At 68.4% G+C, this 57671-nt stretch carries 43 protein-coding genes and 1 tRNA gene (2 of these 44 running past the window's edge); 16 read left to right on the forward strand and 28 right to left on the reverse strand.

The window, feature by feature from the left end; all coding sequences use genetic code 11:
• Positions 1-951, forward strand: partial view of a PucR family transcriptional regulator gene (locus tag ABR737_RS16780; protein ID WP_350250975.1) — the 3' portion only. Its footprint begins 108 nt before the window's first position; only the last 951 of its 1059 coding nucleotides appear in the window; the start codon falls outside the window, past its left edge; it ends in the stop codon at positions 949-951.
• Positions 952-1007: 56 nt separating this feature from the next.
• On the opposite strand, the gene ABR737_RS16785 is transcribed toward ABR737_RS16780, so the two are convergent.
• Positions 1008-2288, reverse strand: a complete 1281-nt coding sequence (locus tag ABR737_RS16785) for an MFS transporter (protein WP_350250976.1) — start codon at positions 2286-2288, stop codon at positions 1008-1010.
• A 58-nt stretch (positions 2289-2346) separates the two neighbouring features.
• On the opposite strand from ABR737_RS16785, the gene ABR737_RS16790 reads away from it, so the two are divergent.
• A complete protein-coding gene (locus ABR737_RS16790; RefSeq protein WP_350250977.1) occupies positions 2347-3327 on the forward strand; it encodes a winged helix-turn-helix domain-containing protein in 981 nt (326 codons plus the stop codon).
• Between the two features lie 67 nt (positions 3328-3394).
• Here the strand turns inward: ABR737_RS16790 and ABR737_RS16795 are convergent, their stop codons facing one another.
• Both ABR737_RS16795 and ABR737_RS16800 read right to left on the reverse strand, forming a co-directional pair.
• The gene (locus tag ABR737_RS16795) at positions 3395-4606 is read right to left on the reverse strand and encodes an FAD-dependent monooxygenase (RefSeq protein ID WP_350250978.1); all 1212 of its coding nucleotides are present in this window, start codon (positions 4604-4606) and stop codon (positions 3395-3397) included.
• A gap of 108 nt (positions 4607-4714) precedes the next feature.
• Positions 4715-6409, reverse strand: coding sequence for a chloride channel protein (locus tag ABR737_RS16800; protein ID WP_350256809.1), 1695 nt, complete (start codon positions 6407-6409; stop codon positions 4715-4717).
• 184 nt (positions 6410-6593) lie between these two features.
• On the opposite strand from ABR737_RS16800, the gene ABR737_RS16805 reads away from it, so the two are divergent.
• A complete protein-coding gene (locus ABR737_RS16805; protein ID WP_350256810.1) occupies positions 6594-7115 on the forward strand; it encodes a MarR family winged helix-turn-helix transcriptional regulator in 522 nt (173 codons plus the stop codon).
• A gap of 94 nt (positions 7116-7209) precedes the next feature.
• Here ABR737_RS16805 and ABR737_RS16810 read toward each other — a convergent pair whose 3' ends face one another.
• Positions 7210-8709, reverse strand: a complete 1500-nt coding sequence (locus tag ABR737_RS16810) for a SulP family inorganic anion transporter (protein WP_350250979.1) — start codon at positions 8707-8709, stop codon at positions 7210-7212.
• A gap of 649 nt (positions 8710-9358) precedes the next feature.
• Between ABR737_RS16810 and ABR737_RS16815 the strand changes: the two genes are divergently transcribed.
• The 8 genes from ABR737_RS16815 (at position 9359) to ABR737_RS16850 (ending at position 22113) form a co-directional block, all read left to right on the forward strand.
• On the forward strand, positions 9359-10780 hold the full coding sequence (locus tag ABR737_RS16815) for an amino acid permease (protein WP_350250980.1): 1422 nt from the start codon (positions 9359-9361) through the stop codon (positions 10778-10780).
• Between the two features lie 1325 nt (positions 10781-12105).
• Positions 12106-13098: a DUF8189 domain-containing protein gene (locus tag ABR737_RS16820; protein WP_350250981.1), complete on the forward strand. Its 993-nt coding sequence runs from the start codon at positions 12106-12108 to the stop codon at positions 13096-13098.
• A 546-nt stretch (positions 13099-13644) separates the two neighbouring features.
• Positions 13645-15213, forward strand: a complete 1569-nt coding sequence (locus ABR737_RS16825) for an MFS transporter (RefSeq protein ID WP_350250982.1) — start codon at positions 13645-13647, stop codon at positions 15211-15213.
• A gap of 446 nt (positions 15214-15659) precedes the next feature.
• Complete coding sequence (locus tag ABR737_RS16830) at positions 15660-17654, forward strand: aldehyde dehydrogenase family protein (protein ID WP_350250983.1); 1995 nt, start codon at positions 15660-15662, stop codon at positions 17652-17654.
• 198 nt (positions 17655-17852) lie between these two features.
• Positions 17853-19211, forward strand: coding sequence for an FAD-binding monooxygenase (locus ABR737_RS16835; RefSeq protein WP_350250984.1), 1359 nt, complete (start codon positions 17853-17855; stop codon positions 19209-19211).
• A gap of 116 nt (positions 19212-19327) precedes the next feature.
• Complete coding sequence (locus ABR737_RS16840) at positions 19328-20554, forward strand: catalase family peroxidase (RefSeq protein WP_350250985.1); 1227 nt, start codon at positions 19328-19330, stop codon at positions 20552-20554.
• Positions 20544-21131 (forward strand): cytochrome b, encoded by a 588-nt coding sequence (locus tag ABR737_RS16845; protein WP_350250986.1) that lies wholly within the window; start codon positions 20544-20546, stop codon positions 21129-21131. Before ABR737_RS16840 ends, ABR737_RS16845 begins: the two co-directional genes overlap by 11 nt.
• Before the next feature lie 316 nt (positions 21132-21447).
• On the forward strand, positions 21448-22113 hold the full coding sequence (locus tag ABR737_RS16850) for a DUF2306 domain-containing protein (protein ID WP_350250987.1): 666 nt from the start codon (positions 21448-21450) through the stop codon (positions 22111-22113).
• A 470-nt stretch (positions 22114-22583) separates the two neighbouring features.
• Here ABR737_RS16850 and ABR737_RS16855 read toward each other — a convergent pair whose 3' ends face one another.
• The 4 genes from ABR737_RS16855 to ABR737_RS16870 all read right to left on the reverse strand — a co-directional run bounded on the left by ABR737_RS16855 (position 22584) and on the right by ABR737_RS16870 (position 26535).
• Positions 22584-23915: a carotenoid oxygenase family protein gene (locus tag ABR737_RS16855; RefSeq protein ID WP_350250988.1), complete on the reverse strand. Its 1332-nt coding sequence runs from the start codon at positions 23913-23915 to the stop codon at positions 22584-22586.
• 4 nt (positions 23916-23919) lie between these two features.
• Positions 23920-24486, reverse strand: coding sequence for a hypothetical protein (locus ABR737_RS16860; RefSeq protein ID WP_350250989.1), 567 nt, complete (start codon positions 24484-24486; stop codon positions 23920-23922).
• 535 nt (positions 24487-25021) lie between these two features.
• Positions 25022-25669 (reverse strand): hypothetical protein, encoded by a 648-nt coding sequence (locus ABR737_RS16865; protein ID WP_350250990.1) that lies wholly within the window; start codon positions 25667-25669, stop codon positions 25022-25024.
• A gap of 161 nt (positions 25670-25830) precedes the next feature.
• A complete protein-coding gene (locus ABR737_RS16870; RefSeq protein WP_350250991.1) occupies positions 25831-26535 on the reverse strand; it encodes a response regulator transcription factor in 705 nt (234 codons plus the stop codon).
• Between the two features lie 331 nt (positions 26536-26866).
• On the opposite strand from ABR737_RS16870, the gene ABR737_RS16875 reads away from it, so the two are divergent.
• A complete protein-coding gene (locus tag ABR737_RS16875; protein WP_350250992.1) occupies positions 26867-27556 on the forward strand; it encodes a TMEM175 family protein in 690 nt (229 codons plus the stop codon).
• A 182-nt stretch (positions 27557-27738) separates the two neighbouring features.
• On the opposite strand, the gene ABR737_RS16880 is transcribed toward ABR737_RS16875, so the two are convergent.
• Positions 27739-28413: a helix-turn-helix transcriptional regulator gene (locus ABR737_RS16880; protein WP_350250993.1), complete on the reverse strand. Its 675-nt coding sequence runs from the start codon at positions 28411-28413 to the stop codon at positions 27739-27741.
• A gap of 255 nt (positions 28414-28668) precedes the next feature.
• Here ABR737_RS16880 and ABR737_RS16885 point away from each other — a divergent pair, with 255 nt between their 5' ends.
• Positions 28669-29928: a PucR family transcriptional regulator gene (locus tag ABR737_RS16885; RefSeq protein WP_350256811.1), complete on the forward strand. Its 1260-nt coding sequence runs from the start codon at positions 28669-28671 to the stop codon at positions 29926-29928.
• A 32-nt stretch (positions 29929-29960) separates the two neighbouring features.
• Here the strand turns inward: ABR737_RS16885 and ABR737_RS16890 are convergent, their stop codons facing one another.
• Together ABR737_RS16890 and ABR737_RS16895 are read right to left on the reverse strand one after the other, a co-directional pair.
• Positions 29961-30503, reverse strand: a complete 543-nt coding sequence (locus ABR737_RS16890) for a PadR family transcriptional regulator (RefSeq protein WP_350250994.1) — start codon at positions 30501-30503, stop codon at positions 29961-29963.
• A gap of 97 nt (positions 30504-30600) precedes the next feature.
• Entirely contained in the window at positions 30601-31125 is a 525-nt protein-coding gene (locus ABR737_RS16895) for a PadR family transcriptional regulator (RefSeq protein ID WP_350250995.1), read from the reverse strand.
• Between the two features lie 258 nt (positions 31126-31383).
• Between ABR737_RS16895 and ABR737_RS16900 the strand changes: the two genes are divergently transcribed.
• Positions 31384-31449, forward strand: a tRNA-Gly gene (locus tag ABR737_RS16900).
• A gap of 634 nt (positions 31450-32083) precedes the next feature.
• Here ABR737_RS16900 and ABR737_RS16905 read toward each other — a convergent pair.
• The 15 genes from ABR737_RS16905 to ABR737_RS16975 all read right to left on the reverse strand — a co-directional run bounded on the left by ABR737_RS16905 (position 32084) and on the right by ABR737_RS16975 (position 52523).
• The gene (locus tag ABR737_RS16905) at positions 32084-32698 is read right to left on the reverse strand and encodes a hypothetical protein (protein ID WP_350250996.1); all 615 of its coding nucleotides are present in this window, start codon (positions 32696-32698) and stop codon (positions 32084-32086) included.
• A gap of 223 nt (positions 32699-32921) precedes the next feature.
• Positions 32922-33179, reverse strand: coding sequence for a hypothetical protein (locus tag ABR737_RS16910; protein WP_350250997.1), 258 nt, complete (start codon positions 33177-33179; stop codon positions 32922-32924).
• Positions 33180-33199: 20 nt separating this feature from the next.
• Positions 33200-34258, reverse strand: a complete 1059-nt coding sequence (locus ABR737_RS16915) for an LLM class flavin-dependent oxidoreductase (RefSeq protein WP_350250998.1) — start codon at positions 34256-34258, stop codon at positions 33200-33202.
• A gap of 92 nt (positions 34259-34350) precedes the next feature.
• A complete protein-coding gene (locus ABR737_RS16920) occupies positions 34351-34527 on the reverse strand; it encodes a thiazolylpeptide-type bacteriocin (RefSeq protein ID WP_350250999.1) in 177 nt (58 codons plus the stop codon).
• An 86-nt stretch (positions 34528-34613) separates the two neighbouring features.
• Positions 34614-34793, reverse strand: coding sequence for a thiazolylpeptide-type bacteriocin (locus tag ABR737_RS16925; protein ID WP_350251000.1), 180 nt, complete (start codon positions 34791-34793; stop codon positions 34614-34616).
• Between the two features lie 134 nt (positions 34794-34927).
• Complete coding sequence (locus ABR737_RS16930; protein WP_350251001.1) at positions 34928-36118, reverse strand: amidohydrolase; 1191 nt, start codon at positions 36116-36118, stop codon at positions 34928-34930.
• Positions 36119-36174: 56 nt separating this feature from the next.
• Positions 36175-38106 carry a TOMM precursor leader peptide-binding protein gene (locus tag ABR737_RS16935; protein WP_350251002.1) on the reverse strand — a complete coding sequence of 644 codons (1932 nt, stop codon included), beginning with the start codon at positions 38104-38106 and terminating at the stop codon, positions 36175-36177.
• The gene (locus tag ABR737_RS16940; protein ID WP_350251003.1) at positions 38103-38858 is read right to left on the reverse strand and encodes an ABC transporter permease; all 756 of its coding nucleotides are present in this window, start codon (positions 38856-38858) and stop codon (positions 38103-38105) included. Before ABR737_RS16940 ends, ABR737_RS16935 begins: the two co-directional genes overlap by 4 nt.
• Positions 38855-39775, reverse strand: a complete 921-nt coding sequence (locus tag ABR737_RS16945; protein WP_350256812.1) for an ABC transporter ATP-binding protein — start codon at positions 39773-39775, stop codon at positions 38855-38857. The genes ABR737_RS16940 and ABR737_RS16945 overlap by 4 nt, the downstream gene beginning before the upstream one ends.
• A 1283-nt stretch (positions 39776-41058) precedes the next feature.
• On the reverse strand, positions 41059-42150 hold the full coding sequence (locus tag ABR737_RS16950) for a lantibiotic dehydratase C-terminal domain-containing protein (protein ID WP_350251004.1): 1092 nt from the start codon (positions 42148-42150) through the stop codon (positions 41059-41061).
• The gene (locus ABR737_RS16955; protein WP_350251005.1) at positions 42147-44924 is read right to left on the reverse strand and encodes a lantibiotic dehydratase; all 2778 of its coding nucleotides are present in this window, start codon (positions 44922-44924) and stop codon (positions 42147-42149) included. Before ABR737_RS16955 ends, ABR737_RS16950 begins: the two co-directional genes overlap by 4 nt.
• Before the next feature lie 14 nt (positions 44925-44938).
• Positions 44939-46549 carry a nitroreductase family protein gene (locus tag ABR737_RS16960; RefSeq protein ID WP_350251006.1) on the reverse strand — a complete coding sequence of 537 codons (1611 nt, stop codon included), beginning with the start codon at positions 46547-46549 and terminating at the stop codon, positions 44939-44941.
• A gap of 65 nt (positions 46550-46614) precedes the next feature.
• Positions 46615-48564, reverse strand: a complete 1950-nt coding sequence (locus tag ABR737_RS16965; protein ID WP_350251007.1) for a TOMM precursor leader peptide-binding protein — start codon at positions 48562-48564, stop codon at positions 46615-46617.
• Positions 48561-50756: a TOMM precursor leader peptide-binding protein gene (locus ABR737_RS16970; RefSeq protein ID WP_350256813.1), complete on the reverse strand. Its 2196-nt coding sequence runs from the start codon at positions 50754-50756 to the stop codon at positions 48561-48563. The genes ABR737_RS16965 and ABR737_RS16970 overlap by 4 nt, the downstream gene beginning before the upstream one ends.
• Positions 50757-50891: 135 nt before the next feature.
• Entirely contained in the window at positions 50892-52523 is a 1632-nt protein-coding gene (locus ABR737_RS16975; RefSeq protein ID WP_350251008.1) for an AfsR/SARP family transcriptional regulator, read from the reverse strand.
• A 1034-nt stretch (positions 52524-53557) separates the two neighbouring features.
• Here ABR737_RS16975 and ABR737_RS16980 point away from each other — a divergent pair.
• Complete coding sequence (locus ABR737_RS16980) at positions 53558-53962, forward strand: hypothetical protein (protein WP_350251009.1); 405 nt, start codon at positions 53558-53560, stop codon at positions 53960-53962.
• A gap of 75 nt (positions 53963-54037) precedes the next feature.
• Here the strand turns inward: ABR737_RS16980 and ABR737_RS16985 are convergent, their stop codons facing one another.
• Positions 54038-54769: a hypothetical protein gene (locus ABR737_RS16985; protein WP_350251010.1), complete on the reverse strand. Its 732-nt coding sequence runs from the start codon at positions 54767-54769 to the stop codon at positions 54038-54040.
• A gap of 793 nt (positions 54770-55562) precedes the next feature.
• Here ABR737_RS16985 and ABR737_RS16990 point away from each other — a divergent pair.
• Positions 55563-56957 carry an NsdA family TPR-like regulatory protein gene (locus tag ABR737_RS16990; protein ID WP_350251011.1) on the forward strand — a complete coding sequence of 465 codons (1395 nt, stop codon included), beginning with the start codon at positions 55563-55565 and terminating at the stop codon, positions 56955-56957.
• A 432-nt stretch (positions 56958-57389) separates the two neighbouring features.
• Here the strand turns inward: ABR737_RS16990 and ABR737_RS16995 are convergent, their stop codons facing one another.
• Positions 57390-57671: the 3' portion of an ATP-binding protein gene (locus ABR737_RS16995; RefSeq protein ID WP_350251012.1), read on the reverse strand. Its footprint extends 243 nt past the window's final position; only the last 282 of its 525 coding nucleotides appear in the window; the start codon falls outside the window, past its right edge; it ends in the stop codon at positions 57390-57392.

Raw genomic sequence — 57671 nt, forward strand, 5'->3', positions numbered from 1 at the left:
CGCGCTCTCGGAGAACAGGCCGCCGAAGCCGGACTCGGTCTCCGCTCCCTGGTCAACGGGCACCTCACCGCCACCCGCACCGCCTGGCCCGCCTACCCCACCTCGACGGACAGCGTGCTCGCCGCCGTGCAGCAGGCCATCGACGCCTTCGCCGAGGGCTACGAGCGCGCCCAGCACCTGGCCGTACGCCAGGAGGAAGCCGCCCGCCGCGAGTTCATCGACGACCTCCTCTACGGCCGAAGCGACCTCGGCCGCCTCGCCGAGCGCGCCGAACGCTTCGGCTTGCGCCTCTCCCACGCCCACGCGGTCGCCGTGGCCCAGGGACCGGCCGCGTACGACGAGGGTGACGCGGTGCTGCGCCGGGTCGAGCGGTCCCTCATCGCCCGGTTCGGCGACCGCAGCATTCTGCTGACCACCAAGGGCGGGCGCATGCTGTGCATCGCGCCCGGCGACCAGGACGAGATCCTCCTCCACTTCGCCAAACAGGCGTACGCGGCCACGGACGGCGGCCGGGTCGCCATCGGCCGCCCCCAGCCGGGCCCCGGCGGCGTCGTCCAGTCGTACGAGGAGGCCCTCAACACCCTGGACCTCGCCGACCGCATGGAGCTCGACGACCCGGTGCTGCGCGCCGCCGACCTGCTCGTCTATCCCGTCCTCACCCGCGACCGGCAGGCCATGGCCGACCTGGTCCACAGCGCACTCGGCCCACTCACCGCCGCCCGCGGCGGACCCCAGCCCCTGCTGGACACCCTCACCGCCTACTTCAACTCCGGCTGCATCGCCGCCGAAGCCGCCCGCCGTCTCTCCCTCAGCGTGCGCGCCCTGACCTACCGCCTGGAACGCATCCACACCCTGACCGGCGCCAACCCCGCCGACCCCGACCACCGCTACATGCTCCAGACCGCGGTGATCGGTGCCCGGCTGCTCGACTGGCCGGCCAAGGCGCCGTGAATGCCATGGCGCCGCCCCCGAAGCGCCGCCGGGAGTAGCCGAAAGGCGGCACACACTTATTCACCAGCCGGTTCGGGAGAGCTGCCGGACGGACACGGGTCAGCTGTGCGAGGGGCGAGGGCGACGTGGCCGGCCGACTGGGCATGCGGCAGTCGGCGCACGGCTTTGAAAGCCAGCGGAATCACGGCCGCGACGGCGGAGACGATTCCCGCGGTCAGGGTGACCCGGGAGGGGCCGAACACCCGGGCCAGGGGGCCGACACACAGTTGGCCGACAGGGACGGTGAGGTAGGACAGCAGGTCGTTGTAGGACGAGACGCGGGACAGCACACGCGCGGGAACGTGTTCCTGGAGTGAGGTGTCCCAGCCGATGCCTGATGCGGCGAAGCCCAGTCCGGCGACGAAGGCACCGGTGAGCAGCCAGGGGGTGTTCAGGTGTGTGCCGAGTACGAGCAGGGGCAGCGCGCCGAGCGCGCTCATCAGCTGTCCCAGCCGGAGCAGATGTCTGACCACCAGTCGGTACATCAGCGCACTCATGACCAGCAGGCCGATGCCGCGGACGCTGAGCACGAATCCCCATGTCGCCTCTCCGTCGATCTGCCGGGTGAGTGCCGGCCCGAGGATTTGCCAGGTGCCGGTCTGTACCAGGTTGATGGCGCAGAAGGACAGGGTTCCCAGCCACACCCAGCGGATGCGGCGGAACTCGGTCCAGCCCTCGCGGATGCTGGTCAGCAGGGGTGTTGGCCGGGTCGTGGCCGCTCCGGTGGTGAGGGGCAGGCGGGCGAGGCAGCCCGCCGCGAGGAGGTAGGTGAACGCGTCAAAGGCGATGGCCGGCCCGCTTCCGGTCACCACGACGAGTACGCCGGACAGGCTGGGCCCCAGGATCTTCGTGGCGTTGCGCACCACTCCCAGCAGCGCGTTCGCCTGGCGGAGCCGGGCCTTGTCGACGAGCTGGGGTACGACACCGCGCAGCGCCGGAGTGGTGAACGCGGCGAGGGTGCCGTTGAGGAATTCCAGTACGGCTACGGGAAGCAGCGCGTAGTGGCCGGTCAGCAGCAGCCCGGCGACGCAGCCTTGGGTGAGTGCCGAGCCCAGGTTCGTCGCCGCCAGTACCGTCCGGCGGGGCAAGCGGTCGGCGGTGGCTCCGCCGACGAGGAGAAAGGCGAGCAGCGGCAGCATGCGGGCGGCGAGGACGATACCGAGATCGCTGGTGCTGCCCGAGGCGTCCAGGACCGCAAAGGTCAGCGCCACGGGTGCCATCGAGCTGCCGAGGAGGGTCACCAGTTGCCCGGTGAAGAGTCGGCGGAAGTCTGCCTGTGTCAGGAGGTGTGAGCGCACCGGCCGAAGTCTTCGTGAGTGTCCGGGCGATCAGTACTGTTTCGGTGGGAGGCGAAAGATGGTGCTGCTGCGGTTGAGTCCGATGGCCTTGTCGCGGTCGCGGTTCGCGCTGTCACCGCTCGCGGAGACGCTGGGTTCGATGATCGTGCTCGGCAAGCCGTGCTCCGACCCGTGGCTGGCTCGCTGGCACGGTCGCCACCATCCCGCCTTCGCCGCCACTCTCGACACGGACCCCTTCGCCAAGGGCCTGGTCACGCTGTTCGGATCGACCAAATGGCTGCCCGAGTTCGTGGCGATGCCGCCCAGCGGCGGCATGCGCACCACCCTCACCAGCGAGCTGGAGAAGGTCGCTCGCGTGCCCGACGAGGAGGTGCGTGCCGGCCTGGCGAAGTCCGTCTCCCACAGCTGGAAGCGACATGATCTGAGCTGGCTGGACGGACACGAGTGGGGAGCCAGAACGGCCGACCTGCTCCGGCGCGTATGGGACACCCATATCTCTCCTGACTGGCCGCGCCGCCGGGCCCTGCTCGAACGCGATGTCACCTACCGGGCCGGACTGCTGGCCGCCTACGGCTGGCCCCGCGCCCTTGCGCACATGAGCCGCCGCAGCGCCTGGGTCGGCACCGACGCCATCCGCTTCGGCAACCGACCCGGTCCCGACCGCGTCGTCGGCGACGAGGGAATGCTGTTCGTACCGGTGAGCGTCGCCAGCGGCACCTGGCTGTGCGCCGCCCCGCCGGACAAGTACGCACAGGTCTACCCGGCCCGCGGATACGCCGCGACGACCGACCGCTCTCGGCCACACCACGCCCTGGAACAACTCATCGGCACCGGCCGGGCCGCCATTCTCCGCGCCCTCGAACACCCCGCGACCAGCAGCGAACTGGCCGCACACCTCAACCGGTCACTCGGCACCATCGGCGGCCATCTGGGAGTACTGCGCGACGCCGACCTCATCGCCGGGACCAGAGTCGGCCGACGGGTGGTCTACCGGCGCACCGAGTCCGGTGATCTGCTCGCCGGACAGCGTGAATCTTGAGCGCGGAGGCGGGACGCCAGGCCACCGGGCCGGGTGTCCAGGGGACTCCCCCGGTCTTCTGCGCGACTCACGGCAGGCGGTTGGTGCTGCCGGGCTGCGGTTCGGCGGCGTTGAGTTCGGTGACAACGGCGGTGGGCTTCCCGGCGAGGGCCACCCCGATGTAGCGGTTGATGCCGGGCAGGCCCGCGGCCTTCAAGATGCCGCGTCGGAGGTGCAGTTGCCAGGCGGCGTCCGGGACGAACCACCGGGCGGCCTTGCGTGCAGTGCGCTGTTTGTCGGCGACCACCGGCCGCCAGATGCGTTCGTAGTGGTCCAGTGCGGCTTCGACCGAGTCGCTGCGGTGGAGTTGTTCGGCCAGGACGTAGGCGCCGGCGATGCCCAGGGACGCGCCTTGTCCGGCGAGGAGGGAAACGGCCTGGCAGGCGTCGCCCACGAGCGTGACCCGGCTACGGCTCCAGTGCGGCAGGTCGATCTGGGCGACCTGGTCGTAGTAGACGCAGTCAGCGGGTGGGCACTGCTCCAGTGCCCGAGGCACGACCCAGCCGAGCCCGGCGTACTCCCGTAGGAGCGCGGAGCGGACATCGGTGGGCAGGGTTGGGTCGGGGGTGCGGTGTACGGCGAAGGCGGCCACCCTGCCGTCGCGCAGGCCGTAGAAGCCCATCTGCCGGCCGAGCGTGTCGGTGAGGCAGAACCGGTCCCGCACCTGGGCGTGAACGTCCGGAGCATCGAAGACGAACGCGGCAGTGTGAAAGCCGAGATAGCGCAGGCAGCGTGCCTCATCACCGTGGACCATGGAGCGCACGGTGGAGTGGATGCCATCGGCTCCGACGAGCAGATCGGCGGTGAGGGTGCTGCCGTCCGTGAGGGTCAGGCATACGCCGGTGGCGTGGTTGTCGATGTGCCGGATGCTGGTGGCGAAGCGCAGGTCGACCCGCTCGGAGAGGCTCTCGCGAAGGGCCTGTTCGAGGTCGGGCCGCATGAGGCTCAGCAATCGGCCCCGTACCGCCCGGCCGAACTGCGCATACGTCAGCCGGGCGCGGGTGTGCCCGTTGTCGTCGACGGAGGCGGCTTCCTCGACCGGGTAGGCGAGCTGTTGCAGCCGGGGCAGGACACCCATGGCATCGACGGCGTCATAGCCGGGTCCGAAAAAGTCGATCATGTATCCCTGAGTGCGGGGGCCGGACGCCTTCTCCAGCACCACGACCTCCCAGCCGAGGGTGTCCAGGCGCTGAGCGAGGGCGAGGCCGGCGATCCCGGCACCGCAGATGACTGCCTTCATGCGGAACGACCTTTGCTTTCATCGGGCACCGGCGAAAAGTGCCGGTGTCTTGCGAGAGAGCTGGTGCGGTCTCCACCGTGCGTGCTGCAGGTGCTGCGTCGGCTCAGGTCAGGTGGTGGCGGGTGTGTGGAGCACGCGCAGGGCGCTTTGGTGGGTGAGCCAGCCCAGGAGGTGGTCCTTGTCCGGGTCGAGGACGGGCAGTCCGGTACCGGGTGCGGCGACCAGGACGTGCAGGGCGGTGGACAGCGGCATGTCGGCGGTGACGGGTGGAGTCGTTTCGGCGAGGTCCCCAGCGACGGCCGGCGGTGTGGTGTCGACGTCGGGGCGTTCGGCGAGCGCCTCGGCCACGGCGCGGGCCGTGAGTGTGCCCAGATAGCGACCTTCGGCGTCGACGACGGGTAGCGCACCGTGATCGGACAGGCGCACGAGGTCTCCCGCTTCCGAGAGCTCGGTGGCAGCCGGCAGCGGTGCGGGAGCCCCCTCCATGACCGATCCCACGATCTGCGTGCCGAGTTTGGCTCCGGGGGCCGGTGCGTTCAGGTCGATGCCCCGGCGGCGGAGCTTGAGGGTGTAGATGGTGTCGTGGGAGAGAAGTCGGCTGGTGAGGGTGGCCAGGACGATGGCGAGCATCAGCGGCAGGATGATCGAGTACTGGCCGGTGAGTTCGAAGAGGATGACGACGGCCGTGATGGGGGCCCGTGAGGCCCCGGCGAAGACGGCACCCATACCGACCAGCGCGTAGGCACCGACGGCACCTGCGGTACCGGGCATCAGGTGGTGGGTGGTGGCACCGTACGCGGCGCCGAGCATGGCGCCGATGAAGAGGCTGGGGGCGAAGACGCCGCCGGAGCCGCCGATGCCGATGGTCAGGCTGGTGGCAAGGATCTTGCCGACGAGCAGGAGCAGCAGGAATCCGGCGACGTACCCGCCGTGGGCGGCCTCCTCCAGTACGGGGTAGCCGACCCCGTACATCTCGGGCAGCACCAGCAGGACGAGGCCGAGGAGCAGGCCACCGGCAGCCGGGCGCAGCCATTCGGGGCCGCGCCAGGCCCAGTCGCAGGCGTCCTCGATCCAGTACAGGATCCGGGTGAAGCCGACGCCGACGGCTCCCGCAAGCACCCCGAGCACGGCGAACAGGCCGTACTGGCCGAGGTGTTCGACGTGGAAGGGCGGCAGGGTCAGGAAGGCCGTGTCGCCGAAGGCGGCCCGGCCGATGACGCTTGCGGTGACGCTGGAGAGCACGGTGGCGCCGAACGCCTCGACGCTGAACGCGCCCAGGATCAGCTCCATGGAGAAGAACACACCGGCCAGCGGGGCGTTGAAGGTGGCCGCGATACCGCCCGCGGCGCCGCAGGCCACGAGCAGCCGCATCCGGTCCGCGGAGACCTTCACCACCCGCCCCAGGGTGGAGCCGAGGGCGGAGCCGATCTGGACGATGGGGCCTTCACGACCGACGGAACCGCCCGAGCCGATGCACAGGGCCGAGGCGAGCGCCTTGACGATGGAGACCTGGGGATTGATCCGGCCACCGCGCTGGGCGACCGCGAGCATCACCTCCGGCACGCCATGGCCGCGGGCCTCCTTGGCGAACCGGTCGACCAGCGGCCCGTACAGCAGCCCGCCGACGACGGGGGCCAGCAGCACGAAGAACGGGCCCAGCCACGGCACGTGCGGGTTCGCGCTGCCACCCGCGCCCGCGTAGTCGCCGTGGCCGGAGAAGAGGTGGGTGAAGGTCACGATCAGCCAGCGGAAGGCGATCGAGCCGAGCCCGGCACCGGCACCGACCGTCACCGCGAGCACCAACAGGCCCCACGGTGCGTTACGAAATCGGGCGCCGGTCGATACCGGGCGCGCTTCGACGGCCGACGGATCCATGACGGGAGCGGCAGGAGCCGCCGCATCTATCCCACTCATATTTTCCTCTCCTCGCTCATTTTGCATTATGCAAACGTTGTCAAGTGCGCTCCCGAGCGAGGTAGAAATGAGCATGATCGAGCGCGAGGGGAGCTCACCGGACATGGGCGACGTCGATGCGGTGACCCGGGCGGTGCTGACCGCCTCCAGGGTGCTGGTCGGCGTGTCCGCACGCTCGCTGACCGCGGCCGAGGACAAGGTCACGTTGCCCCAGTTCCGCCTGCTGGTCGTGCTGTCCGTACACGGCGCCACCAACCTGTCCACGGTGGCCGAACTCCTCGGGGTCAACCCCTCCACCGCGATGCGCATGATCGACCGGCTGATCGGCGCGGACTTCGCCAGCCGGCACGCCAACCCGGACAACCGGCGGGAAACCCTGATCCAGCTGACGGAGGACGGGCGCCGCATCGTCGAGGAGGTCACGGCCCGGCGCCGGGAGGAGATCGCTGCGATCGTCGGCCGCATGGACCCCGCCCAGGGCCAGGCGCTGGTCGAAGCGCTCACCGCCTTCACCGCGGCGGCCGGCGAACCGGCCGTACCGCCCGCAGGCCACGACGCCTACCCCTTGGGCTGGACCGACACTCCCCCCCTCTGACCTGGGCAGATACGGCAGCTCTCCCGCCTGCGGGAGAAACGATGGCCACCCGGGGACGGTCGCCCCTGGTGCCCACCGAAGTCGGCGGGTCCGGTCAGTGACTGCCGGTGAGTCCGCCGCTGAGCGTCTTGTGGAGCTGGGCGCTGGACTCGTTCAGACCGACGATCTCGACCTTCTTGCCGCGTTGTGCGTACTTGCTCTCGATGGCGTCCAGTGCGGCGACGGACGAGGCGTCCCAGATGTGGGCGGAGGAAAGGTCGATGACGACCTTCTCCGGGTCGCCGGCGTAATGGAACTGGGTGACCAGGTCGCCTACGGAGGCGAAGAAGAGTTCACCGGTGACGGAGTAGACAACCTGGGTGCCGTCGGGGTCGGTGACCGCGGTGACGTGGGCGAGGTGCGCGACGCGGCGGGCGAAGATGACCATGGCGGTGAGGCTGCCGACGACCACGCCGATGGAGAGGTTTTCGGTGGCGACCACGACGGCGACGGTGATCGCCATGACGGTGGTCTCGCCTATCGGCAGCCGCTTGAGGGTGGCGGGCTTGATGGAGTGCCAGTCGAACGTGCCGACCGAGACGAGGATCATCACGGCGACCAGTGCGGCCATGGGGATCTTGGAGACGATCGGGCCGAGGACGATGCAGAGGATGAGCAGGAAGAACCCGGCGAGGAAGGTGGACAGCCGGGTGCGGGCCCCGTTCTTGACGTTGATCATCGTCTGGCCGATCATCGCGCAGCCGCCCATGCCGCCGAAGAAGCCGGTGACGATGTTGGCGATGCCCTGACCGATGGACTCGCGGGTCTTGTTGGAGCGGGTGTCGGTCATCTCGTCCACCAGCTTGGCGGTCATCAACGACTCCATCAGCCCGACCAGGGCCATCGCCAGCGCGTAGGGCGCGATGACGGTCAGGGTGTGGAGGCTGAACGGGACGTCCGGCAGTCCGGGCACGGGCAGAGAGGAAGGCAGCTTGCCCTTGTCACCGACGGTGGGGACGACGATTCCGGCCGCGACGGTGACGACGGTGAGGATGACGATGGAGACCAACGGCGCGGGCACGGCCTTGGTGAGCCGCGGGAAGAACACCATCAGGGCGAGCCCTGCGGCGACCAGCGGATACACCGCCCACGGCACATCGAGCAGGTTGGGTATCTGGGCCGTGAACAGCAGGATCCCCAGGGCGTTGACGAAGCCGACCATCACCGAGCGCGGCACGAACCGCATCAGTGTGGCCACACCCAGCGCGCCGAGGACGATCTGGAAGACACCGGCCAGGATGACGGTCGCGATCAGGTAGCCGAGGCCGTGCTCGCGGACCACGGGCGCCACGACCAGAGCCACCGCACCGGTGGAAGCCGAGATCATCGCGGGGCGGCCGCCAACAAGGGCGATCACCATGGCCATGGTGCAGGCCGCGAACAACCCCACCTTGGGATCGACCCCGGCGATGACCGAGAAGGAGATCGCCTCGGGGATCAGCGCCAGGCCGACGACCAGGCCGGCCAGCACCTCCGTACGGAACACCTTCGGGGACAGCCATGGCGGGCGGAAGCCGCGCAGCCGCGCGACGGGGGACGGTGCGTAAGAAGACAAGGGGAAGCGAAACCTGTCGTGGTCGGGCCCGCCCCGGCCATAGGGACGTGCGGGAGAGGGCGGAAGGCCGGGACGGCAATCCACGAAGCCGGCGAACGCCGGGCGAAATGACTGGGCGCGGCGTACGCCCCACTCGGTTCGGCCGCTGCTCAAGGGCGAGGGGTCACGGCGGGCAAGCAGCGGCGCCGGGCACGATGGGCATGCGCCCGCTCTCCCCTACTGACATCGGTCTTCGGTCTTCGTCGGGGGCGTCGTCGGCCCCGACACGGCTGGCGGCCGCGGGAGGTTATCCCGCGCCATGGAACGAGGGACGGAGCACGGCAGGGAGCCACCCACACATCCACCGTCCAGCGATTCTACCGAGACGCATCGCGCATCGGGCCGCGCACCGGTCACCGGCTGGATGGACCTCGCACAGGCGAGATGGCGGTCGACACGGTGAGTAGTCGGTGTGTCTCGCAAAGCCGACCGGGTCATCGAAGGCATCCCAGCCTCCATGGGACGGCGCGGTCGAACGCTTGATCTTGACGCCTCCTTAGCGCCTTCATAGCGGTCCGCTGACGTATCGTTAACGCCAGGTGAGCCGGGAAGTCTGGTCGGCATGCAGTGCGTTTCTCCGCTTCGTCGGCCATGAAAGGCTCTCCCGCACATGACTCTCCCCAAGGCCGCCGTGTCCGCGGCCATACCGCCGGTGCGCTCCAGCCGGGGACCCCGCACGTCGGTGCTGTTCATCGCCTTCGCCTTCGCGGTGATCGCGGATCCGGTCTCCTCCGTCGCCTACGCCATCGAAGCGGCCCTGCGTGCGCTCCACGGTGACTTGGCGCTGCTGCTGCCCACCATGTCCTTGGTGGTCGGCCTCGTCGTCGTGGTGACCGCGAACTACTGGCAGCTGGTGCGCCGCTTCCCCAAGGGCGGTGGCGCGGCCGCCGCGGCCGGGCGGGCATTCGGGCCGCGCTGGACGTTCCTGCCCATCGGCGCACTGGTGGTCGACTTCGTCCTGACCATCGGTATCTCCATCTCGGCAGCGGCCAGCGCGGCCATCGCCCTCTTCCCCGGGCTCGCCGGGGCACGCGTCCCTCTGGCCCTGGGGCTGCTCGTGCTGGTGGCCGGGCTGACCTGGTTCGGGCACGGCGGCCGCCTGCTGTTCGCGGCGATGACCGTGCTGTTCGTCGTGGTCTCCGTCGCCGTCCTGGTCCTCGGCTTCGTCAGCCCGCACGAGGTGGGCCACGCCCCGGCCAGTACCGACGCCGGACGACCTGCCGCGCTGGCCGTCGTGCTCGCCTTCCCCGTCGCGATGGCCCTGGCCACCGGCGTCGAAGCACCCTCCACTGCGATCGCCCAGCTCGGCCAGCTCGACGACACCCACCGACGCCGCTTCGGCCGCGGCACCCTCGCCCTGCTGTTGGTCATCGTCGGCGGCCTGACGCTCGCGCTCACCGCCCTCGCACTGCACCTGCACATCGGCATCCCGGCCGCCGAGTCCACCCAGATCGCCGACATCGCGCGCTCCGCCACCGGACCCGGCTGGCTGTACGGGGCGTTCCAGCTGACCAGTTCCCTGCTCCTGCTCGCCGCCGCCAGTTCCTCCTTCCAGGCGGGCCCCGGCCTGCTCAAGGCCCTGGCCGGAACGGCAGGCGCTCCCGGGGTCCTGCCGCCGGTCCTCGGCCGCACGAACAGGCACCACACCCCGTACTGGTCCGTCGTCGCGTACTTGATCGCCGCCGCCGTGATCATCGTGGCCGCAGCGGGCGAGGAGCAGGAACTGGTCCTGTTCTACGCGGTCGCCGTCTTCGTCAGCTTCCTGGTCGGCCTCGTGGCAATGGCCCGCTTCGCCCGCGCGGAGAAGAAGCCGACCCTGGCCTGGGTCAACGCCCTCGCCGCAGCCGCCGTCGCGTTCACCCTGGCGGTGAACCTGCTCCGCGGCTGGCCGATGCTCTCCCTCGCCGCCACCCTCCTCATCGCCGGGGCCCTCTACCTCCGGTGGGTCCGCGCCGGACGCCCGGACGGCATCGAGGACGTCGAGGCCCAGGCCGAGGTCCAAGCCGAGGCCCTGCCCGAGGCGACCGGGTGAATCGATGATCTCCGCCGTCGATCCCGAAGCCGGCATGTGTACAAGACCCGATACCGGAGGCAGGACGGGCGCGAAGCCCGCCTCGCCGTCGAGCCGGAGACCGGACCGATCACCGCGATAACCTTGCGGTCCACTGTCGGCGCCGAACACCAGGCCCGCGGCATGCTCCGCACCGAGTTCGTACAGGTCCGGTGGGTGTTCGACTGTCATCGGCCTTCTAGGCGTCCGGGGCCATGTCGGTGGGCCGGACGCTGGTTCATCCGCCAGCAATACGCGCGCGGATACGTCGTCAGCGGGGCTCATGCTGGAGGACCACACAGTCCGCCAGCATGAGCCCCAGGCGTGGGCAGGCCGGTTGGCATGTCCGTCCCGAAATTCCCCGGAAATTTGGGCCCTCGATCAGCCCTACACGGCATTAGTGCAGGTCAGAGGCTCCCCCTTTCTCCATCCACCAGGTGCCTTCTAAGCACTTGGCCGCAGGTTCGAGTCCTGCCGGGGGCGCCATCGCCCGTACTGCACCCAGCCCTCCCTGGCGGAGGGCTTTTTTGCTGGTCAGAAGCAGTTCAGTGGACGCGGCGTGGCGGCTTCGGCAGGGCCAGGATGGCTCCCGGCGGCGAGGGCGCCAGTCCGGCTGACGCCGGTTTTGAACGGCTCCCGGCGGCCGGCCCTCCCGAAAACTTCCCGAAGTTTTCCGACAGCTTCGAGCACGCCGACGGCGGCAGCGCCCAAGACATCGGCCAAGAACTTCTCGGGGACACCTACGCCGGCACCGACCACGCCTTCCGGCTGGACAAGAAGTGGGGCGGCCCCGTCTCCGTACATGCCGACGGATCCGTATGCGCCATCCGGCTACCGCCTGGCCGACCTCGGGCGCGCAGCTAGCGAGCCTCCTGTCCCGAAAGCGCCGGAAGTCTGGGGACGTGGCCTGCCTCCGAACGCAAACATGCAGGTCACTGGCCCGCTTCCCCGCACGGTGCCCAGATGCCAGGGACGGTCCGGACCGGTGACCGGCACACCGGCGACGGACAGCCCCCGGGATGCCGGGCCGGGCAGGCGCGCGGGCCGGTCCGGCCCGGCCCGTCCCGGCCGAGCGAGACCCCGATCACAAGTAGCGCCCCCTGCACTCCCATGCACGCACCCTCCCCCACAAGTAAACATTGACATGTCGAAGTCGACATGTGCAATATCAGGGCGACGACGGAACGGCGCATACCCGCCAACCGCCGCACGGGGCACGGGGGTACGGGCCGTGGACCTTCCCACCGCCACCCACCCCCGAACAACACGCGTGCGCAGAAGAGCGCACACCACAGAAGGAGAAACCGATGGCGACGACCCGGGGCCTGGCACGACCCACGCGGACAGGGAAACCACGCAAGGCGGCCATCGCGGCCCTGCTGGCGGCCCTCACGATCCTGGGCCCCATGGGAATGCAGCCGGCAGCCGCGACCGAAGGCGACTGGCAGATTCTCAACGACCCCCACGCGCGCACGCCCGACACACCCGTCGGGATCGACACCGGCTCCGTGATGCGGGGCGAGGACAACAGGATCTGGTGGACGCCGGGTGGGGCCAGTCCCATGCAGCCCATTCCCGGCGATTGGCGGACGAACGACGCGCCCGCCGTAGTCGCACACAACGGCCGGGTGATGGTCTTCATCCGCGGCACCGACAGCCGCCTGTACTACGCCACACTGATCGACAGCAGCAACAATCGGTGGACCAGTTGGACCGGAGTTCCGCAGTCAAACGCCCTCGGTACCCCCACGGTGGTCAGCAGCGGCGACGAGTTGTCGGTGTTCTACACGAACAACCGCCACCAAATCGTGCGGAGCCTGTACCGCTCGGCGGCACCGACGGGCTGGACACACCTCAACGAAGCCGTGCCGGGGAACGCGACGACCGACTCCTCACCGGCGGCCGTGGCCTACGGTCCGGGCCGGGAGAACATCGCCGTCTTCTACCGCGGCACCGACAACCACATCTACCGGCAGAACTACTACACGGACAGCCAGGTGTGGGACAACCGCTGGACGCAGGTCGGCGGCGCCGTCACCCACTCGCGGCCCGCTGTCGCCGCCGGCGGAACCCTCCGCGACACCATCATGGTCGCGGTACGGGGTGAGGACAACTACCCCTGGGTGACGACGATCGAGGCCGGCCGAACCACATACGACTGGCACCCACTCCACGGCGCGCAGCTCACCACCCACGCCCCCTCCCTGTGGGCATCGGTCGCCCGGACCTCCATCTACCTTGCCATCACGGCTGCCACACAGATCGGCCATGACATCCCGCTGTACAAGCGAGTGAACTAGGCCCGTGTGATGCCGTGATCAATCTTGCCGATCCGGGTCCCTCGGGAAGGGGGATCCGGTAGGAAGACGATCACGGCAAGCAGGCAACTCGGCAACGCACAGCGGAAGTTGATCGAGCCGTTCCTGCCGACAGGCGAGTACCGGCCGTGCCCCGGGCGGCTGCGGATCAGTTCGAAGGGGTGGTCCGGCGGATCCGCACCAGCAGCCAGTGGCAGGAGACGCCCGGCGAGTTCGAGCCCGTGGCCGACGGCCGCCATCGAGCAGGACCGAGCCCGTCAAGAGGGGGCGGACCACCCGCGGCGACAGTAGCGGTCGACGGCGGTGCGAGCTTCAGCCAGGCGCGCCCGCCCGGATCCGGTGACTGCGCAGACGGTCCGGATTCGGGCGCCGTTCGATCAGGCCCTCCAGTTCGAGACGACCGGGCATCTCGTCGGCGGCTTGCCGGGAGCTTGCCGCCTCTCAACGACCCGACCGCATCGGCGGGGATCCCCTGCTCAGCCCTCCTCAGGGATCGTCAGGTTCTTGACGATCGGATTGAAGATTCCCATGACGACGCCTCCACCGCTGCCGAAGTCCAGACAGCAGTTGATCCTCGCCGTACTCCTGTTGTCCTCGCTGCTGATCTGGCTGGACAACACCATCCTCACCACCGCCTTCGAGACCCTCGCCGATCCGGTCCGCGGACTGGGTGCCAGCCCCGCCCAGCTGCAGTGGGCCACCGGCTCGTACACCTTGGTCTTCGCCACCTTGATGTTCACCTCCGGCGCCCTGGGCGATCGTTTCGGGCACCGGAACGTGCTCGCCACCGGGATGGCGGTCTTCGCCGTCGCCTCGGTGTGGGCGGCGTACGCGGGCGACGCCGGCCAACTGATCGCCGCTCGGGCCGCGATGGGCATGGGGAGCGCGCTGATCATGCCCGCGCAGATGGCCCTCCTCATGTGGACCTTCAGCGGTCCCGCCCGGGCGAGCGCGGTCGGCATCTCCTCGGCGTCCGCCGGTGTCGGAGTCGCCGCGGGCCCGCTGCTGGCCGGCGTCCTCCTCAGCCACTTCTGGTGGGGCTCGATCTTCCTGGTCAACATCCCGATCGCGGTGCTGTCGCTGGTGGGAATCGTCACGCTGGTCCCGAACTTCCGCAGCCCCACCCCGCGCCCGCTGGACCCTGCCGGGCTGCTGCTGTCGATCAGCGGGCTCGCCTTCCTGGCCTACGGGCTGATCCACGCGGGGCAGGTGGCCTCCTGGAAGCCGGTGTCGGTCTGGGGCACGATCGCCGTCGGAGTGGCCCTGCTGGCCGGCTTCGTGCTCGTCGAACTGCGCCACCGGCAGCCCAGCTTCGACCCCCGGCTGCTCGCCCAGCGCATGTTCGGCCTCGCCAACGTGGCGCTCGGGCTGCTGATGCTTGCCATGACCGCCGCCAGCTTCTACGGCGCCTTCTACCTGCAGGGCGCACGCGACTTCTCGCCGCTGCAAGCGGGCCTGGCGTTCGCCCCGAACGCGCTCGGGACGATTGTCGGAGCGCCGCTCGGCGTCCGGCTGGCCCGCCGCTGGACGCTCCGCGTGGTCACCGCGACGGCGCTGACCACGGCGGGGCTGGCAATGGGCTGCAACGTGCTCTTCGGGCTGCACACCCCGCTGATCTACAACGAGATCGCCTACACGATCCAGGGCCTGTCGATCGGCATGGTGATCGGTCCGGTGACGGGGGGAATCATGAGCGCCCTGCCGTTGGAACGGGCCGGCGCCGGATCGGCCGTGATGAACACCGCGCGGCAGTCCGGCAGCCTGCTCGGAATCGCGGTAGGCGGCACGATCATGTCGATCACTTACCGGCATGCGATCGAAGGCTCCCTGCATGAGTACGCCGGTCCGGTGCAGGACCAGGCGCGGGTCTCCGCGGAACAGGCCCGGCACACTGCCGCCGCGATCCACCAGCCCGCCCTGGCACACGCCGCCGATGACGCGTTCCTCCACGCCATGCACGTCAGCGCGGTCTGGGCCATGCTGATCGCACTCTCCGGAGCAGTCCTGCTGGCCACTGCCTTGCGTCCTGCCGGAAAGCCCCCAGCGGTGCCCCCGAGGTGCGAAAGGTTGCCCGACATGGCCGCCGGTGGACAGTAGGGAGCCCTCGTGACGGTCACTGCCGGAGCCACCCGGCAGGCTCCAAGAAGGGGAAACGCACATCACCGGGGCCAGGGAATGTGGGATCAGCACATCCAAAACCCGCACAGGTTTGCCTACGGTTCACGAGACTGCCGATTCCGCATTCCAGCTCACCTCTCGCCTGCAAATGGCTTTGGGCCATCCGGACCAGGCCAGTTCAACCAGGAATTGGTGGACGACTGAGCTTTAAGTTCACTCACGGTCCCTCAGTTCGTCTGCTGCATTGCGCGGCGAGGTAAACGTCCTGACTCCCTGTGGGCCGCGTGCGATCTCGATCGCGCCCTCATCGCCGTTTCGGCGCCCCGTCAGCGCGCCGTCTCAACCATCCGGGAATGCGAGCCCTCCGGCCCGCTCCGCCTCCCGCGGGCCGGACCTCAATCACTGCCAAATCTGGAGCACCACTCATGACTTCCGTTCTGTTCGTCGTCACCGGCGCCACCCACTGGACCCTGGCCAACGGCACCGCGCACCCCACCGGCTTCTGGGCCGAGGAACTCGCCGAGCCGCACCGGATCTTCAGCGAGGCGGGCTACCGGATCACCGTCGCCACCCCCGGCGGTGTCGCCGCCCCGGTCGACCAGGACAGCCTGAGCGCCGCCGTCAACGGCGGCCGGCCCCGGGCCAACCGCCTCGCCACGTACCTGGAGAGCATCAGCGAGGCGCTGGCGCATCCGGCCAAGCTGGCGGAGGTCGACCCGGACGACTACGACCTGGTGTTCTACCCCGGCGGCCACGGCTCGATGGAGGACCTCGCGGTGGACGAGGACTCCGGCCGGATCCTCACCCGCACCCTGGAGTCGGGCCGGCCGCTGGGCGTGGTCTGCCACGCAGGCGCCGCGCTGCTCACCGCCCGCCACGAGGACGGGAGTTGGCTGTTCGCCGGCTACCGGATGACTGCCTTCAGCAACGCCGAGGAGGCCGCTGCCGGCCTCGCGGACAAGGCCCACTGGCTGCTCCAGGACCGCCTGGTCGAGCTCGGCGCCGACTTCGTGGCAGCCGCGCCGTTCACCCCGCACACCGTCGTCGACCGCAACCTCTACACCGGCCAGAACCCCGGCTCCTCCGCCGAGCTGGCCCAGCTGCTGGTCCGGGCCGCCGCCACAGACCCGGCCGAGGTGGTGACGCGGCTGCGCGACACCTTCGACACCGGGCGGACCAGGCCGCTGGCCTGGCGACTGGCCCAGCTGGGCGCCCTGCGCACGCTGCTCACCGAGCAGTCCACGGAGCTCGTGGCCGCGCTCCACGCCGACCTGGGCAAGAACGAGACCGAGGCCTACGGCGAGGTCAGGTTCCTGCTGAACGAGGTGGACCACACGGTGGCGCACCTGGAGGAGTGGCTGGCCCCGCGCCCCGCCGCCGTCCCGGCCACCTTCGAGCCCGCCGAGGCCCGGGTGGTCCGCGACCCGCTCGGCGTGGTGCTGCTCATCGCGCCGTGGAACTACCCGCTGCACCTCGCCCTGGCCTCGATGGTGGGCGCCCTGGCGGCCGGCAACACCGTGCTGCTCAAGCCCAGCGAGCTGGCCCCGGCGACCTCGGCGGCACTGGCCCGACTGCTGCCGCGCTACCTCGACCGGGAGACCGTCGCCGTGGTCGAGGGCGCCGTGCCGGAGACCACCGCGCTGCTGGAGCAGCGATTCGACCACATCTTCTACACCGGCAACGGCACGGTCGGACGGATCGTCATGGCGGCTGCCGCCAAGCACCTCACCCCGGTCACCCTCGAACTCGGCGGCAAGAGCCCCGCGGTGGTCGAGCCGGGCGCCGACCTTGCGGTCACCGCGCAGCGGATCGCCCGCGGCAAGTTCCAGAACGCCGGCCAGACCTGCGTGGCCCCTGACTACATCCTCGCGATCGGCGACACCGCCGCCACACTGGAAGCCGAACTGACCTCCGCCGTCGAGGCGTTGTACGGCCCGGACCCGGCGGCCAGCTCCCAGTACGGCCAGGTCATCAACGAGCGCCACTGCGACCGGCTCACCGCGCTGCTGGGCGACGGCCGCCTGGTCACCGGCGGCGGGCACAACCGGGCCGCGCGCTACATCGCGCCCACCGTCCTCGCCGACGTCTCCCCCGATGCACCGGTGATGGCGGCGGAGATCTTCGGGCCGGTTCTGCCGATCATCGCCGTGCCCGACCTCGACGCGGCGATCGCCTTCATCAACGAGCGGGACAAGCCGCTCGCGCTGTACGCCTTCACCACCTCGGAGCAGACCAAGCAGCGGCTGACCCGGGAGACGTCCTCCGGCGGCCTGGTCTTCGGCCTGACCATCTCCCACCTGTCCGTCCCCGAGCTGCCGTTCGGCGGGGTGGGCGAGAGTGGCATCGGCCGCTACCACGGTGAGTACTCCATCGAAACGTTCAGCCACCTCAAGGCGGTGCTGGACAAGCCGCTGAGCTGAGGTGACGGAGCGGTGGCCCGGCGGCGCGCGGCGGCCGTCCGCGCGGTCCGCGCCGTCGCCCCGTGGCCGTTTCCCCGTCCTGGGATCCGGCCGTCAACGGCGGCCGCCGGTCGCGTCGTGAACAAGGAGCAGCCAGTGGACTCACATCATCGTCATCGTCATGGTCATGGTCATGGTCATGGTCATAGTCATGCCATCGTGATCGGGGGATCGATATCGGGTCTCCTGGCCGCACGGGCGCTCAGTGAGGCCTTCGAGCGGGTCACCGTCATCGACCGGGACGAACTGCCCCGCTCTCCTGCCGCGCGGCGCGGTGTTCCCCAGAGCCGTCAGATCCACGGTCTTCTGGCGCGAGGCACGGAAGTCCTGGAGCAGCTCTTCCCCGGTTTCTCCGACGACTTGGCCGGGGCCGGAGCGCGCTTCGGTGACCTGCAGTCGGACCTCCACTGGTACCAGGACGGACTTCTGCTCAAGCCCGGTGCGTCGGGTCTGATCGGCGCAGCGGCCAGCCGTCCTCTCATCGAACACGTCGTACGCACCCACGTGGCGAGCCTTTCTGGCGTGACGATCGTCGACCGATGCGACGTACTCGCCCTCACCGCCACAGCAGACCGGCGCCGGATCACGGGAGTGCGGCTGCGCGACCGGGCACCGGGCGCTACGGAAGCGGTCGCGGATGCGGATGCGGACCTGGTCGTGGATGCCACGGGCCGCGGTTCCCGGAGCCCCGCGTGGCTCGAAGACCTCGGATACCTGCGCCCGCGCGAGGAGTACATTCGCGTACGGGCCACGTATATGTCGCAGGTCTACCGGCACGAACCCCACCATTTCGACGGACGCATGGGGACGGCGTGTGCCGCTTACCCCGGCACACCGCGCAGCGGGTTCGCGCTGGTACAGGAGGCCGGCCGCGTCGTGATCATGCTGGGCGGGTACCTGGGCACCCAGGCCCCCACCGATCACGACGGCATGCTCGCTTACGCCGGCACGCTGGCCACCCAGGACTACGCGGACATCATCCGGACGGCGACACCGCTGGCCGAACCCGTGAAAATGCACCACCCGGCGAGCATCCGCAGGCACTACGAGGAAATGGACCGTCTGCCCGAGGGCTACCTTGTCCTCGGCGACGCGATCTGCAGTTTCAACCCCGTCTACGGTCAAGGGATGACGACCGCCGCCCTGCAAGGGCTCCTCCTGAAGGATCTGCTGGCGGAAACACGTGAGGAGCTGGGCCGCCGGTTCCTCAACGCGGCGGCGAAGCTCCTGGACACTCCGTGGGGAGTCGTCGCGGGCGGCGATCTCCGGTTCCCCGAGGCCGAAGGGACACGCACCGCTCGGACGAAGCAGTTCTCCGCATACCTCACGCGGTACCGCGTGGCCGCACACCACGACGCGGAACTCGTCACCGCCTTCCTGCGCGTGACCAACATGCTGGACGACCCCTCCGCGCTCATGACCCCGGAGATCGTCGCCCGCGTCACAGCCGGGTGGCTGAACAGCCGAGAAGAAGACGAAGTACGTCCGCCCCGGCGGCCCGACGTGCTTGCCGTGTAGCGCCGTTGATCTGTACCTGCCGCAACCGGCCGCCCGCACATGCCGTTGTGCCGCAGGGGTTGGTGCGGTCGACCACGGGGCGACGGGTGGCCGACGCCTCGGTCAGGCCGTCCCTGATGACCGCACCGCCCGACGCGACCGTTCTCCGCTTCAACACCGCGACGGTCGACGACCGTATGCCTCCCGCCAACCGTCACAAGGAGGAACACGTGAAGGATCACGATCAGACGGGCCCGCCCGAACCGACGCGGCCAAAACCGCGGTCGCGCCGCGAGATGCCGACCCGGCGCACGGTCCTGGGGGCGGCCGCGATCGCGGGGATCACCGCGGCCGGCGCGGGGGCATACGCCTGGGCCGGGGACCGACTGCCGTCCGACCGCCTGACGCCGGCGAAGTTCACCGACCGGTTCGAGCAGCTGTCCGGGGTGCACGACGGCTTCCGCCGCAACCACGCCAAGGGCGTGAGTGCATCAGGGACCTTCGTCAGCAACGGGGCGGGCGTCAAGCTGTCGAGCGCCGCCGTATTCGCCTCGGGCTCGACGCCGGTGACCGCGCGCTTCTCCCTGTCCGGCGGCCTGCCCGCGGTCGCCGACGCGAACGCCACCGCCCGGGGCTTCGCGGTGCTCTTCCACCTGAGCAATGGCGAGCAGTGGCGCACCGCGATGATCAACCTGCCCGTCTTCCCCGACAGCGTGCCGCAGGGCTTCTACGACCGGCAGCTCGCCACCGCGCCCGTGCCCGCGACCGGGCAACCCGATCCGGTGAAGGTCGCCGCGTTCCTCGCCGCATACCCCAAGACCGCACGCGCGATGGCGCTGGTCAAGAAGACGCCGCCGGCCGGCGACTTCTCCAACAGCACCTTCCGCGGCCTCAACGCCTTCTACTTCACCAACCAGGCGGGCAAGTCGATCCCGGTCCGCTGGAGCCTGGTACCCGAGGAACCCTCCCGTCCCGGCCCGAAGGCCCCGCAAGCCGACCATGACTACCTGTTCAACGCGCTGATCGAGCGCGTACGGTCCGGCCCCGTGCGCTGGCACCTGATGATCACGCTCGGCGCGCCCGGCGACCCCACCCATGACGCCACCGTGCCCTGGCCCGCCGGCCGGCCCCAGATCGACGTCGGCACGCTGACCATCGACGCCCTGCAGACCGAGGAGGCGGGAAACGCGCGGGACATCAACTTCGACCCACTCATTCTTCCGCAGGGCATCAGTCCGTCCGACGATCCGCTGCTCACCGCGCGATCGGCCGTCTACGCCCAGTCCTACCGGCGCAGGACCCGCGAGGCACAGCAACCCAGCAAGGTCGACGTTCAGGAAGTCGAGGCCGGACATGACCACTGAGTCGGCGGATCCCGGGACGACGTACACCCTCACCGCCCGGGTCCTGCACTGGACCATGGCGATTCTGGTACTCGCCATGCTGTTCATCGGCGTGTTCATGGTCACCTCCGTCAGCGACTTCCCCCTGCTGGTCACCCTCCACGAACCACTCGGTTTCGCGATCCTGGTCCTGGTCCTGGTACGGATCGGCTGGCGGCTGACCCACACCCCGCCGCCCTTGCCGACCGGCATGCCCAGGCTCGAACGGCTGGTCGCCCTGTACTCCGAGCGGCTCATCTACCTCTTGTTGCTGCTCCAGCCGTTGTTCGGCTGGGCGCTGGTCTCCGCCTCCGGACAGCCGGTCGTCTTGTTCGGTTCCTGGCACCTGCCGGCCCTCGCGCCGATGAACATCACGCTGTTCGCCGGCCTGCTCCGCGCCCACGAGGTCGCCGCGTACGTCCTCTACGCTCTCTTCCTCGCGCACCTCGCCGGAGTTCTGTGGAACACGCTCGTGGTCAGGAACCGCGTACTGCACCGCATGACCTTCCGTCTTCGGCCCAAGCCGGCGGCACACTCTCGTAGGTCACCGCGGCAGTAGTCCTGGCGGCCCGCCGGTGTGCCAGTCCCCCTGTGGACGGGCCGTCAACTGTGGCTCCGCGCCATGGGATGGCCTCGCGATCCCGTGAAGACTGTCGGAGCAGTGCCGTGGACCCATCGCACACGGTCATGCGGGGGCTTGCGCCTGCGGTCGGCGAACGCGGAGTGCGTTCAGGTTCCGCCCGGTCTCCGTCATGTGGTCCCGACCTGTACCCATGACATCCGACATCCGAACGGAATCCGCAATGACCAACACCGTCTCCAAGAGACACGCTTCGCACCAGACCTCGCGTCACAGATGGAGCTGGAGCTGGGTCATGTTCTCCTCACTGGCGATAGCCGGTTACTTCGTCGGCCAGTACGGCCAGGGCACGCTCGCCGAACTCGCCCCCCGCAATGTCGGACTGGCCACCACGTATGCCGATCGGAGCTGGCCGGTCCAGGTCGCTTTCTATGTGCACATCGCCAGTGCCGGGCTCGCTCTGGCACTTGGGCCGTGGCAGTTCTCCCAGCGCCTGCGCACCCGGTACCCGCGCGTTCACCGGTGGATCGGGCGGATCTACATGATCACGCTCGCCCTCGGGACGGTGGCGGCGTTCATCATGTCGATGTTCAGCTCGGTGGGCATCAGTGGGTTCTTCGGCTTTGCGGCGCTGGCGGTGCTCTGGGGATGGACGGCCCTGCGGGGCTACCAGGCCGCGCGTGCCCGGCGGTTCCGTGAGCACGAGGCATGGATGATCCGCAACTTCGCTCTCACCTATGCCGCCGTGACTCTCCGGCTGTGGCTGGGCGTGCTGATCTTGGTGCAGTTGCCGTTCTCCGACGGCCGCGCATTCACGGACATCTTCAGCCAGGCCTACGGCCCTCTTCCCTACCTGTGCTGGATACCCAACATCGTGGTGGCCGAGTTCATGGTGCGGCGCCGGAACCTCCCCTCCCTGCACATGACCACCTCCACGCCCGACCCCCGGCTCACCATCTGACCCATCTGTGGTCGCTCTGAGCCATCCCACCACCGTGGTTGCACACGCCCGGCGGGCGGCCCGGACTCCCGGTGGACAGGCTGTCCAGCGGGAATCCGGGCCACCGCCGGGCACACTCATGCGGGGAGCGGTCAAACCCTGCCTTCCCGTTCCCTCCCGTTCCCTTGCCGGTCCGGCCGGCACCAGGCGGGAAGACCCGTCGGCCACCGAACCCGCGGAGTCCGCGCACGGGCCGGCACCGGAGCAACGTGCGAGCCGTCCGGCGCCCGACCGGTTCAGGACGGCACAGCCGGCCAGGAGACGCATCTGCTGACGGGCCGTTCGTACGGCGGGGCTTCGCGGGCACACCGACGGCCGTCGCCGCGACACCGCTACAGGGATGTCGCCACGACGGCCGTGTTCGTCCGCTTTACCGGACGTGTGGGGGAGGTTGCGGGCCCCGCCGTCCGATACGGCGGGGCCCCACGCGGTCACTCGTCCGGCAGCCAGTTGCCGTGGAATCCGAACGGGACACGACGGGGCAGGTGAATCGTGGCCACCGGCGGGGCCACCACGTCCTGAGCGTCCAGGATCACCAGGTCACTCTTGTCGGTGCTCGCGTCGTACACGAAGCTCAGGAGCCATCCCGGGCCACCAGGTGTGCCATCGGCCGCAGCGAACGATGCCTCGTTGGCCACCCGGCCCGCGGGGAGCTCGTGGCGCATCGCGTTACCGGTCTGCAGGTCGTAGCGGATCAGGTAGGAGTGGGAGAGCCCAGTGCCGATGTTCGGGGTATCCGACACCGTGACGTGTCCGAAACGGGAGTCCATACCGGCGAGGCGGTCGTCCACGCGAGGGAACTCGCAGGGCGTGTCGTCGAGCTGGGTTTCGATGACCTTGCCCGAGTCGAGGTCGAGTTCCCAGCGCCACAGCGTGGCATGGGTCTCGTTGTAGACCGGGTAGCGGGCCACGAGCATGACGATCCGACCGCTGTCCGGCCCTTCGTCGAACGCGTTCATCGGGTGGAACACGTAGCACGGTTCGATGGGCAGCCAACGGACCTCGCCGAAGGGGTCGTTGCGCCGCAGCACACCGAGACGGGCCCCGTAGGTCGGGCGCCACTTGTACGGAAGGTCATCGCCGCGCAGAGCCGTCTCCTGGTCGAAGACGACCGGCAGGTCCATGAAGACGACGTAGTTCGCGGTCAGGTGGAAGTCGTGCATCATCGTGTGCGCCGGCACATCGATGGGGCGGCTGACCGTCAGGGCACCTGAGGCGTCCGCACGGTGGTAGGTGAGGAAGGGGGGCTTGAAGCCTCCGTACCCGAAGAAGTGAAGCTCACCGGTGATCGGGCAGACCTTGGGGTGCGCGGTCATGGCGGTGTGCAGACGCCCACCGAAGTCGTACGGCCCGATCGTGTCGAGTTCGCGGCCGGGACGGAGGTCGAGTTCATACGGAAGGGACCCCTCCACCAGGGCGAATGTCCGCCCGGCGTGCCGGACCACGTGAGTGTTGGCGGAGCCGGCGGTCAGGTCTTCCTTCCCGTCACCGAAGGTCGTCTTGCCCTCCGTGAACTTGGTGGTGCGGACCCAGCGGTTGCGGTACGAGGTCGCTCGGCCGCCTTCGAGGCGGACACCGTGCACCATGCCGTCACCGAAGAACCAGTGGGGGGAATCGACGTCCTGGGGATTGGGCCCGTTCCGCACATACCAGCCGGTGAGCTCCGGGGGAATCGCCCCGGTGACCTCCAGGTCCTGGATGCTCATCTCGTCCATCACCGGCGCGTAGTTCTTCGCGAGGTGCGGGACGGGTGGGTTGTTCATCACTTCAAACTCCCTGAGTCATGGCCGCGTTCATGCGTGCCTGAACGCGCTTCGGGTACTGCACGGTGACGATGGCCGGAATGATGAGCCCGGCGGCCTGGAAGAAGATCCTGAATCCGACGTTCAGAGGGGCGACGACGACCAGACCCAGGGTGAGCGTGCTGATCGAGAAGGCGACGGCCCAGACCCTGGTCAGGATCAGGTTGACCCGGAGGAAACCGGGGTCATTCCACATCTCGCGCGGGACGTCCCGCTTCGCGATGCCGGTGGTGAACGGGTGACCGATGACGATCGACCCCCACGCCGTGGCGGCCAGCCAGGCCATGGACACCGGGCCGTCGAGGTGTTCGGCCGGACTGGTCGGGTCAGCGAAGGCCAGCGCGGTCCAGAGCAGGAAGAACACCGTGTTGCTGTATTCCAGAACGAGAGCTTCGGCCTTGAAACCTGCCTTCACTCCCACGAGCAGGATCCAAGCGCTGACGACGAGTGCACCCAGAGATGCCCACTGCCATCCGATGGCGGAAAGCCCGCCAAAAGCCACCCAGGGAAGAAATCCCTTAGCGAATTGCATTTTTTCTCATTCCTCATTCATTCGAGAGAGCCGATGACGTTCCTGCTCCGGCAGGTCGGATACGAACGGGGATCTGGCGCCACGGCGGGCGACCCTGCCCCACCGCCGTTCCGCATCTCCTGCACGGAGTCGGACAGCTGTTCATCGTGGGCTTCGGATGCCACATCGCCTGTGCCGCGCGGTACGGCGCGGCCGATTCCACCGGCCGAAGCGCGTAACCGCTGGGCTCATCCGGACTGCGGCCGGCGCCGGAAATCAGATTGCATTCCCGAGGTCAGCGAGCGCCGGAAGAACAGTGGACTCCCCGACGGCGATATCGTTCACCGGAACTGATCTGCCGTCGGAATAACAATAGACCGGTCAATGGAAGGTTCGCGCCGCTCTTGGGCCTTTCGGCCCCGGCCATATGCCCTTTGGGACACCTGTGCACATGTTCTTCAATTCTTCTCCGCACTATGGCCCGGAGAAAGGGCACAGGCGCGCGGTGAGGGCGGCGGGCCTCACCGTCGCCCATCCCCTCGCCAGTCGTCAGTCGTCAGTACCTGCGTGCCCGGCGCTGCCGCCTGCGGTTGCGAAGAGAGTCCAGTCCGCCGCCCTGGGGGTAACCGGTGTACGGCGGCGGCTGGTTGGCCCCGTACACCTGTCCGGGAGGCTGATTGTCCAGCGGCGGCGGGCTGAATCGCTGTGCCATCTGATCCGGGAACATCCGGCCGTCCCCCTCCGGGGCGAACTCCATGCCGGAGGACATCAGGCGTGGGACGAGAACGGCGGCCTGGCCGAGGCGGTTGATACCCAGTGCCAGGAAGATGGTCGCCGAGGACGCCGCCACCTTCGCGTCCAGTGCGTGTGCGACGACTGTCATGCCCAGGCGCGTGACCACCAGCAGCGCCCACAACAACAGCCCGGCGGCAGGCATCCGGGCCCACGTCACACCGGCCCGCGGCTCCAGACGGGTCATCGCACCCTGCCCGGCTCCGATGCCGAAGGCAAGCAGTCCGCCGGCGACGAGGCACATGACGTCGGTGGAGGTCGGGTGCTCATCCCTCAGCAGGGCGAGGCCGATCACCGTGAGGACGACCGGCAGCACCATCACTCGCCGGCCCGTGAGCGCCTCTCCCCGCAACTGACGTGCGATGACGGCCACCACGATGGCTATCGCCACCAGGATCTGGATGTAGCTCATACTTCTTCCTGTCCGTGGGTGGGAATGGGTGTCACCGAAACCGGACCGGCCCCCAGGTGTGGGCTGACCGGTCTCGGGCGCCCACGGCCAACGGAAGGACGGTTCGGCGGGTGCGCCCGGATGCCGGGCGGCACGTCAGCCGGGCCGGGTGGGCCTGCGTGTCAGAGAGCGCCGGATCGCATCGCGTAAGCGATGGCGTGGGCGCGGTTGCGCAATCCCAGGCGGTCCATCAGTCCCGCGAGGATGTGCTTGATGGTGCGCTCCGAGTAACCCAAGGCGTCCGACACCTCCGCGGTGTCACAGCCCTCGGCGAGCAGTTTCAGGACCGCCACCTCGCGTTCCTTCAGCCGAGCCGTGTCGGGGCCTTGCGCATCCTGAAGCCCGTCCCGGAGGGTTCTGAGCTGATCGGTCAACGACCGTACGAGCACGTCGGGCGGCTCGGCCCGTCTCTTCCGGCTGTCCAACACGGCCTGCAGCACGCTCTCCATGCCGGCCTGCGCACGCGGCACGAAGCCAACCAGGCCGTACCGCACGGCCCGCAGCATCCTGGCCTCGCTGATGCCGTCAGCGCTGAGCACGATCCACGTCCGTGACCTCGATGGCGCGGCCGACAGCCGCCGCATCGACACGAGCGTTTCGTCTGTCACTTGCGTGGTGAACATCGCGACCACCTCGGCGTCTGATGGACGACCGGGCGCAAGAAGTCTTACCTGGCTGCACGACTGGAAGTACGACCGGGCCCCTTCACGGGTGATCGGGTCGCCGGCAAGCACCGCCAAGGGTATTCCGGCCATGACGTCTCCCCTGCGTGACACCGCGGATCCCCTCAGGCCTCCGCCACGCGCCACACCCTGCATCGCATCCATGGCTTGAAGACTACATGTCAGTTCCGATAGGTCAAGGTTGACATCTCTCGCGCACCTTCGCGAGCCGTCACATGGCGCCACGACCGGGAATATGCGACGAGGCGGGACGGGCGGCAGCGGGTGTCGACACCCCGATCGGGAGGATCTTCGCAACATCATCACGAAAAACACTATGAAATTGACATGTCGAGATCGCTAGGTACAGAGTCCCTTCGAGCAACAGCCGGAACGGCCCCTGGCGACCGCGCTTCGGGCCGTGCGCCGCGCTTACCCCGCACCGAGGGCACGGCCCGCATGGGCTGAGCACGGAGAAGAACCAGGAGTCCTGCCAGTGAGACCTCTGCACGGAATCGACGTCGAGCGGGTACGAGCGTTCGCCGACGCCGTCTTCGCCATTGCCATCACGCTGCTCGCGCTGGAAATCAGCGTCCCGGAGGACCTGCCTTCCGCCGAACTCGGGCACGCCCTGGAGGAAGCCCTCCCGTCCGTCGCCGGCTACCTGCTGAGTTTCGTCGTCGTCGGGGCACTGTGGATCGCCCATCACCGCCTGTTCCGGGCAGCGGAACAGTTGGACGGCCCCCTGATGTACCTCGATCTGGCGCTGATGGCCCTCGTCGCCGCGCTCCCGTTTCCCACGAAGCTCATCACCAGGTACCACAGCAACCCGCTCGCCACCACGCTGTACGCCGGCACGATCGCCCTGTCCGCTCTGCTGATCACGGTGATGGCGCTGTGGCTCCGCAGCCGCCCGGCATTGCGCAGCCCCAGAGCCCCGTACGAGCTGATCGCCAAGCCACTCCACAGCGCGGCGGGTGTCGCCGTCATCTTCGGAAGCTCGCTGCCGGTGGCTCTGATCTCGCCCGCCGCAGCGGAGTACTGGTGGGTCGGGCTGGGCATCCCCGTCCGGCTCTACACCGCATGGCGCCAGAGCAGGACGGCCAAGCGCGCGGCGGCGATGCCGCCTCCCGTCCCAACGGCCGACTACTGGCCGCGTACCGGGCCCGGTTGGCCACAGCCATGACCTCCAGGGGCCCCTTCCGCAGACCTCCGTCGAGGAGACGGGGCCGCGGTCGCGGCCACCCACGCTGACCATTCCACGGGATCGCGCCACTGTCCGGGGGCGTCAGGGACGTGATTCCGTGGGAGCGGATCACCACAGCAAGGTGACCGATGCGTACACACCACGTCGCACCTCGCGACGGGTCAGATCACACCGGCTCGCATCGCGTACACGATGGCCTGGGTCCGATTGCGCAGGCCGAGGCGGAACACGAGCCCGGCCAGGATGTTCTTGACCGTGCGCTGCGAGTAGTCCAGCTGCCGTGCGACTGCCGCGGTGTCCATTCCCTCGGCCAGAAGCTTGAGAACCTCGATCTCCCGGTCCTTGAAACCGGCTACGTTCAAGCCGTTCGGTTCCAGCACGTCCTCCTGCAGGCTCCTCATCCGGTCGATCAAGGACTTGACGAGTACGTCCGGGAACTGGACCCCTCCCTCCCGACTCCTCAGCACGGCCTGGAGGACCTGGTCCATGCACCCCTGCGAGCGGGGCACGAAGCCGACGAGGCCGTACCGGATCGCACGCATCAGCTCCACCTCACTGATGCGGTCCGCGACCAGCACGAACTTCATCGCCGACTTCATCGCCGGCTTCGCCGCCTGCTTCACGAGCTGCCGCATGGTCGCCAAGGTGTCCTCGGCCACCTGATGGGCGAAGAGAACCGTCACATCGGCATCAGCCACCGCACCGGGCGGGAGCAGTCGCACCAAGCCGCTCGCACGGAACCAGGAACACACTCCGTCGCGCGTGATCGCGTCACTGGCAACGACAGTCAGCGCCGGTGGAGGCACACTTCTCTCCTTGTTTGCATGGCTGCTCACTGCCCGAACGGTATGCCGCATCGGAGCCGGGCATCATGTCGCCGAGGCACAGAAGCCAGGCCCGTCGGTGTCGAGTCCCCACCGGCCAGCCCCGTAGAGGGCGGGCAGGTGCATCTCCACGTCTCCCGGATCGGGTCCTCACACGACGGCCCTGTTTCGCGTCAGGAATGGCTGAATTGACGCACCCAGGGGGCACATCTAACCTTCGACATGTCGGCTTTATAGTATCGGGGATATGAGGTGTCGACGGTGGGCATGCGTTCTGGCGCGGAGTTGCTCAAGGAGGCATGCGGGCCGAAGGAGGCGCCCGGTACACAGGACTTCGGGATCACCTGGATCGATCGGCTCTGCGACGAGATCACCCGCGAGATCACGAAGGACGTGTTTCCCGCCCGGCAGGGCAGCGTGCCGTTCCACAACGAGCTCAGGCGCTTCGTCCGGACGAACGTGCTGTCGGTCGCGAAGGCCCACCATGTCGCGTCCCTTCCCGTGGAAGATGTCACGAGCCAGGTGCGCGACTTCGGCGTATGGGTCGCCGAGCAGGGGTTTCCCCTGGCCTGCGTACGGCAGGCCTACTGGACCGGCACGCGCGAAATCATCGACCGGTGGGGCAGGATGGGCTGGCCCGGGCTCGCACCGGCCCCTGCCGCCGACGGCGGGCGTATCGCGGTGTCGGGCGAGGTGGTCTCCCGGGTGGCGTTCTGCACCTTCGACTTCGCCGAGCGCGCCATGCGCCAGTCGGTACTCGCCCACCAGGAGGCTACGGCCGGCCTCCGCCTCGGTGGCGATCTGCGCCGACGTGACGTGATCACCACGATCCTCGCCGCCGACGACGGACGCGTGAACCCGGCCTGGGACGCCGCGCTCGGCTACCGGTTGGGCGGCACCCACATCGGCCTGCTCATCAACGCGACCGACCGCGCACACGCCGAGAAGGTCCTTCAGCGCGCGAAGGCTGCCACCTCGGCACGCGAGCACCTGCTGTTGCCGCCGTTCGCGACCCACTGGACCGCCTGGCTGGGGTACCGGAAAGCAGTCTCGGCGGGTGTCCTGGACACCTTGCGCCGGACGCTGCTGGGGTCAGATGCGCAGACGGCGATGGGCAGGCCCCGACCGGGGATCGCGGGCTTTCGCGCGAGCCATCGTGAAGCCGTGCGGGCCGAGGACATCCGCGAGAAGTTCCATGACGCACCCCGGTGCCTGTCCTTCCACGACCTCTCGCTGGAGGACCTGTTGCTGCACGATCCGTCGTCCGCCGCCATGTTCGTCCGGGACGAGTTGGGCCCACTCGCGGACAACACCGATCGGGCGGCTCGTATGCGGGAGACCCTCTCCCTCTGGCTGTCCTGCGGCACTCACACGGCGACGGCGGCCAGGCTCGGCATCCACGAGAACACCGTCCGGCTGCGGCTGAACTCGGTCACCGAAATGCTGGGCGCCGGGTACCTCGAACGGAAGGCGGAACTGCTCGTCGCCCTCCGTCTCTGCGATGTGCTGGCCGCTCCACGACCGTGACCTGCGCGCCCTGGGCGAGGGCCGGGCGATCGTCAGGCCGGAGGAGACGTGCGGCGCCGGTTCAGGTTATCGAGGGCCCACAGCGCCCAGTCGTGCATGGCCTGGTACTGCCGCAGGCCGAACTCGGCCGCCAGCTGCCCCAGCGCATCGCGGCCTTCGGGCGGCACGGCCTCCCGCCTGGCCCGGTGCTCCCGCAGTGCGGAGACATTGCGTTCGGCGTGCTCGATGACGCCGCGCAGCGCGGAGGCCGCCTCTTCCGGCTCCAGCGCCTCCAGGAGAAACATGCGCAGAACCTGCTCGTTGCGCACGACTCCCTGCCCCCAGGGCGCCTGCAGCCACGCTCGCAGTTCCTCGCGCCCCTTGTCCGTCACCTCGTACGTCTTTCGCCGGCGAGGGCCTTCTTGGGTGACCTCGACAAGGCCGCGTTCAGCCATCCGGACGAGCTCCGGATACACACTCGGGTGTGCAGCCTGCCAGGCCCACTGCCCGAGGTCCCCCTCGAACTCCTTCGTCAGCTCGTATCCGCTGGCGGGCTCCACAGCCAGCAGCCCCAGTAGTGCCTGTGTGAGTGACATGTCAATACCTTACATGTCACTCACCGAGTCTCCATGGCCCGGCCTCGTCGCGGGAGACGTCGATCAGGCCGCCGGAGTCCGGGGCCGGCGCTCGCACTCACCGGAGTCGTCCGCCGTTCCCGGACGGGCCGCCGGCCTGCGCGACGGCCCAGAGGGCCCAGCCCTCCTCCATGGCACGCAGCCGCAGCCCGTACTCCAGGGCAATCCGGCCACTGGCGCTGAACGGGGCGCCGTCGTCCCAGTCGATCGACGCTTCGATGTCGACAAGTGCCGCACGTTCCTCGGCAGCGATCTCAGCTTGCCGAGCAAGCCGCTGGACGACCTGTTCCCGTGGGAGCAGCCCGAAGAAGAAGACTTGCAGGAGCATCTCGTGGCGTTGCGGCTTTCTGCCTTCGGTGCGGGCGAGCCATTTCAACAGCTCCGCCTCACCCGACGAGGTGAGGACGTACTCCTTGCGACCGCGGGGACCTTCCGAAGTGACCTCGATCGCCCCGGTGTCAGCAAGACGATTCAGCTCGCCGTAAAGCTGGCTCTGCGAAGCGAGCCAGACGTTGCCGAGCGACCGCCGGAAACGCTTCATCAGGTCGTAACCGCTGCCGGGGCGGTCCATGAGCAGGCCCATCACTGCGTATCTGAGAGTCACAAGCTCAAGAATATGTCATATTCGACATGTCGCTACTATAGCAACGCGTCAGTGCCGTGGTCGAAGGCCTCGCCGAACGCGAAAGGGACTTTGAAGACAGGCCCTAGGTGTGTTGTCCCGGGACGTTGGTGACAGGCGACATGCCGTGAGTGGTCCTTGAAAGAGGCGAGGGCCTCCTCTCCGACAACACACCTAGCGCGGCCCTGCGGTCCGCCGGGTCGGGGGCAGAGCGCACCAGCCAGGCGGGTAACCGACAGGTGCCTTCCAAGCACTCGGCCGCAGGTTCGAGTCCTGCCGGGGGCGCTCTTCTCCGCCCGTTGCTCAGGCCTCCCTCGCGGAGGGCTTTTGCTGGTCAGAGGCGGTTTAGCGGACGTGGCGCGACGGCTTCGGCAGGGCCGGAGCGACTCCCGGCGGCGAGGGCGCCAGTCCGGCTGACGCCGGTTTCGAACGGCTCTCGGCGACTGGTCTTCCCGAAAACTTCCCGAAGTTTTCCGGCGGTCTCTTCGCGGCTGCGGGCACTGCCGGCAGCCGCTGCGGCCCTTCGATCCGCCCCTGGAGTTCGCTCGGCTGTCCAGTGATGCAGCGTGTGTAGGTCGCCAGGAGGACGGGGACGCTGTTGCCGGCCCAGGCAGCGACTTGGGCCGGTGGGACGCCGTTGTTGAGCCACGTCGTCAGGCAGGTGTGGCGCAGGTCGTACACGCGTTTGCCAACGGGCGAGCTGTACTCGTGCTCGTCGAGGACGGCCTTGCGAGCCTCGCGCCAGACCCGGCGGAACACCGAGCCGGCGAGCAGCCCGCCCTTCTCCCCGGGGAAGAGACTTGGCCGGGATGGAGCAGAGAGCGCTTGTCCACAGCCCCGGCTGCCTTGGGCGCGGCGTTCTCGTCCTTTCCCTTGGGTAGCGGGTTGGTCCTGAGGATCTTCTGCCGGATGGCGTGCTTCAGGACCACATTCGTGATGCGCCGGGGGCGCGGTTTACGGAGCTGGCCGCAGTCCGCGACCCCTCCAACCGGGTGCCGATCGCCAGCAACACGTTGTCGACGTGCCTGGGGCCCTCCCAAGCACGCATGGGCAGGGAGTTGCCCCGGATCCAGGACAGGATCGTGCGTGTCCCGGGAGGGGCCTCGCCGCGTCGGTTCTTGTTGAACACGTACTCGCGCAGGGCCCTGCGGACCTCGACGGGGTCGAAGCGCGTCGGTTGGGCGTGCAGCAGGGCGAGGGTGATCTTCGTCAGGGCCTTGGCTGTGCTCTTGCGGTTATTCGCCGAGATGCGGGGCCACTTCATGTCGACGTACTGGAGGGCGAATGCGTACCAGGTGACCTCGGCCGCGGGCGAGGCGTGGGAGACCGGGCGCCCGGTCTCCAGGTCGAAGGCTTCGCCGTTGTTCGCCGCAACGAGCAGCGTCGCGCGAAAGGACTCCGCAAGGGCGCTGGTCTTGAAAGTCTCGCCGCGGCGCTTGCCGTTCACGGACCAGCGGACGGTGTGGGTGGTGCCGCGCTTCCCCTTGTACACCTCCGTGTCATAGAAGCGGACCTTGAAAGACCGGTCTGTCACGCGCGGCCCTCACAGCCGGGGGTGGTCGCTTCACCGACGAACTCGCCCCTACCGGCCTCGGACCGATCACTCTGGCCCCGGCCATGGCCAAACCGGAATCTTGGGTTTGGTGTTGGCCGCGAGCCCCGGCGTCGACACCACCAGGACATCGCCCCAGGTGGACAGGCCAGACCGGACTCCTTGTCACGCCATGGCAGCGGGACGTCCGGATGTGCGGCGAGGATCAGTCGCGTGGGCGCAAGCCCTTGGTCAACTGCCGCGCTCCGTAGGCGACCGGGGGCACCAGCAGCATCCAGTACCAGGAGCCGGTGAGCACCATGAGCGTCACCGCGATGGCGCCGGAGAGCGGGAAAAGCCCATAAGCAGCGTAACCGGCAAGGGTGAGGGCGCGCCCAGCCCGCTGCTGACGGTCGATGCCGCCATGGGAGCGGACAGCGGGAGACATACCGGTGGTGTGCCGCCTGTCGGTGGATTCGTACATGGCCTTCCCCTGGGGTCGGGTCACAGCTTGGGCAGGACCTCGTCGACGAAAAGCTTCAGACTGGAGTGCATCTGCTCGTAAGTCTGCCCGCCGAAGTCGACATTCCATAGATAGGTATCGGCCGCATATGTTTCGTGCAATTCCCGGATCTGTTCCACGGCAGATTCCGGGGAACCGATGACCGCCGTACCGTAGCGCTTGACGTCGAAGGTACTCAGGTGCTTCATGTCGCGGCCCATGGACTCGTACCCGACGTAGCCGCTGGAGCTGGTGGTTCGCCAGGAGCGGGCCGCCTCGGTCCACACTCGCACGTATTCGCGATAGAGGGGCTCGGCTATGCGGTAGGCCTCTTCGTCGGTGCGGGCGATATAGAGCGGGGTGCTCATGGCAATACGCGGAGTCCTGGTGGTGCCGTGGGTGGCGGCGAAGACCTCACGGTAGTGGTCGACCAAGTGCCGGCTGACACTGCTGTACTGGCGGGCCGGGGGAAGAGCGAGCATGGCGCCGAAACCCTTGGTGGCCAGCCAGGTGAAGCTCTCGGGGGATTTCACTGCCGCTCCCCACACCGGCGGGTGAGGCCGCTGGGTAACCGGGGGTAACGAGGTGGCGTCCGCATAAGAGAAGTAGGGCGTCTGCTCGCTGACCTTCTCCTCGGTCCACAGCCGCACCACGGCCTCGATCGTGGCCTCGTAGCGTGGCCTGCTCTCGTCCATCGGCACCTTGAAGGCGTCGAACTCGTAAGGCAGCCAGGCCCGGCCGAATCCAGCGTCCACCCGACCACCGCTGATCGCATCGACCTGGGCGATGTGCGCGGCAAGCTGGATGGGGTGGTGAAAGGCCGGCAGCAGCGCACCCGTCATCAGGCGGATACGGCTGGTCCGTGCGGCAACCGCCGTCAGGAAGGTCAGCGGGCTGGGGCAGTAGCCGCCGTAGTCGCCGAGGTAGTGCTCGGTCATCTTCACATAGCCGAGTCCGGCCTCATCGCTGAATCTGCTGATGTCGATGGCGTCGCGGTAGTACTCCGCGGGCGTGCGCTGCGTGGGACGGCAGTCGGGCAGGAGCGATATGCCGTGTTCCATACGGTGGATCACCTTCGTCGGGATGCTGGGGCGGGGCGGGACGGCGCCCGGTGTGAGACGACGCCGTCCCGCCGATCCTCATGGGGTTACGCTCAGCTGCAGCAGCTGGAGCTCGATGTGGTGCTTGAGGTCGTGCTGCAGCTGGTGGTGCTGGTGCAGCCGTCCATCATGGTGCCCTCGGCGCCGTTGTAGTCGTTGATCTCGAAGGTCTCCGACTCCAGGGCGAGCATGTCCCGCGCCAGGTCGGCGAGATCGAGCTTGTCCACCATCGTGGACTCCTCTCTTCAAGTGGTGGTGCAGGTTGCGTAGTTGTGGGTCGTCGGCGTTGATTCCACCGAGGCCCAAAGAGCGAAGATCAGCTGCAGCAGCTGGTGCAGGAAGTGGTGCTGGAGCTGCAGGAGCTGCTGTCACAGCTCGTGGACGAACCACCCAACAGCTTGCCGTCGGCTTCGTTGTAGTCGTTGATCTCGAAGGTCTCCGACTCCAGGGCGAGCATGTCCCGCGCCAGGTCGGCGAGGTCAGGCTTGATACTCATAGCGTGCTTCTCTCCTCTCACAGGAATGTGGTCATGAAATGCGGCTTTAGCCGGGCCGCATGGAGATGCAGCCCGCCTTCATCCGGCCTGTCTCTATTCACGGGCACCCTGTCGCAAGGCGGCTGATAACGGCCTCACATCTCGCTGACATCCCCCAGACCGCAGGCGAGCGCCGCCGTCGCCATGGCGACGATTCCGGTACTCAGGGTGGGCACCGGATCAGGGGCGAAGCGCGGTGAGTGGTTGGGCGGAATGGCCGCGAACCGTTCCTTCGGCGGCAGGCCGGTGGTGCTCTCCCACCGCTGCCGGCCGACACAGCCAAGCATCCAGTAGACAGTCGGCACGGTTCCCCCAGCTGCATATTCGGGGAAGTCCTCGGTGGCCATGGAGATGCGCCAGGGTTGCACCGCGGCGGGTCCCAGCACGGCGGCGTGTGCCGTGCGTACCGTCGCACCGAGCTGGGGGTGATTGACAGTGGGGGCGGAGCGAGCGGTGACGGTGATCTCAGGGGGATGCCCGACGGCGAGCCGCTTCGCCTCTCGCCGGGCCAGTTCCGCGATCGCCTGTTCGGCTGCTTCGGCCTGTGGCTCGGTGGGGGCCCGGATTCCCACCTCAAGGGTTGCCTGGTCCGGAAGAACGTTGACGGTAGTGCCTGCATGCAGGGTGCCGACGCCGGCTACGACCTCCGGGCCGACCGCATGACAGAGCCCGGCAACGACAGCGGCCGCCGCCTCGATGGGGTTGGCGGTGCCCTTGGGGTATGCGGCGTGCCCGCCGGAGCCGTTCAGCACGATGCGCAGCACGCGGGAGGCCGCCAGTACCGTCCGGCCGTGTGCCACCACTCCGGCCGGGAAAGGGGCGAGGTGCTGGGCGAGGGCCGCGTCTGGAGTACCGAAGCGTTCGTAAAGCCCGTCGGCGAGCATGGCAGCCGCACCGGAGAGTGTTTCCTCGGAGGCCTGGCCCACCAGCAGCACGGTGCCACTCCACCGGTCGCGGTGCCGTGCCAGCAACTCCGTTGCGCCCAGTGCGGCAGCCAAGTGGGCGTCATGGCCACAGGCGTGTGCCACCGGAACGAGCGCGCCGTTGGGGCCCGGCGCAGTCACCGTGCTGGCATAGGGCAGTTCGGTCTCCTCACGTACGGGCAGAGCGTCGAGTTCGGCGCGGAGCAGCACCATTGGCCCCGGGCCGTTGTGCAGCGCTCCGACCACACCATGGCCGCCGATGCCCTCGGTGACCCGGCAGCCGAGACTGCGCAGAACGGTGGCTGCCCGGGCAGCGGTGCGCTGCTCGCCACCGGATAGCTCGGGCTCGCTGTGCAGCCGCAAATAGAGTTCAAGGGCCGAAGGCAGAACAGAGGCAACATCCCGTCGCAGCGACCGGCTCATGGGAAGGGGTGAGGGACGAGGTGAAGGTCTGCCCGGGTCAGATCAGTCTCACGCCAGCCCGCACGGCGGTAGGCGGAGAACATCCGGGGCATGTGCAGGGCCCGTTGGCGGGCCCAGCCGAAGTCGATCGGAAGCAGGCCGGGCACGATGGTGGCGACGGTGTGCAGTCCCAGACCGCGCTGTTCCGGCGTGGTCTGCTCCACCACGATCACCTCGTGGCCGGCGTCAGCCAGCGCACCGGTGATCAGGGCGACATCCTCGCGCAGGTCAGTGGCGTGTGGTCGGATGCGCTGCCAGCCGGCGTAGGTCTCCTCGTAGGGCACGGTGGTGGCCGGCTGGAGGTAGCGAGCGGCGTGCGGGGCCATCTCGGGCAAGGAGAAGAGCGCCGGATGGTCTCTGAGCCGACGCACCAGGAAGTAGTCGTCCGTCATGGCACGCACTTCGTCGGAGCGCTCCCGGAAGCGCCGGGGCAGTTCGGGCAGATAAGTGAGGATCTCCGAGAGCGCGCCCAGGATCGCGCGGCGCGGGTCGAGCCCGGCCGCGGCGGCGAAGGACAGCAGGCCCGGGCCGCCGTCACGGCGTACCGCCACTCCGGTGACGGCGGGGACGGGCAGGTCGATGCGGTTGTCGAAGAGTTTGACGTCGTAACCCTGGAGGGCAGCTCGATCGAGCATCATGCGGAGTTCCGCGTCGCGGACAGCGCTGACGTCGATCTCCGGCAAGTCCGCACCGCCGTACCAGCCGAGCACGAAGGAGTCGCGCTCGATGAGTTCCAGCAGGCCGAAGAGAACGGCCTCCGCCAGGGTGGAGCCACTGGCGCAGCCGTTGGAGGAGTCGAAGACGAAGTTGTCGTCCGAGGTATCACCGCCGTAGTAGACGAGTCGGCGGGGCACCAGGACGGCGCGGCCGGTGGTGAGTTCATGTCCCCAGATCCAGGGGACGGGCCGGGCCGGGTCAAAGGGAGCGCAGGCGTCGTCGAGCTGATAGGTCAGTTCGGAGTAGGTGCCGCAGGCGCGGGGATCGAGGGCATGGTCACGGATGTCGTCGTAAGCAGCAACGACCATCGGACCGCCATGTCGGCGGCTGATGCCTGCGTAACGCTCCAGTCCTTCGAAGAAGGCCAGGTCGCGACTGGGGCGGAAGGAGTTGCTCTGACCGCTGAACGTCATCTCGGCCAGGCCGTAGTGACCAGTGATCATCACGCGGCCGGTGACGGGGGCGGTGGTGGGCGAGGTGATGGTGCGGGAGGTAGTGGCACCGAGAACCCCGCAGACGGGGTTGATCAGAGCATCGGAGGGCAGCTCGAAGCTCTCCGGGCTGCGGGCCCGGTAGTCGCCCGACGCCCGCTTGGGCGCCGGCGGCAGTTCCCTCATCCGGGGTTCACTGCCGACGGGGCCGCAGGCGGGGCAGAGCGGGTCGGGGGTGAGCGGGAAACGGCGCACCAGGAGACTGTCGAGGTCCATGGCCCAGACCCAGGCCGTCCCCAGCCGTCGGTCGGGCGGCGAATGCACTGCGCTGCACGCCTGGTGCAGTTGCCACAGAGCCTCCACGGTGGAAGGCAACAGCAGCGGCCACTCCCCCAGCGTCTGATGACCGCTACCGAATTCCAGGGCCAGGCGCTGAAATTCGGGACGCAGCCGCTGCCAGCGCAGAGCGAGGCAGTGCCCGCACGGGCCGGGGGCACCGGAGCGGTCGGGGAACGGCCCGATCACGGCGATGTCCGGAGCGAGGTGGACGGTGGCGGCGGGCCGCTCAGCGGCTTCCGGGTCGGGTGACCCGGCAGTGAGTACGTCGTGGACGCCGAGAGTGACGATGGCGGGCGGCATGGTGTGCGGGTCCCACCCTGTCTGCCGGACGGCGAACTCCCGCCGCACGACTTCGGACGCAGCGGTGTACCGGCAGGGGGGGCTCTCGACCGGGAGGCTCATTCGGCGTTCTCCCAACGGAAGGTCTTTACGGCCAAGGCTGACAGCACCGCGGCGAAAGCCAGCAGGGCCAGACAGCGCAGGGCCCAGGGACCGAGGGCGGTGCCTCCGTCCAGCACTCCGGTAATCGCCTCGTTCATATAGCGCAGCGGCAGGGCATGGGAGACGGCGCGCAACCAGTCGGGGGACTGGCTGAGTGGGATGAACGACCCGCTGAGGAACGCCATGGGCACCATCAGGCAGTTCGCAAACGCGCCCACGGCGTCGGGGGTGCGACAGATGTTGCCGGCCACGACGCCCACAGCGAAGAAGGCCAGTGCTCCGCTGAGCAGCACCGGCACGGTGAGAGCGAGTCCACTCACGGTCACGTGCAGATGGAACGGTGGTGCCATGGCGATGGCGAGAAAGAGCACCGCCTGGGACAGCGCCACACACAGGACGATCGCCAGTCGGCTGCCGAGCACGGTCAGCACCGACGTGGGCGTGCGGCGGATGGTGTGCAGAAGAGCAGTCTCACGCCATTTCACCAGCGAGTAGGCGACGCCGAAGACAGCGGCGTTGCCCACGCCCCAGGAAAGGACACCGGGGGCAAGGTAGTCGATGACGTTCTTGCCGCCGTCGGCGGGTCGCGAGCCGAAGATCAGTCCGAAAACGACGATGAAGATCAGGGGGAAGGCGAAGGTGAAAAACAACTCCGCCTTGTTACGGCTGGTGGCAAGGTAGTGCGCCCGTACCAGCGGCCTGAATCCGGTCACTTGGTGAACTCCACTCCGGTCAGGTTGAGATAGACGTCCTCAAGGGTGGGGCGACGGGTCTCCACGTCTTGCAGGTCGACAACGGAGCCCAGAGCGGCGAGCACCTGGGAGACGGACTCGGTGCCGATCACCACATCGCTGCCGGATTCCTCGACGGTGAGCACACCGGACAGTGCTCTGGCAGCCTCGGGCGCGAGAAGGTCGGCGGGGAGGCAGATCCGGCTGGGGCCGCCGGCCTCACGGATGAGCTGCCGGGGCGTGTCCAGGGCTATGACGGCGCCGGCCTGGATGATCGCCGTGCGGTCGCAAAGCTCCTCGGCCTCGTCGAGATGGTGGGTGGTGCACAGAATCGAGCAACCCTGGGCGCGGATCTCGCGCAGCAGCCCCCACAGGCCACGCCGTGCCTCGGGGTCCAGCGCGGCGGTGGGCTCGTCGAGGAAGAGCAGCTCGGGGCCGTGCACCAGAGCGGAGGCGATGGCTAGTCGCTGGCGTTGGCCACCGGAAAGCTTGGTCACCCGTACCGAGGCCGAGCTCGTCAGACTCACCTTCTCCAGCGCTTCGTCCGCAGCCGAGCGGGGCAGGCCGTAGAGCCCGGCCATGGTCTGCAGGTGTTCCAGCGCGGTGAGGTCGGGAAAGAATGAGGATGCCTGGGTTTGGATGCCGAGTCGGCGGTAGACCGCCATGCTGCGCGGCCAGGGGCTCTGACCGAAGAGGGTGACGGTTCCGGAGTCGGGGGTGCGCTGGCCCGAAAGGATCTCGACCAGCGTGGTCTTGCCCGCCCCGTTGGGGCCGAGGATGCCGAAGAATTCCCCTTTTCCCACGGCGAAAGAGGTACCGGCCACCGCGACCGTCTCTCCATATGACTTGCGCAGATCCTGGACGACCAGCACCGGCTCGTCCGGGGATTGGGGTTTCACGAGGGGAACACTCCTTTGTCTGTTGCGTTGCGGAGACGTCCGGGCAGGGGGCTGCGGCGTACCTGCAGTCAGGCCATCAACCGGTTCTGCGGGCATCTCGCGGCGCCCTGTGGGGCGACGCCTCGCGACAGCGAGCGTTACAGCGGTCCACACGCCGCCGGCAGCCAGCGCGATCACCCGGATGATGCCGGACGTGAAGTGCACCACCAGCGAGACTGCGACAGTGGTGACCGCAAGCACGCTGACGGTGAACAAAGCTGCGTAGCCGCGGTAGATCCACCGCGCCCGCGGGCCGTACCCGGTCTCCCTCCGGCGGTTTCGCCGCAGGTAGGTCCAGGTCTGCGGGCCCAGATCAATGACGTTCAAGGCATGTTCGAGCATCCGGTAGCCGTCCAGGGCGGGCAACGGAAGATAGTTGACCAAGGCCCGCAGCACGCCGATCACCAGCAGCGCGGAAAGACTGTCGTGGGTGATGTCGCCGGGCGGCAACAGCAGCCACACGGTGCAGAACGGCAGCAGGACCACGAGGTTCATCACTACCCCGACCGCCGCCGTGGCCACCCGCTGCCGACGGGAGGCCAGCACCAGGACGTCGTCGGCCTCGCAGTAGAACGCCACCATCGGCAACCGCCAACGCATACCGATGGCGGTGGCCCGGCCCCCGTAGTGATGACACCACAGTCCGTGCCCGACCTCGTGCAGTGCCGAGCTGCCCCACAGCAGGAAGCCGGCCAGCACTGCCAGTTCGGGGTGCCGGTAGAGCACCGGGACGTCGTCGAGGAGTTCCGACGTGTGCATCGCGAGCCACAGCAGCATGCCGCCGCAGAGCAGCAGGGTCACCACGGCCGCAGCAGGGGTGAAGGCCCAGCGCGTGTGTCGGTGCAGCCGTTTGAGCATCCGTTGCGGATCGCCCCAGTTCACCGAGCCGGTCCCTCGCCCGCGTGCACGGGTCGGCTCCGGGCCACGGGCCTCGGGGACAGGAGGTCGTCGGCCGCCTGCGTCGTCCAGGAAGGAGCGACGCCACAAAGTGGCCAGAATGGCCCCCCATCCCCGTTCGTCGATGACCCGGCCGAACGCCCGGGTGTACTCTTCACCGATCTCGGCCAGGCGGCGGGTACCGTCGAGCCGTTCGATGATGAAGCGCTCCTTGGGTCCGATCTCGAAGAACTGCCCGCTGGCACGGTCCTTGACCAGATGGACGGTACGTGTGCCGTGCAGCACAGCGGGTCCGATGACGAGGCCCGGTGCACGGCGTGGCCGGCCGTCGAGCAGTGCCGCGGTCATCAGGCCACGCCTTCCGCTTCGGCACTCGGCTCCGTCAGTGCGCGTACCAGCACATGGGCCAGGTATGCCTCGTCGGTGAGGGTGATGTGCAGCCGGTTGTTGGTCATGTGCAGATAGGCGGAGAGCAGCCGCGCCGTGGCCTCGTCCGGGTCGGTGACGGTGACCCGGTGGGTGTGGTCCCAGGAAGGAAAGGCCAGCTGCCCCGAACGGGCCAGTGCGGCGATGCGCCGCCGCAGTTCGACACAGTGGGCGGCCCAGGAACCGAGCGAGCCTGGCAGGCGGTGGCCCTCGCCCTCCCGCACAGCGTTGCTGATGGCGGTGAACCGCTCGGAGACGGCGGCGGCCATGGGGTCGTAGTTGCGGTCGAAGTCGGAGCCGGAGACCAGGTCGGTGCCACGGAACGCGCTGTGCCAGTAGTCGCGGTAGCGCTCAAGGAAGCGAACGACGGCCGTGCCCTCGTCGAGGAAGACCGAGCACATCACCATCATGAGCTGGCCGGCATACCCGAGCAGAACGCTGCGCATGTGCAGGTTCATGACGGCTATGGAGTCGAGGACGAGGTCGGTGGAGCGGGTGAAGTGCCACTCTGCGAGGTCCACTCCGACCGGGCCGCCGTATTTGTCATACTCCGGCTCGTAGGCGGTCCAGTGGAAGGAGTTGTTGGCACGCAGCCGCATTCGGCCGTCCTCGCCGAGGTAGGCCTGGCGCTGCTCGTCGGTGTACTCCAGGTCGAAGAGGGTGTTGTAGAGGCCGAGGTAGAAGTCGGAGGTGACCTCATAGAGCGAGGGACGGCGGCGCAGGAAAGCGGAGATGGCTTCCTCGGCCCTCGCTTTGACGGTGCTCCGCGCAGTGGCATCGGAAGGATTTACGAGCTTGAAGCGCACCCGTACGTGGGGTCCCTCAAGCCAGTAGTTGAGGAAGAAGTACTGACTGATCAGGCCCTCGGAGGTGAGCTCGGCGATGAGCGGCTTGATGCACGTGGTCAGCAGCGGGCGCGTGCTGCCGGCGTAGAAGACGTAGACCGCGAGCCATCGGTCGTCCACCGCGGGAACTCCCTCGGACGGCGGCATGGCAGGGGGGTAGGTGGTCATCTCTCCTCACGGGGGTCGGGACGGCAGGGGGGCAGCGCGGTGAAGGTTTCCACCGCGATCTCGGTGATGTGGCTGCCGGCGCTCGACGTGGTGTGCAACGCGCCGGGGGCAGGGAGCATCTCGGTGACGGTCACCGACTCCACCTCGGAGGTCACCAAGTGTTCGAAGAGGTTCAGGGACAGGCAGCTGTCGAAGTCGAGGTAGTGCGGCTTGTGCCGTCGTACGGGCGCTGGACCACCGGTGCCCGGCAGGGCCTCCGGCCGACGGTCGCGGAGGGTGACGAACACCTGGGCTTCCATGCCGTGTTGCCGTCGCCAGTCCTGCCAGCGCAGGAACCAGCGGGCGGTGTCCTCCTCCGGCCGGCGCAACGGCAGCGCCTCAACCGGGACGGACCAGTGGCGTCTGCTGAGCACCACGCCGCCGTGTCGCACCCGGGGCCGACTGTGTACGCCGTCGGTGGCGGGGCCTTCCGGGACACCACCCCAGGCATCGGGGGAGACCATGGCCGAGGGCGAGAGCAGGAGCAGGATGCGGGCCACCTCGGGCAGCGCCATCGGGACGAGGTAGCCGAAGTAGACAGGAATGACTTCCTGCCCCAGAGTGCGGGAAGTGAGCACCAGCCGGTCGGAGCCGGGGTCGTGGCTGAGGGTGAGGTCCTCCAGCGGGATGCGTGCGGCTTCGGGGGCGGTGCTGTGCTCGCCGGGGCAGACGATCTCATAGTCGGTCAGCCGGCCGTGCAGATTGAGGTTGGTACGTGCGGTACCTCCGGTAACTTCCGCGAAGACGGCGCCCTGCGGGCATAACCGCCCTTGCCAGGTACGCAGTTGTTCGGCGAGGCCGAGGTCGTCGAAGCCGTGGCTGAAGCGAGAGAAGGGGAAAAAGAGTCCGCCCCAAGAACGGTTGAGCACGGCCGGGCCGTCCGGGGTGGCCGACAGCTGTACGAAGTGGGCGGCCGGACGGAAGTCCGGGGCCAGTGGCCGGAGCTTTTCGTCGACAGCGGCGATAAAAGAGTCGTCGAGTTCGATCTCGGTGACGGCCTCACGTCCGGAACCGGATTCTTCCCAAAGGGCGGCCATCTGCTCGGCGAAGAGCCGCCGGGCCTCGTCCACAGCCGTGATCTCCGGTTGGTCGAGCCAGTTCTCCGCGGGCACATAGCTGCCGTCGTCGGCGAACGGCGTGCGGGCGGAGGAGACTCGGACGTACTGGTCGTAGATGTCTTCCTGGAAGTCGCTGACCAGGCCGAGCAGATCGGAGCAGGAGCCGCCGGGGCCGTAGCGGGCCAGGAAGAATCCGCGCAGGGTGAGCCGATGCGGCAGCGCCATGTCGAAGGCCGGCATGATCCGTGAGAGGGAAGCCAGGGAGCGGCCGATATGCCGCTGGAAGCACTCTGCATCGAGCGGCAGGGCTGCGGTAGCGGCCCGGGTGTCCTCGTATATCAGGGTGGGCGGCAGTGTGGCCTGCTGTTCCCACGTGTGATCACGATGGACAGCGGCGAGGGTCTGCCGTACCTCGTCCAGAATCTGTCGACGTCCGGCGAGCGGGGCTCCACGGTAGGCCCGGACCAAGCCGCTGACATGGTTCAGTGCGTCGGCGATCCGGTCGGACCAGGAGCGTCCGAGGGAGCGCAGGTTATCGGCGAATCCGCGTACCGGGTCGGGGTGGTGAATGTCGACGGCGAGCGCGGGCACGGAGAGCAAGCCGAGCCGCAGCAGGGCGGCCAGATAACGGTCGCACTCCTCGGTGCCGGCCGCGACGCGCTGGGCGAAGCGGCCGAGCAACTCGTCGTAGCGCAGGGCCCGGCCGCCCTCGAAGAGAGCCATGAGCGCGTCCAGTCCTCCGCTGTGGCGTAGGAAGAACATGGTCTCGCTGACGGAGTCGAAGCTGGCGGTGACGGTATCGTCGCCTGTGGTGACGGTTCGGCGGACGTAGCGGATCCGATCGGTGTCGCTGGTCCAGCCGGTGACCAGGGTGACCGTCAGGTCGGGACGCAGCCGTGCGTCGGCGGTGATGAGTTCGCCGAGCCGGCCGAGGACGGCGATGTTGAGCTGGGTGTGATCGCTCCACCGGTCGTCCACAGCCATGGCGAAGCCGTCGGTGTCGGCTGTCTGCTCGAACTCGCCGAGGGCGACACCGGTGAAGGAGCTGAACGGGCTGGTCTTGCAGGCGCTGCGGTAGATGTACTCCAGTAATGAGCGTTCGATGCGCCGCTGTTTCTTGGAGAGCCGGGCGGTTGTGGGGGCGGTGCGCAGGTAGGCACCGATCTGCTCGTCGAGTGTGGGCGAGGCCAGCAGCAGCCCCTGACGCAGCCGTGGTTCTGCGGCGAGATCCTTGAGATGCTCTCGGGCGAGAGCGAGCTCCTCGTCGACTACCGGGTCGTTCAGCATGCGGTCCAGCTCGCGGTGGAGCTCCATCCACGCGTGCAGATCGGCGCCAACGACGCCGCCGATGCGGCCGGCCAGCTCTTCGCCGTTCCTGGGCATCGCGCCGGTGAAGAGCTTGCGGCGGGCGTTGAGCAACTGTCGGCGGAAGCGACCGTCCTCGTTGGCCTTGACCAGGTCATGGAGCTCGTCGCTGAGCCGTGCGCCTTCGGCCAGCAGCCGGCGACTGGCCTGGGCCACGCGCTCGGCCCAGGCCCGCGAGCGGGGTTGGCGCAGGCCGGTGACGGCTTCGAAGGGGAGGCCGCCGACACGGGCCATGAAGCGCGGGCCGAACTGAGTGTCGTGCGACAGTACTGTCGTTTCCGGTGCAGGGACAGGGTGGGATGCGGTGGTCACGGTGTGGTTTCGCCTCATCCGTTCTCGAACCGGCAGCCGGCGTGGCCGCCCCGCTCATGGCCGATCATGAGCATCAGCAGCGGCATCTCCCGGGTCTCGGTCAGCCCGAGTTCCTCCATGTAGGAGATGTTGTCGAAGCCCAGGGCGGCGCCACAGCCAATACCCAGTCCGGCAGCAGAGGTGTAGAGGGCCTGGGCGACGGCACCCGTCAGAGCGTTGATCAGGCGGTAGCCGCGCGGTCCGACGGCGTCGATGACGGCATCTCCGCGTATTACGGGAACGATGACGGCGGCTGCCTGCTCAACGTTGTAGTTGTTGAGGAAGTAATTGCGCTGCAGGAAGGTGCCGCAGCTGCCGGTCTTGACAGGCGCCAGGGCGGACTGCTTGGGGTCGTACTCGTAACTTCCCGGCTCGATGCCCTCGACGTGATTGACGAAGACGCAGAACTTGACCAGGCCGAGCCCCTGGTCTGCGGCCGGGGAAAGGTCGCAGGGCAGGGCGGCACCACGTTCGGCGGCGGTCAGCAGGGATCCCAACTCCCCCCGGGAAAGGGCGCGTACGGAGGAGAAGCCGCCGAAGCTACTGCGGCGGCCCCGTAGAGCGTCTCCCAGGCTCACTTCGCCGAACTCGGCAGGTTCGAGCGGGATGCGCTCGGCGACGCGCGGTGGCAGGGCCCTGGCGGCCTCCAGGGTCTGCGCATCGGGCCGGAGACCGGCCCCGGTGAGGGTGTCGGTGTGGATGGCCTGAAGCGTCTCGAACTGCAGTACGGTGCGGGAGCGTTCCTCGTCGGTGTGCGTCACCGACGAGCGCGTCGGCACCGTGGCGGCGGGCCGTGGGAGACGGGTGCCCGCCCAAGCGAGCGGGACAACGGCGAAGATTCCCTCGTCATCGGGACGTACTCCGATGAGTTCACCCAACCGGGGCTCGTCGAACCAGAAGGCCGGCCGGATATCCAGTCCCCGGGCGCCCGACCACTGCCGCCAGCTCTGCGTAACGGTGCCGATATCCATCGTGGTGGCGTGATAGCTGAAGCTGTTGTATTTGAAGGCGTTCTGCCAGAACTTCAGACCGAGCAGCATGAACTGGTCCGTGTCCACGGCCGGTTCGCCGCCGGCGGCCAGTGCCTCGGCAACCTGACCGCTGACGTCGCCACTGAGCAGCCGTTGCAGACCGTGGTGTGGGGAGCTGTAGTAGTAGACGCCGGGCGGGACAGGGGCGCTGGGACCGGCTACCCAGTAGATGCTCACCGGGTACAGACCGCCGCCGGAGGCTGTTCCACGGCTGAACTTGGCCGAGGAGTAGGACTGGATCTTGTCCAGATCGTCGTTGGCGTTGATCTCGATGCGGCGGCTGAGCCGGCCGTAGGATTCCAGGAGCATCCCGGAGAGCAGGTCCAGGGTGAAGCCTGCACTGCCGCCCTTGGCCGGCGGTGAGAAGGCATCGCGGAGCAGGGCGTCAGACTCCGGCACGCCGGCAGAGGTCACCGGCAGTTCGATGATGTCCAGTCCCCGGTAGAGCTTGGTCTGCCGGGGGGCATCGGCCCAGTCCGGCTGGAATCCGAGCGGTGGCATTCCGTCCCGTGCGCGGTGAAGCACGGCGTTGAGGTAGTCATGGGCGTAGGCCACGGCGCATGTCCTTTCCAAAAACTCGCGGGCGGTCGGTCGTAGGGGCGTCGGGGCAGGTGCGTCGGTCAGGGGAAGGGGTGCGGCGCCTGGTTGAGGTCAGCCTCGGTCAGGTCCCGATCGGCGAAGCCCGCCTCGCGGGGAGCGGTGCGCAGCCTGGGTGAGAGCAGCGCGCGCTGCCGGGACCAGCCGAAGTCGATGGGCAGCAGCCCGGGGACGATCACACCAGCAGTGCTCAGCCCCCGCCTGCGCTGCAGCTCCAGGCTCTGGTCCACAGCGATGACATCGAAGCCGGCCTCGGCGAGCAGGCCCACGCATGCCTCTACGTCCTGGCGCAGATCGGGTGCAGGACGCAGCCGCTGGTCCAGATCGGCATAGGTCTCCTCCATCGAGCGCGTGCCGCGTTCGCCGAGCAGGAACTCCGCGTGCCGCCGCATTGCGGGCAACCCATAGAGCAACGGGTGATCGTGCAGGGCGAGCACCTGGTCGAAGTCGTCGACCATGGGCGCGAGCCGGTCGTGGTTCCAGGTGACCCGGCGTGGCAGCTGGGGCGCGTCAGTGGCGATCTCCACCAAGGCGGCTCGCAGTGCCTGTTCCGGACAGAGCCCGGCGCCGGCGCCGAAGGCGAGGGTGCCGCGGCCGCCGTCCGTCCGCTCTGCGACGGCGATGACCACGGGCACCCCGAAGGTGATCCGGGCGTCGAAGAACCGAGCGCGGTAGCCGTGCAGGGCCAGCCGGTCGATCAGACCGCGGGTGGTGGGCGAACGGCTGGTGGTGCCGTCGATCTCGGGCAGCTGCAGGTTCGCGTACCAGGCAAGCAGGAAGGCATCGCGCTCGATGAGCTCTGTCAGCCCGAAATAGACCGCCTCGGTGAAGGTGCTGCCGGAGGCACAGCCGTTGGAGCACTCCTGGATGAAGCGGTCCGCCAGGGGTGCCGAGTGGTAGTAGCTGATCATCTCCGGTACCAGCACGGGTTCCCGATCCCGCAGTGAACGGCCCCAGACCCAGGGGATGGTGCGCTCGTCGGTGAAAGGCGCCACCCGGCGCGGATCCGCACGGTAGAACTCTTCGGAGTACATCCCGCAGGCGCGCGGGTCGAGCACCCTTCTGCCGGCCTCCCGTAGTTCCCGCAAGCTGGCCATGGTGCCGACGGTGCGGGCCCGCGAACGCATGCTCGCGTAACGCTCCAGCCCCTCCAGCAGACCGACCCGAGCACTGTCCCGGTAGGTGAGGGTGTGGCCGCCCCAGAAGGTCTCGTGCAGGTAAGAGCCGGAGCGCAGGTCCATCCGTCCGTAGGTGGAGGCGGTGGTCGGCGAATCGTGCTCACGCACCACTGCGATCCCCAGCACCCCGCAGACCGGGTTGACCAGTTGCGCCTCGTCCAATTCCAGCTCGTCCAGTGACTTCGACCGGAAGGAGTCCTCCGCCGGTTTCGGCGAGGAAATCAATTCGAGACCAGCGCAGTGGTCGTCGTCGGTGATGACCTCGGTGCAGGTCTGGCACTCGGGATCGGCAAGGAGCACGAAGCCGCGCGAGCGCAGCGAGCGCATGTCCAGCAGCACCACTCGCGCCGAGGCAGCGGCGGTATCGCTGTCGCACCGGCCCGGGTCAGCGGCGAGCCGGCTCAGCAGCCGGCCGATGACCTCGACGGCGAACGGGGTGAAGTACGGCGAGCTACTCACCTCGACGGTGCGCCCGCCCAGCTCCAGCGCGTCCCGAAGTTCCTTGCTGCGCACCGATTGCCACCGGCGATTCAGGCACTGTCCGCACGGGCGCGGAACGCCGGGCCCGTGCACCGGTCCGAGGACGGCCAGGTGCCCGTAGAACCGCAGGGCGACAGTGGACTGGTGTGTGGCGGTGTCCGGTGGCGCGGCCAGCTCGTCGCGGACACCGAGCCGGGCGAAGTCGGCCTCGAGGCCGAGCTCACCAAGAACCGGAGCGAGGGAGGTACGCAGTGCGTCCCAGCCCTGCTCGGAGTGCGACTCGGCCTGCCGGGCCAGCAGCGCGGACCCGGTCATGACCGGGTGGCGGCGAGAAGTACCCGCACGGCGTGCAGGCCCGCTTGCCGCAGGTCCGGGGATCCGTCAGCGACCGCGTAGGGCTCGTACCCAGTGGTGCGCAACGTCTCCAGTACGGCGGGCACCTCCACAATCGACTCCGCAAGTGCGGTGACCTCACCGACCGGTACGGCATACGGGTCGAAGGAGTCGATCAACCTGTGCCCGACCGGCGGTTCCTCCGCCCGCTCAGCCAGGATCTGGCACTGCCCCAGCAGGTCACGCAAGGCGATCCGGGCCGCCCTGATGGGCGAGCCGTCCGCACCAACAGCCCACAATGGCGTGTCGTCTGCTGCCCGGGTGCGTGCCAACAGCACGGTGGCCGCCCCCGTACCGGGCAGCCACAGCAACTCGGCGGCGACACCGAGGTTCTCCGCGCTGCTGAGCAGGAAGGCCAGCTCGGCATCGTCGGCCAGGCTTTCCGGGGCAACGCTCGGCACGGCGGCGCCGGAACGCACAGCGGTGGTGACAGCGAGATGGGCCACCGCGGAGTACAGCCCGCGGTAGGCAGCCTCCGCGGGAGAAGTGCCCATGCCCAGCCCGGCCGTGGTAGCGGTGAAAGTGCCGGCCGGGTTGCAGGACGGTGCGTACGGCCGTACCACAGCGGCTGGGACGAGCACCTCGGTGCCGTCGATCAGAGAGGCGGCCCGGGACCACGTCCCGGCGGGCTGGGCGCTGAGGTCGACGCCGCTGAAGGTGGACAGCTCGGCGGGCTCGATGCGCTCGGTCCCCTGGGCGTGCTCGGCCGGCACCACCGGCGCCGGGGTGACCAGATCGAGGTATTCGCCGGCAGCAGCGCGCAGCGCGCGCATCCGGGCACCGGCCACATGGTGCAGGTCGAAGGCGGTGATCACCCGACGGCGTCCGGTACCGGAGCCGAAGCGTAACCGGCTGACCTTCAGCGGCAGCTGAGTGGGCCAGTCGTCGTCGAACTCGCGGAAGACCCCGCTGGCGCCTCCGACCAGTCGGGCGGTGAGCGCGTCGAGCTCCTCGACCGCCGGGTCAGGCCCCTCGTCGGTGGGTGAGGGAACGGAAGAGTCCACCAAAGTGGTCAGCTTCATGCGCCGCCAATCGACCACCTCCTCGTCCGGACCGGGGCCAGAGCTGGTGCATATGGTGCACAGCGGATGCGGCAGCACTGCCGAAAGGGTCGAATCGAAGGAGTCGATCTCTTGCACGATGACGGAGTTCTCGGTCTCCGGCGGCAGGACACCTGAGACCTCGCGGAAGGCCTCGAAGCCGAGAAGATTGCCAAGGATCGCGGAGAGATGCCGACCGGGTCGGGCTCCAGTATGGTCGCCGCCGGTGGTCACCGCGCGCCAGACGTCGGCCGCCGCGGCTGAGTCGCCGTTGAAGCCCAGCCTCAGCATCGCGCATGACCAGCAGGCGCCCGCTTCGCCGGTGGTGAGTGGGCCGACCACCGCCCGGTGACCGAACATGGTCATCGGCAGCACTCTGCTGCCCTGCGGGACACCCTGCGACAGCAGCCGCATCACCTGGGCAGGGGCCTGCCGACCCGTACACACGACCAGTTCCGCACCGCCGAGATCTTCCCAGTCGAACAAGCCGTCGCGTTCGGGGATCTGCTCCACCCGGGCCGGGCAGCCGGCTTCGCTGAGCACTCCGGCTTCCTTCACGGCCTGGGCATAGGCCTCCGCCGGTCCGGCGAATCGCACTGCCGCGATGCCGTTACGGATAGCGCTCGTCGCGCACCAGCCGCCGATCATGTCCTCGCCCAGAACGACCAGCTGGGCGGTGCGGAAGCGGTGGAAGCGCTGTGCGGCCCGGTCCTCGTAGTGGTCGATGTACTCCAACTGCGGTGTGAAGCGTTCGACGACAGCCGGCTCGAGCGGTATCGCGGCCTGACCGTCCGGGGGCGGTACGTCGCGGGCCAGTCCGCGGTCCATGAGCATGCGTACCAGGGTGTTGACCATCTGCTGCTGAGGTGTCGGGAGCATTTCGCACAGCTCACGCACGGTGTGATCGCCGTTGAGATGGGGAACGATCAGTGTGGCGAACCGGTAGGCCGAGCGTCCGGCGAGCTGGAAGCCGCCGGACGCATTGTGGAAGAGCACCCCGTCGTCGGTCTCCGTAAACAGCACATCGCGCTTGATCCGTACACGGGCGTTGCCGAACGGAATGGCTTGTGGCATGGACACGTCTGCCTGTCCCTTTCTCCCGGACCGTGCGGTCCTCTGGGTTCGGCCCGGTGGGGCCTGGATGAATGGGTGCACTGAATGAACACCCGCGGCGCTCGGTGGGCGCCGGGGGATGGTCTGGCCGGCTGGTCAGTTGCCGGAGATGAGGTGACTGCGCAGCAAGGTGGGGATGCAGTAGAGCCCACCAGGGCGGTAGTCGACCGCGCCGGCCTCGAGAAGTTCGTCGAGCCGGTCCTGTAGTTCGCGCTCCGCGCGGCCGAGCATGGCTGCGCACGCCGTCAGGGAGAGACTCTTCTCCCGAGCGGCGGCCAGCTCGCGCAGGAGTTCACCGCAGGAAGGGGGCAAGGTGCCGAGATAGTCGTCGAACCGCTGCCCGACCGAAGCACCCTGGCGTCCGCCGACCATCAGCGAGGCCGGTGAGGCTGCGCGCGCTGCCCGCACCGCCGACGCCAGGTCATGCCCTGGGCGCAGGAGCAGACGCGTTGTCAGAATGCGCAGGGCGAGGGGGTGGTCTCCGCAGAGAGCAGCCAACTCGTCGGCCGCCTTCGGTTCGGCTGTCGTCAACCGTGCACCGAGTACGGAGGCGAGAAAGGTCAGTGATTCCTCTCTCCGCCAAGGTTTCACTCGAAAGACGGCGGCCCCGCGGCTGACCACCAAGTCGGCGAGACTGTGCCGACTGGTGATGACAATGGTGTGCCCTTCCGCCCAGTCCAACGCCGGCAGCACCTCGTCGCTGCTCCGCACCCCGTCCAGCACGATCAAGGCGTGTTCCAGGGGCGCGGGTTCGTCCTGCAGGTCCCCTTGGCGAGCGTCGAAGAAGTGCCACCCACCAGGAAACCAACCGGTGTCCGGATGCTCTTCGCACAGCTGCCGGGCGAGACGGACGGTGAGCGCGCTCTTGCCGACGCCGGGCAGTCCGGAGACGACCACGATGGTGGGCGTGCCGGTGCGGACCAGCAACTCCTGTAATTCGGCGAGCTCGGTGCGACGTCCGGTGAAATCCTTGAGGTCAGTGGGCGGGCGGGCGGCCAACACTGTCCGACGACGAGAGGTTGGTGTGGCGGCTGCGAACGTCTCGCCTCGGAGAATGGCCAGGTGAAGCTGTTGCAGCGCGGGTCCGGGGTCCACCCCGAAGGTCTCGCGTAGAAAGCGGCTGATGGAATCGTAGGCGGCAAGGGCCTCACTCTGTCGCCCCGTACGATAGAGCGCTTCCATCAACTGGGCCGTGAGTTGCTCATTGCCCTTGTACTCGGCTGAAAGCGCGCGCAGTTGAGGGGTGATCACGGCGCAGTTACCGAGCGCAAGCTCGATTTCGTGACATCGCGCCAGAGCGTTGATCCGTTCCTCCGCCAGGGCCGCCGCCGCTCCGTCGTGCAGGGCGGGCGAGACCAGGTTGGCTACGGGGGCTCCCCGCCAGTTGCTCAGGGCGCGTCGCAGCAGCGCGAGCTCACTGGCTTCCGATTCCGCCTGTCCGGCCCGTTGCACGGCCTCACGAAAGGCAAGCAGGTCGAGTGTGCCGGCATCGGCGGAAATGCGGTAACCACCAGGAACCGTCTCGATGTTGCCACCGGATTCAGCCAGCCCGTACTTGTACAGCAACTTCCGCAGCCGCAGCATGGTGGTGTGGATCGCAGCACCGGCCGCAGTTGGCCGCTCATCACCCCACAAGGCATTTCGCAAGTACTCCTGCGACACCGTTTCATTGGCGTGCAGAAGTAAGGCCCCTAATAATACTGTCGGCTTGGAAGAGGGAATCACCATAGATTCCGCCCCATCGCCGATACTCAGCGGGCCGAGCACCCGGAAAGACGGACGTGGAACTCTCGCCTCGCGCCGCCCGGAAACAGCGTCACCGACGTCGCCAAGCCACGCTACATCCCGTCTCGCGGACCGCGACTGCACAAGCTGCGGTTCACCTTCACGCACCATCAATTACTCATCCCCCCGTCGACACATTTCACAGATCCGCAGGCTCTCTACGCAACCCCTCCCGCATTCACCTGCGTAACTCCCGTGCCACTTGAGGCGACGCTAACACACCCAACAGACGTTCGATGCCGAAGCCATCCGGGCGCAGAGATGAAGATCCACAGCTCAACAGGCACCTCCACCTAAACCCTCACCCCCGACATTAACTCCCCTTGACTAATTATTTGCGAACGGCAGTCCACTTCGTCGAAACCGACCCTGCTGTCGTTAGTGGACCACTAAACAGCTCGCTTTGCGGAATCAGTTACTCCAGGCACTCACGCCGACAGCGGCACGCCCCTCCCTCGCCGACCACCCATCGAATCAGCCATTCTGGCTCGTCGCCCATGGCCGAACTGCGGTGGCGCACCTGGGGAGAAGGCGCAGGTCTTGCGTGCAGCGCCCGCGAGCAGCGGCGTCTGCCACATCGCCACTCGCCATGACCGCCCGTCACGGTCCCATTGAATGAGAAAGACGCACATCCTGCGCCAGCCGTATTCAGCCAGGACAAGTGGGTCTCTTTTGTCGGTCGATCCGAAGTCCATCGCTCCGTTTTCGGAGGTGACAGTGATCTGTGAGGGGGGTGTCAGCAATCAGTCGTGACGACTGACAGTGCCGTCCGGCATAACGGTGTGAGGGCAGCGAAATTGTTCGGCGTTCCCCATGAGCGAAACGCCTTGGGTGCATACGCAGAACGGAATTCCGCTACCCACCTCAGGGTGCATCCGCAATGTGCGGAGCCCCTGCGACTCAGTGGCCCTGCGCCATCACCTGAGTCGAGTAAGAGAACCGGACGCAGTCAGTAAGAGCAAGTCAGGAGACAGACCATGAGGAAGAGCAGCACCGTCAGGGCAGCAGCATCCTTACTCCTCGCCGCCGCCGCCGTGACCGGGGTAGCCAATACCGCCATTGCGGCTCCAGCGCCCCAGGCGTCCAGCCTCGGAGCCGAGGCGGCCAAGCCAAGCTGCACCGAGCTGAAGAAGATCTTCGACGTCCTCTCGACGAGCAACAATGTCGCGGAGGTCAAGAAGTCGTTCGACCGCTGGATCGGCATCCTGGAAGACGCGAAGCCGACTGTGCCGAAGGACCACCAAGCGATGTACGCCAAGTACATCGCGAATGTCAAGGCCATGCGTGCCGAGCTGAATGCTGCCAACCCGAGCGCGGCACTCAACAAGATCCACAAGTTCGCCAAGCCGCTTGCTGATGCGCTGAAGAACTGCAAGTACTGACGGCGACCTGAGGACGATGCCCGGCGCCCGCATCTGGCCGCCGGGCATCGGCCCGACGGGGGCTCCTCTGCGTGGCTATGAGAGGTTTCGTAGCGGGATGCGGGTGGTGAGGTGGGAGCGGAGGACCAGGTCGTCCATGGTGTCCATCAGCCAGAGTTCGGTCAGTGGTAGGCGTACGGCGATGCGGCTCCGGTGGGTGGTGACGAGGTCGTGGAGTTGCCGGTAGGTGGTGCCGGTGACGTCGTCGGTGAGCTGTAGGTAGCCGGCCAGGAGGGGACGGTGGGGTGCGCCGGTCCGCGTGCGCAGTTGGCTGAGGGCAGTTGCGGATTCCGCGTCGGCTGCCTGTACGGGGAGGTAGATCCTGCCCGTGTTGAACCGGCCGATCCATGGCCCGCGGACGATCACTTCGATGGGCGGGGCCGGGTGTGCGAGGAGTTCCGGGCTTCCTTCGAGTCCTCCCGCGAGGGTGGCGTGCATGCGGTCGGCCCGTAAGGCCAGTCCCGGCCACCAGATGAGGGGGGCGACGTCGCTGCGGCGGAGGTCGTCGAGGAAGGCGGTGATGCCGGGGTCGGCAGCCAGCCTGCGGCTGTCGATGGGGATCACTGCCGATCGTATGGGCGGCCAATACTCGGCCGTGCCGGTTTCTGGCGCGAGGGGTGCTCTGGCCCGGTCGTGGAGGAGAGGCAGTTGCCGTTCCCGGTAGCGCTGGTCCAGCGTCAGCGCCCTGTTGGCCGCCCAGTCGTAGGCGGCGGCTTGCCGGGACAGATCCGTGAGGGGATCCAGCAGGGGTGCGGTTTCCTCGCTCATGGGTGGCGGTCTCCGTGATCTGTGTTCTGTGATCTGTGAGCCGTGATCTGTGGTCCGTGAGCCGTGATCTGTGGTCCGTGGTCCGTGAGCCGTGTTCCGTGATCTGCGAGCCGTGATCTGTGATCCGTGGTCGGCCCTCGTACACCGTAGGCGTGGGGGTGTTCGGGTGTTCGGGCCTTCGGGACGTCTGGCTCGGCTCGGGTCGGCCGGGGGCGGCTCGGATCGGGTCCGGTCGGGTCGGCTTCGCAGGTCGCTCGGGGCTTCAGTGGCGCGAGGCGGTGGCGCTGTGCCCGTCCCCGGTGAAGGGGCGAGCAAGTCGTCGGCCTGGCCGCTGGGGCCGGTGATCGATGCGCACGGCGCTCGGTTTCTTCTGTCAACTGCTGTCTGCCACCTGTCCCCTTGCCCTCTGCCGTCTCCCCCGCTGCCGTCTCCTCTCTGCCGTCTCCCCTCTGGCGTCTTCCGTCATCCAGGCGGTCACTGTGCGGCGGGGCCAAGGGCTCATCGGTCCATGCCGTAGGCCGTCCGCCCGGTGCCCGGCGCTCGGTGGGGTGGGTTGTGCGCCGGGTGGAGGGGGGCGCTGGAGGGGGTGGCGGGGGCGCGGAGGGCAGTACGGCGTGAGTGGGGGGTGGATGGAGCCCCCGGGTGCGCCTGCGCTACTGGGCGCAACGCCCAGGTGGCTACTTGACTTTGGTCATCGCGATTCAGTCCCGCTTGTTGGGTATTGACTGTTCCATCCCGTTCTCTCTGGATATGCCAACGTGAAGCGTTGGCGGCATGTGCTTGGAGGCGAACCATGGCCGCCCGACCACTCGTCGCGCGTCAGACCAACCAGCGACTGCGGTCCCTCATCCAGGAAGCCTCGCTGTCCAACTCCGCCCTGGCCCGCCAGGTGAACGTCCTGGGAGAGGCACAGGACCTGGATCTGCGGTACGACAAGACTTCCGTGAGCCGGTGGCTGGGCGGTCAGCGGCCCCGCGGCCGGGTTCCCGCCATCATCGCCGAGGCGCTGAGCGGCCGGCTGGGCCGTACGGTCTCGACGGAAGAGATCGGTATGGCCAACGGCAACAGCGTGACGTGCGGGGTCGGGCTCCACTTCGCGGCGACCGTGGAGGACGCGCTGGAGCAGGTCCGTGAACTATGGCATATGGACGCCGAATCGCGGGGGCTTTTGTCCCGTTCCGCCATGACCGCCTCGGCGTTGGTGGAACCCAGCAGGGACTGGCTGATCAGCTCCCCGGACCCGCAGGTGGCGCGCAGTTGGCGGCTGGGGCCGCGGGTGGGGATGACCGATGTGGAGCTGGTGCGGGCGACCACCCAGGCGCTGGCCGAACTCGACCACCGGGTCGGCAGCGGGTATGTGCGGCCGGTGGTGGTCTCGTGCCTCAGCAGCGTGCTGTCCGGGCTGATGGAAGGGAGTTACGGCGAGACGACGGGGCGGCAGTTGTTCGCCGCGGCGGCCCGGCTGACGGAGTTCGCCGGGTACACGGCGCTGGACACCGGGCAACCGGGCCTGGCGCAGCGGTATTACATCCAGGCGCTGCGGCTCGCGCAGGCCGCGGACGACCGTTGCTATGGCGGCTATGTGCTGGCGGCCGGTCTGAGTCATCTCGCGATCGGCGCCGGCTGCTCCAGGGAAGCGGTGCAGCTCGCGCGGGCCGCGCAGGAAGGCACCCGGGGGCGGGCCCCGCTGGCCGCCCAGGCCATGTTCTACGCGACCGAGGCCCGCGGCTACGCCATGCTCGGGGACGCGCGGATGTGCAAAATACTGGCGGACAAGGCCACGGACGCCATGGGGCATGTCGTTCCGGGGGAAAGCCCCGAGTGGATCGCACACTTCGATCGGGCCTATCTGGCGGATGAACTGGCCCACTGCTACCGGGATCTCAAGCAGCCGCGTCCGGCCGCGCGCCGGGCCGAGGAGGCGCTGGCCCGGCACCCGCGGACCCGGGTGCGCCGCCGGGCCATTGATCTGCTGCTGCTCGCCTCGGCATTAGTACAGGCCGGTGACGTCGAGGAGGCATGCCGGGCCGCCGTGCAGGCGGTGGCGTTGCTCAGCCGGCTGAAGTCGGCGCTCGGCGAGCGGTACCTGCAGGACTTCAGGGATGAGCTGCGGCCGTACGGTGACGCGCAGCCGGTGCGCGAATTGGACGCCCTGGTGCAGGAGAGCGGTGTACGGGTGCTCCGGTGACACGCGTCCGGTGGGGTGGAAGCGCCCGATGGAGGCGTCCGGTGGGATGGAGGCGTCCCGTGGCGGCGGAGGAGGGTGGAGGGGCGACAGGTCAGGCGGAGCCGACGGGGCACCCGTCGTACGGTGCCGACGGCCGGGCGGCTGTTCCGTCACGCGGGGAGGTGGTGCGGAGCCGGTGCCTGCCTGGCCGTCGGCGGTAGGGAGCCGTCCCGGAGGGGGCGGCGCAGCGGCGGTTGCCTACCGGTCGCCGGTCACCGGTAGCGATCCGGTCGGCCGGTCGGCCCGCCGCTTGGGGTGGGGTTGGGTGAGGCTCGGTGTACGGGCTGCGGCGGTGCGCGGGCTCCGGCAGTGCGTGGGCTTCCGTTCTTCGGAAGGGCGCGTCGCCGGGTGGGGGCCCGGGCGGCCGTCGGGGCCGGTTCCGGGGTGTGTGCGTTACGGCGCCATGCTGCTTCGTACGCCCGTTGTCAGCGGTATCGCGGCCCATACGGTGCAGCCGTTGTCGGCCTCGGTCCTGCGGCCCCAACGCGAGGAGAACTTGGCGACCAGTTCCAGGCCGCGGCCGTGCTCCTGGGCCTGGCCCGGGCGTCGCATACGCGGAACCGACGGGGTACCGCCGCGGTCGTGCACCTCGATGTGCAGCAGGCTTTCCGACCTCCATATCCGGCAGGTGATGTGTCTGCTGGCGGAATACTGAATGGCATTGGAGAAGAGTTC

Origin of the sequence: Streptomyces sp. Edi2 (assembly GCF_040253635.1) — a bacterium.
Lineage (GTDB): Bacteria > Actinomycetota > Actinomycetes > Streptomycetales > Streptomycetaceae > Streptomyces.

Bases quoted from the DNA above. Each gene is read 5' to 3' on its own strand.
- ABR737_RS16845 (WP_350250986.1), top strand. From the start codon at position 20,544: ATGACCACTGAGTCGGCGGATCCCGGGACGACGTACACCCTCACCGCC.
- ABR737_RS16840 (WP_350250985.1), top strand. From the start codon at position 19,328: ATGACCGCACCGCCCGACGCGACCGTTCTCCGCTTCAACACCGCGACG.
- ABR737_RS16805 (WP_350256810.1), top strand. From the start codon at position 6,594: ATGATCGAGCGCGAGGGGAGCTCACCGGACATGGGCGACGTCGATGCG.
- ABR737_RS16830 (WP_350250983.1), top strand. From the start codon at position 15,660: ATGACTTCCGTTCTGTTCGTCGTCACCGGCGCCACCCACTGGACCCTG.
- ABR737_RS16950 (WP_350251004.1), bottom strand. From the start codon at position 42,150: ATGACCACCTACCCCCCTGCCATGCCGCCGTCCGAGGGAGTTCCCGCG.
- ABR737_RS16885 (WP_350256811.1), top strand. From the start codon at position 28,669: ATGCGTTCTGGCGCGGAGTTGCTCAAGGAGGCATGCGGGCCGAAGGAG.
- ABR737_RS16865 (WP_350250990.1), bottom strand. From the start codon at position 25,669: ATGAGCTACATCCAGATCCTGGTGGCGATAGCCATCGTGGTGGCCGTC.
- ABR737_RS16825 (WP_350250982.1), top strand. From the start codon at position 13,645: ATGACGACGCCTCCACCGCTGCCGAAGTCCAGACAGCAGTTGATCCTC.
- ABR737_RS16815 (WP_350250980.1), top strand. From the start codon at position 9,359: ATGACTCTCCCCAAGGCCGCCGTGTCCGCGGCCATACCGCCGGTGCGC.
- ABR737_RS16990 (WP_350251011.1), top strand. From the start codon at position 55,563: ATGGCCGCCCGACCACTCGTCGCGCGTCAGACCAACCAGCGACTGCGG.
- ABR737_RS16820 (WP_350250981.1), top strand. From the start codon at position 12,106: ATGGCGACGACCCGGGGCCTGGCACGACCCACGCGGACAGGGAAACCA.
- ABR737_RS16965 (WP_350251007.1), bottom strand. From the start codon at position 48,564: ATGACCGGGTCCGCGCTGCTGGCCCGGCAGGCCGAGTCGCACTCCGAG.
- ABR737_RS16915 (WP_350250998.1), bottom strand. From the start codon at position 34,258: ATGGAACACGGCATATCGCTCCTGCCCGACTGCCGTCCCACGCAGCGC.
- ABR737_RS16890 (WP_350250994.1), bottom strand. From the start codon at position 30,503: ATGTCACTCACACAGGCACTACTGGGGCTGCTGGCTGTGGAGCCCGCC.
- ABR737_RS16925 (WP_350251000.1), bottom strand. From the start codon at position 34,793: ATGAGTATCAAGCCTGACCTCGCCGACCTGGCGCGGGACATGCTCGCC.
- ABR737_RS16910 (WP_350250997.1), bottom strand. From the start codon at position 33,179: ATGTACGAATCCACCGACAGGCGGCACACCACCGGTATGTCTCCCGCT.
- ABR737_RS16860 (WP_350250989.1), bottom strand. From the start codon at position 24,486: ATGCAATTCGCTAAGGGATTTCTTCCCTGGGTGGCTTTTGGCGGGCTT.
- ABR737_RS16980 (WP_350251009.1), top strand. From the start codon at position 53,558: ATGAGGAAGAGCAGCACCGTCAGGGCAGCAGCATCCTTACTCCTCGCC.
- ABR737_RS16920 (WP_350250999.1), bottom strand. From the start codon at position 34,527: ATGGTGGACAAGCTCGATCTCGCCGACCTGGCGCGGGACATGCTCGCC.
- ABR737_RS16970 (WP_350256813.1), bottom strand. From the start codon at position 50,756: ATGCCACAAGCCATTCCGTTCGGCAACGCCCGTGTACGGATCAAGCGC.
- ABR737_RS16795 (WP_350250978.1), bottom strand. From the start codon at position 4,606: ATGAAGGCAGTCATCTGCGGTGCCGGGATCGCCGGCCTCGCCCTCGCT.
- ABR737_RS16975 (WP_350251008.1), bottom strand. From the start codon at position 52,523: ATGGTGATTCCCTCTTCCAAGCCGACAGTATTATTAGGGGCCTTACTT.
- ABR737_RS16935 (WP_350251002.1), bottom strand. From the start codon at position 38,106: ATGAGCCTCCCGGTCGAGAGCCCCCCCTGCCGGTACACCGCTGCGTCC.
- ABR737_RS16850 (WP_350250987.1), top strand. From the start codon at position 21,448: ATGTTCTCCTCACTGGCGATAGCCGGTTACTTCGTCGGCCAGTACGGC.
- ABR737_RS16790 (WP_350250977.1), top strand. From the start codon at position 2,347: ATGGTGCTGCTGCGGTTGAGTCCGATGGCCTTGTCGCGGTCGCGGTTC.
- ABR737_RS16895 (WP_350250995.1), bottom strand. From the start codon at position 31,125: ATGGGCCTGCTCATGGACCGCCCCGGCAGCGGTTACGACCTGATGAAG.
- ABR737_RS16855 (WP_350250988.1), bottom strand. From the start codon at position 23,915: ATGAACAACCCACCCGTCCCGCACCTCGCGAAGAACTACGCGCCGGTG.
- ABR737_RS16985 (WP_350251010.1), bottom strand. From the start codon at position 54,769: ATGAGCGAGGAAACCGCACCCCTGCTGGATCCCCTCACGGATCTGTCC.
- ABR737_RS16870 (WP_350250991.1), bottom strand. From the start codon at position 26,535: ATGGATGCGATGCAGGGTGTGGCGCGTGGCGGAGGCCTGAGGGGATCC.